The sequence below is a fragment of the Lentibacter sp. genome, assembly GCF_029254145.1.
Lineage (GTDB): Bacteria > Pseudomonadota > Alphaproteobacteria > Rhodobacterales > Rhodobacteraceae > Lentibacter.
The window spans coordinates 1-41,303 of the sequence record NZ_JAQWYD010000023.1; the positions used below are offsets into that span (position 1 = coordinate 1).

Annotated in this window: 40 protein-coding genes, 1 tRNA gene and 1 pseudogene; 13 read left to right on the forward strand and 29 right to left on the reverse strand. The window is 56.8% G+C overall.

All coding sequences use genetic code 11. The features are described from left to right. The 3 genes and pseudogenes from P8O11_RS02725 to P8O11_RS02735 all read right to left on the reverse strand — a co-directional run. Positions 1-671 (reverse strand): annotated as a pseudogene (locus tag P8O11_RS02725) (glycine cleavage system protein T); the annotation flags it as partial. Positions 672-834: 163 nt separating this feature from the next. Continuing rightward, positions 835-1,323, reverse strand: a complete 489-nt coding sequence (locus tag P8O11_RS02730) for an Lrp/AsnC family transcriptional regulator (protein ID WP_300291390.1) — start codon at positions 1,321-1,323, stop codon at positions 835-837. Between the two features lie 188 nt (positions 1,324-1,511). Further along, the gene (locus P8O11_RS02735) at positions 1,512-1,940 is read right to left on the reverse strand and encodes a MarR family transcriptional regulator (RefSeq protein WP_300291393.1); all 429 of its coding nucleotides are present in this window, start codon (positions 1,938-1,940) and stop codon (positions 1,512-1,514) included. A gap of 109 nt (positions 1,941-2,049) precedes the next feature. On the opposite strand from P8O11_RS02735, the gene P8O11_RS02740 reads away from it, so the two are divergent. Further along, a complete protein-coding gene (locus P8O11_RS02740) occupies positions 2,050-3,924 on the forward strand; it encodes an FAD-dependent monooxygenase (RefSeq protein WP_300291395.1) in 1,875 nt (624 codons plus the stop codon). A 45-nt stretch (positions 3,925-3,969) separates the two neighbouring features. Here the strand turns inward: P8O11_RS02740 and P8O11_RS02745 are convergent, their stop codons facing one another. From P8O11_RS02745 to ileS, 3 genes are read right to left on the reverse strand one after another with little or no spacing between them, the layout of a single operon-like run. Continuing rightward, a complete protein-coding gene (locus tag P8O11_RS02745; protein ID WP_300291397.1) occupies positions 3,970-4,419 on the reverse strand; it encodes a methylated-DNA--[protein]-cysteine S-methyltransferase in 450 nt (149 codons plus the stop codon). Further along, positions 4,416-5,252, reverse strand: coding sequence for a DMT family transporter (locus tag P8O11_RS02750; RefSeq protein WP_300291399.1), 837 nt, complete (start codon positions 5,250-5,252; stop codon positions 4,416-4,418). Before P8O11_RS02750 ends, P8O11_RS02745 begins: the two co-directional genes overlap by 4 nt. A gap of 28 nt (positions 5,253-5,280) precedes the next feature. Then, positions 5,281-8,187: an isoleucine--tRNA ligase gene (gene ileS, locus P8O11_RS02755; RefSeq protein ID WP_300291401.1), complete on the reverse strand. Its 2,907-nt coding sequence runs from the start codon at positions 8,185-8,187 to the stop codon at positions 5,281-5,283. Between the two features lie 258 nt (positions 8,188-8,445). Between ileS and P8O11_RS02760 the strand changes: the two genes are divergently transcribed. Next, positions 8,446-8,853, forward strand: coding sequence for a group III truncated hemoglobin (locus P8O11_RS02760; protein WP_300291404.1), 408 nt, complete (start codon positions 8,446-8,448; stop codon positions 8,851-8,853). Between the two features lie 81 nt (positions 8,854-8,934). On the opposite strand, the gene P8O11_RS02765 is transcribed toward P8O11_RS02760, so the two are convergent. From P8O11_RS02765 to P8O11_RS02780, 4 genes are all read right to left on the reverse strand, one after another. Next, positions 8,935-11,487 carry a DUF2339 domain-containing protein gene (locus P8O11_RS02765; RefSeq protein WP_300291406.1) on the reverse strand — a complete coding sequence of 851 codons (2,553 nt, stop codon included), beginning with the start codon at positions 11,485-11,487 and terminating at the stop codon, positions 8,935-8,937. Between the two features lie 449 nt (positions 11,488-11,936). Then, positions 11,937-12,965 (reverse strand): YcjF family protein, encoded by a 1,029-nt coding sequence (locus P8O11_RS02770; RefSeq protein WP_300291408.1) that lies wholly within the window; start codon positions 12,963-12,965, stop codon positions 11,937-11,939. Next, on the reverse strand, positions 12,962-13,396 hold the full coding sequence (locus tag P8O11_RS02775) for a GNAT family N-acetyltransferase (protein ID WP_300291410.1): 435 nt from the start codon (positions 13,394-13,396) through the stop codon (positions 12,962-12,964). The genes P8O11_RS02770 and P8O11_RS02775 overlap by 4 nt, the downstream gene beginning before the upstream one ends. Then, entirely contained in the window at positions 13,393-14,733 is a 1,341-nt protein-coding gene (locus P8O11_RS02780) for a YcjX family protein (protein ID WP_300291467.1), read from the reverse strand. Before P8O11_RS02780 ends, P8O11_RS02775 begins: the two co-directional genes overlap by 4 nt. Positions 14,734-14,943: 210 nt before the next feature. On the opposite strand from P8O11_RS02780, the gene truA reads away from it, so the two are divergent. After that, a complete protein-coding gene (truA, locus tag P8O11_RS02785; RefSeq protein ID WP_300291412.1) occupies positions 14,944-15,711 on the forward strand; it encodes a tRNA pseudouridine(38-40) synthase TruA in 768 nt (255 codons plus the stop codon). A gap of 278 nt (positions 15,712-15,989) precedes the next feature. Here truA and P8O11_RS02790 read toward each other — a convergent pair whose 3' ends face one another. Next, a complete protein-coding gene (locus P8O11_RS02790) occupies positions 15,990-16,490 on the reverse strand; it encodes an Lrp/AsnC family transcriptional regulator (RefSeq protein ID WP_300291415.1) in 501 nt (166 codons plus the stop codon). A 209-nt stretch (positions 16,491-16,699) separates the two neighbouring features. Between P8O11_RS02790 and trxB the strand changes: the two genes are divergently transcribed. After that, positions 16,700-17,644, forward strand: coding sequence for a thioredoxin-disulfide reductase (trxB, locus tag P8O11_RS02795; RefSeq protein WP_273515652.1), 945 nt, complete (start codon positions 16,700-16,702; stop codon positions 17,642-17,644). A gap of 290 nt (positions 17,645-17,934) precedes the next feature. Here trxB and argS read toward each other — a convergent pair whose 3' ends face one another. Next, positions 17,935-19,656: an arginine--tRNA ligase gene (gene argS, locus P8O11_RS02800; RefSeq protein ID WP_300291419.1), complete on the reverse strand. Its 1,722-nt coding sequence runs from the start codon at positions 19,654-19,656 to the stop codon at positions 17,935-17,937. Positions 19,657-19,785: 129 nt separating this feature from the next. Between argS and P8O11_RS02805 the strand changes: the two genes are divergently transcribed. Further along, positions 19,786-20,967: a hypothetical protein gene (locus tag P8O11_RS02805; protein ID WP_300291421.1), complete on the forward strand. Its 1,182-nt coding sequence runs from the start codon at positions 19,786-19,788 to the stop codon at positions 20,965-20,967. A gap of 14 nt (positions 20,968-20,981) precedes the next feature. Further along, positions 20,982-21,434 carry a GNAT family N-acetyltransferase gene (locus P8O11_RS02810; protein ID WP_300291423.1) on the forward strand — a complete coding sequence of 151 codons (453 nt, stop codon included), beginning with the start codon at positions 20,982-20,984 and terminating at the stop codon, positions 21,432-21,434. Positions 21,435-21,437: 3 nt separating this feature from the next. Here the strand turns inward: P8O11_RS02810 and modC are convergent, their stop codons facing one another. The 11 genes from modC to P8O11_RS02865 all read right to left on the reverse strand — a co-directional run bounded on the left by modC (position 21,438) and on the right by P8O11_RS02865 (position 32,906). Next, the gene (modC, locus tag P8O11_RS02815; RefSeq protein ID WP_300291425.1) at positions 21,438-22,520 is read right to left on the reverse strand and encodes a molybdenum ABC transporter ATP-binding protein; all 1,083 of its coding nucleotides are present in this window, start codon (positions 22,518-22,520) and stop codon (positions 21,438-21,440) included. Then, entirely contained in the window at positions 22,517-23,209 is a 693-nt protein-coding gene (gene modB / locus P8O11_RS02820; RefSeq protein ID WP_300291427.1) for a molybdate ABC transporter permease subunit, read from the reverse strand. The genes modC and modB overlap by 4 nt, the downstream gene beginning before the upstream one ends. Then, positions 23,206-23,961 carry a molybdate ABC transporter substrate-binding protein gene (gene modA, locus P8O11_RS02825; RefSeq protein ID WP_300291429.1) on the reverse strand — a complete coding sequence of 252 codons (756 nt, stop codon included), beginning with the start codon at positions 23,959-23,961 and terminating at the stop codon, positions 23,206-23,208. The genes modB and modA overlap by 4 nt, the downstream gene beginning before the upstream one ends. Positions 23,962-24,034: 73 nt before the next feature. Beyond that, on the reverse strand, positions 24,035-25,405 hold the full coding sequence (locus P8O11_RS02830) for an aspartate aminotransferase family protein (RefSeq protein ID WP_300291431.1): 1,371 nt from the start codon (positions 25,403-25,405) through the stop codon (positions 24,035-24,037). Between the two features lie 120 nt (positions 25,406-25,525). Continuing rightward, on the reverse strand, positions 25,526-26,515 hold the full coding sequence (locus tag P8O11_RS02835; protein WP_300291433.1) for a cyclodeaminase: 990 nt from the start codon (positions 26,513-26,515) through the stop codon (positions 25,526-25,528). Further along, the gene (eutB, locus tag P8O11_RS02840) at positions 26,505-27,512 is read right to left on the reverse strand and encodes a hydroxyectoine utilization dehydratase EutB (protein WP_300291435.1); all 1,008 of its coding nucleotides are present in this window, start codon (positions 27,510-27,512) and stop codon (positions 26,505-26,507) included. Before eutB ends, P8O11_RS02835 begins: the two co-directional genes overlap by 11 nt. A gap of 72 nt (positions 27,513-27,584) precedes the next feature. After that, positions 27,585-28,520 carry a hypothetical protein gene (locus P8O11_RS02845; protein WP_300291437.1) on the reverse strand — a complete coding sequence of 312 codons (936 nt, stop codon included), beginning with the start codon at positions 28,518-28,520 and terminating at the stop codon, positions 27,585-27,587. A gap of 2 nt (positions 28,521-28,522) precedes the next feature. Then, entirely contained in the window at positions 28,523-29,836 is a 1,314-nt protein-coding gene (locus P8O11_RS02850; RefSeq protein WP_089887606.1) for a TRAP transporter large permease, read from the reverse strand. After that, positions 29,833-30,546: a TRAP transporter small permease gene (locus tag P8O11_RS02855; protein ID WP_300291441.1), complete on the reverse strand. Its 714-nt coding sequence runs from the start codon at positions 30,544-30,546 to the stop codon at positions 29,833-29,835. Before P8O11_RS02855 ends, P8O11_RS02850 begins: the two co-directional genes overlap by 4 nt. Before the next feature lie 88 nt (positions 30,547-30,634). Beyond that, the gene (locus P8O11_RS02860) at positions 30,635-31,618 is read right to left on the reverse strand and encodes a TRAP transporter substrate-binding protein (protein ID WP_300291443.1); all 984 of its coding nucleotides are present in this window, start codon (positions 31,616-31,618) and stop codon (positions 30,635-30,637) included. A 40-nt stretch (positions 31,619-31,658) separates the two neighbouring features. Next, positions 31,659-32,906: an FAD-binding oxidoreductase gene (locus tag P8O11_RS02865; RefSeq protein WP_300291469.1), complete on the reverse strand. Its 1,248-nt coding sequence runs from the start codon at positions 32,904-32,906 to the stop codon at positions 31,659-31,661. A gap of 101 nt (positions 32,907-33,007) precedes the next feature. On the opposite strand from P8O11_RS02865, the gene P8O11_RS02870 reads away from it, so the two are divergent. From P8O11_RS02870 to P8O11_RS02900, 7 genes are all read left to right on the forward strand, one after another. Next, a complete protein-coding gene (locus P8O11_RS02870) occupies positions 33,008-33,907 on the forward strand; it encodes a LysR family transcriptional regulator (protein ID WP_300291445.1) in 900 nt (299 codons plus the stop codon). Positions 33,908-33,956: 49 nt separating this feature from the next. Further along, entirely contained in the window at positions 33,957-34,658 is a 702-nt protein-coding gene (locus tag P8O11_RS02875) for an aspartate/glutamate racemase family protein (protein ID WP_300291447.1), read from the forward strand. Between the two features lie 135 nt (positions 34,659-34,793). Then, a complete protein-coding gene (locus P8O11_RS02880) occupies positions 34,794-35,582 on the forward strand; it encodes an ABC transporter ATP-binding protein (protein WP_300291449.1) in 789 nt (262 codons plus the stop codon). A 23-nt stretch (positions 35,583-35,605) separates the two neighbouring features. Then, positions 35,606-36,355 carry a transporter substrate-binding domain-containing protein gene (locus tag P8O11_RS02885; RefSeq protein ID WP_273498721.1) on the forward strand — a complete coding sequence of 250 codons (750 nt, stop codon included), beginning with the start codon at positions 35,606-35,608 and terminating at the stop codon, positions 36,353-36,355. 57 nt (positions 36,356-36,412) lie between these two features. Continuing rightward, positions 36,413-37,126: an ABC transporter permease subunit gene (locus P8O11_RS02890; protein WP_089887593.1), complete on the forward strand. Its 714-nt coding sequence runs from the start codon at positions 36,413-36,415 to the stop codon at positions 37,124-37,126. A gap of 4 nt (positions 37,127-37,130) precedes the next feature. Next, positions 37,131-37,826, forward strand: a complete 696-nt coding sequence (locus P8O11_RS02895) for an ABC transporter permease (RefSeq protein ID WP_089887591.1) — start codon at positions 37,131-37,133, stop codon at positions 37,824-37,826. A 9-nt stretch (positions 37,827-37,835) separates the two neighbouring features. Then, positions 37,836-38,642: a dimethylarginine dimethylaminohydrolase family protein gene (locus P8O11_RS02900; RefSeq protein WP_300291454.1), complete on the forward strand. Its 807-nt coding sequence runs from the start codon at positions 37,836-37,838 to the stop codon at positions 38,640-38,642. On the opposite strand, the gene P8O11_RS02905 is transcribed toward P8O11_RS02900, so the two are convergent. From P8O11_RS02905 to P8O11_RS02930, 6 genes are all read right to left on the reverse strand, one after another. Further along, positions 38,632-39,129 (reverse strand): DUF4166 domain-containing protein, encoded by a 498-nt coding sequence (locus P8O11_RS02905; protein WP_300291456.1) that lies wholly within the window; start codon positions 39,127-39,129, stop codon positions 38,632-38,634. The two genes, P8O11_RS02900 and P8O11_RS02905, sit on opposite strands and share 11 nt — an antisense overlap. 89 nt (positions 39,130-39,218) lie before the next feature. Continuing rightward, positions 39,219-39,294 (reverse strand) — tRNA-Trp (locus P8O11_RS02910). A gap of 51 nt (positions 39,295-39,345) precedes the next feature. After that, positions 39,346-39,921 (reverse strand): hypothetical protein, encoded by a 576-nt coding sequence (locus P8O11_RS02915; protein WP_300291458.1) that lies wholly within the window; start codon positions 39,919-39,921, stop codon positions 39,346-39,348. A 12-nt stretch (positions 39,922-39,933) separates the two neighbouring features. Continuing rightward, complete coding sequence (locus tag P8O11_RS02920; RefSeq protein ID WP_300291460.1) at positions 39,934-40,080, reverse strand: hypothetical protein; 147 nt, start codon at positions 40,078-40,080, stop codon at positions 39,934-39,936. Further along, a complete protein-coding gene (locus P8O11_RS02925) occupies positions 40,064-40,702 on the reverse strand; it encodes a GSCFA domain-containing protein (protein ID WP_300291462.1) in 639 nt (212 codons plus the stop codon). The genes P8O11_RS02920 and P8O11_RS02925 overlap by 17 nt, the downstream gene beginning before the upstream one ends. 32 nt (positions 40,703-40,734) lie before the next feature. Continuing rightward, positions 40,735-41,121 (reverse strand): GSCFA domain-containing protein, encoded by a 387-nt coding sequence (locus P8O11_RS02930; protein WP_300291465.1) that lies wholly within the window; start codon positions 41,119-41,121, stop codon positions 40,735-40,737. Positions 41,122-41,303: the final 182 nt, after the last annotated feature.

Genomic DNA, 41,303 nt, shown 5'->3' on the forward strand with positions numbered 1-41,303 from the left:
GCGGCCATGATCCGCTCCCAAAGCGCATCACCTTGGCTGCCGTCGCGCAGGTAGAGCTCATAGCCCAGCTCACTTGACCACCCCGTGCGCGACACGATGAGCGGAATCCCGTCCAGGTCGACTTCGCGCAGCCAATAATACTTCAGATCCATGATGCTCTCGCCTAACAGCTCTTGCATGATCAAGCCCGAGTTCGGCCCCTGAAGCTGGAGCGGTGAGACATCAGGCTCTCCAATCCGGACATCCATTCCCGAATGCACGGCAACCCCCTGCGCCCAAAGCAGAATGTCGCTATCCGCCAGCGAAATCCAGAAATGGTTCTCAGCGAGACGCAGCAAGATCGGATCGTTCAAAATACCGCCATCTGCATTTGTGATCAGGATGTATTTGCATTGGCCTACAGCCATCTTGGAGAGATCGCGCGGCGTGAGCATTTGTACAAATTTAGCAGCATCAGGCCCCGTGATCTCAACCTGACGCTCCACGGCGACATCACACAAGATGGCTTCGTTCACAAGGTTCCAGAAGTTTTGCTCGGGGTCACCAAAATCACGTGGGATGTACATATGGTTATAAACAGAAAAAGCCTTTGCGCCCCAGCGAACTGTTGCTTCAAAGTAAGGTGATTTACGGATTTGTGTGCCGAAGCCAAAGTCGTCTGCTTGTGTCATGTTTTCGCCCTTATAGCAGGTGGCCTGACAGGCCAATATCGTTTCAAACCTAACGACGATTTAGTCTGAAGTTTTAGAAATATGCGGCCTGATAATGCCCCAAGATCAGGCCAATCAGACCAAATATCAGGCCTACAGAAGACCATTCGGTCTCTATCTGCGCTCACTCGCTTTTTGCGGTCAATCTCGCCAAATTTGGCTGGCTTCGTTTGACCTGACGAGTCGCGATATACGTCATGTAGCGTTCGATCGCGAGATCAGCAGAGAGCATCTCCTCCATCAGTCGCTGAAACGCAGCCAGACTGGGCGTCACTGTTTTGAGAACGTAATCCATGCCACCACCAGTCGCGATGCAATCGGTGACTTCATCAAGCTTGTGGATATGGTTTTCAAACCGGTCAAATTCAGCCTTGCGATGTGAACCAAGAGATACGGTCACCACAACCTCTGTAAAATCGATGATCCGCTCCAAGGCCAGCTCAGCATGATAGCCGCGAATATAGCCCGCCGCCTTGAGCCGATCCAGACGCGCCCAGCACGGTGTGGAAGAGAGGTTCACAAACTCGGCCAGCCGTGTTTTGCTCAGCTGCCCATGCTGCTGAACTGCGCTGAGGATGCGAATGTCTGTGGCATCAAGCCCAGTTTTTTTCATAGCAATCAATGGTTTCTCTGAAGCGAAAAACATCCTTTAAAGTTACTCGGCTTTGACCGAGTTAACTGATTTAGACCTTTGCAGCGAAATTTTGCATCTGGTTTTCCGACCAATTGCTTCATGATCCCGCCAATGTGGCTGTCAAAACAGCCTAGCCCTTCTAGGTCCATACCATTTAAAAAAGGCTCCTACACAGCCTTTGATTTTAGCGCCTTTGCCATAAGCTCCAAGAGCGTCGCTTGTTCGAACACTGAAAGGGTTGGCAAAATATCAGCTTGGAGTGACAAAACGATTGGCCGCAGTTCCTCCAGAAGCGCTTTACCCTGTTCTGTAAGTTCAAGCTTGAAGGCGCGACGATCGGCTTGGTCACGCCGTCGCATAACAAACCCCTTCTGCTCCAAACGCTTGATCACTGCACCGATGGTCGCACGGTCATAAGCGATACGTTGTGCAACGGTCGCCTGATCCAAACCTTCATTCGTATCCAACGTATTCAGCGCTGCAAATTGAACTGACGTGAGATCAAAACCGCCCGCTTTCATTCGGTCCTGAAACACCGACGTGGACTGTTGGTGCAGCTTCCTGATCAGGTGACCTGGTAAGTTGGAAAGGTCCAAGGTGTGCCTCACTCTCTGGGTCTAAAAGTATGTATACTTATTATATTGACACAATGCCATATCTTCCGATAAATAGTAAGTGTACATATTAATTATGGCATGAAATGAAATGCAATATCATCTAGACAGAGTCTCCACGGGCGATCCAGCAATCAGCCAACCGTCTGGCGCAATCCATGGCGCCACAGATGCTGTCGATGTTCTAATCGTAGGATGCGGGCCCGCTGGTTTGACGCTCGCCGCACAACTCGCGCAATTTCCTGATATCTCAACCCGAATTTTTGAGAGCAAATCGGGCCCGCTAGAGATTGGTCAGGCAGATGGAATAGCTTGTCGATCGGTCGAGATGTTCAAGGCTTTTGGCTTCGCAGAAAAAGTCTTGAAAGAAGCTTATTGGGTGAATGAAGTCGCCTTCTGGCGGCCCAACGAAAACGGCACAGGATTGCGTCGCGCCGACCGCATTCAGGACGTTGAGGACGATCTGTCCGAAATGCCCCATGTCATTCTCAGTCAGGCACGGGTGCATGACTTCTACCTTGAAATCATGCGCAATTCGGCCAGCCGGCTTGAACCAGATTATAGTCGTGAGCTGATTGACCTCACAACCGATCCCAGTGCAGAGTACCCAACAACTGCAACATTTCGTGACCCGAATGGCGAAACCGAAACCATCCGCGCGCGTTATGTCGTTGGCTGCGACGGCGCGCGCAGCAAGGTGCGCAAGGCAATGGGCCATGACCTAAAGGGAGAAGCCGCGCGCCAGCTTTGGGGTGTGATGGACATTCTCGCGATCACTGATTTCCCAGATATTCGCCTGAAAGCAGCTATACAATCAGCAGACCAAGGCAGCATCCTGATCATTCCGCGCGAAGGCGGGTATTTGGTCCGCTTGTACATCGAGCTGGACACACTCAAAGGCGATGAAAGAGCAGCAGATCGAGGCGTCACCTCCGAGATGCTAATTGCAAAGGCCGGCGACATCCTAGCACCCTATACATTGGACGTAAAAGAGGTCGCGTGGTGGTCGGCCTATGAGATCGGTCAACGCGTTTGTGACGCCTTTGACGATGTGCCAGACACCGAGCGTTCATTCCGCACACCCCGCGTTTTCATTGCAGGTGACGCCTGCCACACCCACAGTCCAAAGGCAGGACAGGGTATGAACGTGTCTATGGCCGACACATTTAATCTTGGTTGGAAGCTTGCAGCGGTTCTGCGCGAACAGGCCGCCCCGGCCCTGCTTCACACTTACTCTGAAGAACGCTGCGCAAAAGCCAAGGAGTTGATCGACTTCGATCGTGATATGGCCCGCCTTTTCAGCGTCAAACCGCAGAACGCAATCGAGGCCGAACAGTTCCAAAGCTACTTCAAAAAACACGGGCGCTACACCGCTGGTGTTGAAACGCGTTACGATCCGTCCCTGATCACAGCGAGCGATGAATTTCAGCATTTGGCAGCTGGGATGAAAGTCGGGATGCGTTTCCATTCCGCGCCAGTGGTTCGCTTGGGTGACGGAAAGCCAATGCAGCTTGGCCACACTATAAAGTCGGACGGACGCTGGCGGCTGATCGCTTTTGCGGGCGCAGGCGACAACGGGCAAACCGAGGGTCGCATCGCGGCGCTCTGCCACTATCTTGAACAAGACCCGAGAAGTCCTGTTACAAAGTACACACCAAGTGGCAGCAATATCGACGCCGTTATAGATGTGCGCGCCGTATTCCAATCCCCCCACAGGGACATCGCGCTAGAAGCGCTACCCCGCTTATTACTTCCCGCCAAGGGACGTTATGGCCTGCTGGATTATGAAAAGGCGTTTTGCCCCGACCATAAATCGGGCCCTGATATTTTTGATCAGCGAGGCATCGACCGCCAAAGCGGAGCGCTCCTCATTGTGCGCCCGGATCAGTTCATCGCCAAAATCCAACCGCTAGAGGATTACTCAGAGCTTGAGCGCTATTTCGATGAGTTCATGATTTCAGCGTAACAGCCAACGAAGGTGCAATCAGGGTCGCTCCCCCGCAGAGCGGCCTCAAATCAGCAGCCCCGCCGCCCCCTCGTGCTTCAGCAGCCAAACCTTGGTTTCAACCCCGACACCCCCTGAAAATCCGCCCAGCCCCTGCGCGCCAAGCACACGGTGGCACGGGATAATGAGCGGCAGTGGGTTGCCACCACAGGCCTGCCCGACAGCTTGCGCAGGCACACCCAGCTGCTTTGCGATCTCTCCATACGTCAAAGTCTCACCAAACGGGATTTGCCCCATCACAGCACAGACATCTTGCTGAAACTGCGAGCCGCGCACCCTCACCGCAAGCTCAAAGACACGCCGCTCCCCGGCAAAATACGCCGCAATCTGGCGTTCCGCCTCACAGAGCAGATCACTGCTGTCCTCGAAGCCTCCGCCCCACTCCAGCGCCACAAGCGCGCCACCCTTCTCAGAGAGCGTCACTGTGCCTGTCGGTGTGTCTAGCGAGCGTTTCATAGCCGCGTCAAAACCACACCCGCGACAATCAGACAGGCCGCAACAGCTTTGCCACGGTCCATCCTGTCGCCAAACACCAGCCAGCCAATGAGCACAGCAAACAAAATTGAGGTCTCTCTGAGCGCCGTCACCAAAGCAATCGGCGCAACCGTCATGGCCCAAACGGCGATTGCGTAAGCGCCGTAAGAAGCACTTGCCGCCAAGGCCCCCACACCCCAGTCTTTTGCACTGGCCCGCAAGGCCACACGGCCTCGCAACGTAAGAATAAGCGGCGTGAAAAGGGCTGCATCCAGCGCAAAGAGCCAGCCGACATACATCACAGCATTGCCCGCCTCGCGCGCGCCCAGCCCGTCCACAAGCGAATATCCAGCTGTCATGCAGGCCGAGCCCAGCGCCAGCGGCACAAGCTTGCGGCTTTCGCCATGGGCAAACGCGCCCCGCGCCATCAGCGCAATCCCAAGGCCCAGAAGGGCAATCGCGCCGTATTCACCTGCCTGTATCACATCAATCAGAAGCAAAGCCGAGACCAGCGTCACGATCATCGGCGCAGCACCCCGCGCAATCGGATAAACGCGGCTTAAGTCACCCTGTTCATAGGCAAAGGCGAGGAAAAGCTTGTAGCCCGCATGAAACAGCCCAGATGCGCTCAGCCACAGCCAGATATGCGCCTCGGGCCAAGGCTGGCTCAAAGCAATGCAAAAGCCAGCAATCCCCTGCACCAAAGTCAGGATAAACATAGAGGCAATCTTGGACGCACCCGTCTTGATGAGCGCGTTCCAAGTCGCATGTAAAAGCGCTGCACCAAGGACAGCCAGAAAGACCGTCAGGCTCACGCGTAAGCCCCCTCAGCGCAGCGCCAAATCACCCCAGCGCCTCGCTGCAGCGCTGACATGTGCCCGCATGTTTATGCGTGCCCACATCTGGCAGGATCTTCCAGCAGCGCTCGCATTTTGCGCCTTCAGCTTTTTCAAACTCAACACCAATCCCCTCGATCTCAGGCAAGCGGAACGCCTGATCAGAGATCGGATTGTCTGTGAGCGAGACAGCGGACGTGATACAAATATCCTCAAACGGAACCGACTTCAGCGCCGCCAGCATGTCTGCATCCTGCACATAAACAATCGGAGCCGCTTCCAAAGACGCACCAATCACCTTATCAGCCCGCTGCACTTCCAGCGCAGCATTGACGACACGCCGCGCGCGGCGCACGTGGCTCCATTTTGCAGCCAAAGCCTCGTCCATCCACGCCATCGGCGTCTCCGGCATATCTGTGAGATGCACAGAGCCTTCGCTGTCAGGGAAGCGTGACAGCCAGACATCCTCCATCGTGAACACAAGCACAGGCGCAAGCCATGTGGTCAAACGCGCAAACAGAAGGTCCATAACCGTACGTGCCGAGCGCGCCCGCAGGCTGTCGCCATCGCAATACAGTGTATCCTTACGGATATCGAAGTAAAACGCCGAAAGCTCAACCGTACAAAAGGTAAAGACAGCCGAGAACACCCCTTGGAAGTCAAACGCGCGGTAGCCTGCGCGCACTTGCCCGTCGAGCTCCGCCAGACGGTGCAGGATATAGCGTTCAAGCTCTGGCATATCGCTCGGCTCAACCCGCTCGTCTTCCTTGAAGTGCGACAGTGCCCCCAACATATAGCGCATCGTGTTGCGTAGGCGTCGGTAGCTGTCCGCCACGCCCTTCAAGATTTCAGGTCCGATCCGTTGATCGGCAGTATAATCTGTCTGAGCCACCCAAAGCCGCAGAATATCCGCGCCATATTGCTTGATGATCTCTTCGGGAACGATGGTATTGCCAAGTGATTTGGACATCTTCATGCCCTTCTCATCCAGCGTAAACCCGTGCGTCACAACATTGCGGTAAGGCGCGCGCCCGAGCGTGCCACAAGCCTGCAGCAGGGAAGAATGGAACCAGCCACGATGCTGGTCGGTCCCTTCCATATAGACGTCGGCAATCCCGTCCGCCGCGCCGTCTTCTCGATCACGCAAGACAAATGCGTGTGTTGAGCCAGAGTCAAACCAGACGTCAAGCACATCATAGACCTGCTCCCATTCGTCCGCGTTATAACCTGCGCCCAAGAAGCGCTCTTTCGCGCCGTCCAGATACCAGCAGTCCGCGCCCTCGTCCTCAAAGGCCGCAGCGATCCGCGCATTGACCTCAGGGTCGCGCAGAAGGAAGCCCTCTTCGGTGGGCAACAAGCCCTTCTTGGTAAAGCACGTGAGCGGAACCCCCCAAGCACGCTGGCGAGACAAGACCCAATCAGGCCGCGCTTCGATCATGCTGTAGAGACGGTTGCGCCCCGTCTGTGGCGTCCATTTGACGAGCTGGTCAATAGAGTTAAGCGCCCGCTCACGGATCGACTTGCCCATCGCATCCTGCCCGTCGCCCACGGCGCGGTCAACAGATGCAAACCACTGTGGCGTGTTGCGGTAAATGATCGGCGCTTTAGAGCGCCAGCTGTGTGGATAGCTGTGCTTGATCTTTCCACGCGCGAGCAAACCGCCCACTTCAACAAGCTTGTCGATCACAGCCTTGTTCGCGTCGCCCTCGCCGCCCTTGCGGTTGAGGATATACTTCCCGCCAAAGAACGGCAGATCAGCCCGAAAGCCGCCATCGTCCATCACGTTGTAGGTGATGACCTCTTCAAGCATCCCCAAATCGCGGTAAAGCTCGAATTCCTCCATCCCGTGAGACGGCGCACAATGCACAAAGCCCGTGCCTTCCGTATCAGTCACAAATTCCGCTGCTCGGAAATCACGCGGTTGGTCCCAATAGCCCTCGCTGCCCTCAGCGCCCGCAAGCGGATGCAAAAGGCTCAAGCCCGCAAGTTCCTCGGAGGTGACATCTCGCACACGGTTCCACATCCCCGCCTCCAGCCGCGCCTTGGCAAAGACGTCGCCCGCAAGGTTGTCGGCCAGCAAGAACCGTTCGCCCACATCGGCCCAGCACTCATCAGGCGTGCCCGTCACCTCGTAAAGCCCGTAAGAAATCCCTGCGCCGTAGACCACAGCCTTGTTGCTAGGCATGGTCCAAGGCGTCGTTGTCCAGATCACAACTTTCGCACCCTCAAGATCGGCTCCGCCAACAACCTTGAATTTCACCCAAACAGTAAAGCTCTCCTTGTCGTGATACTCGACTTCGGCCTCCGCCAGCGCGGTCTGCTCCACAGGGCTCCACATCACAGGCTTGCTGCCCTGATAGAGCGTGCCGTTCATAAGGAACTTCATGAACTCTTCTGCAATCACCCGCTCGGCGTGATAATCCATCGTTAAATAAGGATCAGCCCAATTCCCCGTGATGCCGAGGCGCTTGAACTCTTCACGCTGGATATCCACCCAGCCTTCCGCAAACTTGCGGCACTCCTGACGGAAATCGACGATATTCACATCGTCCTTGTTCTTGCCCTTCTTGCGATACTGCTCCTCGATCTTCCACTCGATGGGAAGCCCGTGACAGTCCCAGCCAGGCACATAGCGCGCATCATGCCCCATCATCTGGTGGCTGCGCACAATCATATCCCTGATGGTTTTGTTGAGCGCATGACCAATGTGCAAATGCCCGTTCGCATAGGGAGGGCCGTCATGCAGGATAAACGGCTCACGCCCCGCGCCCTTTTCGCGCAGACGGTCATAAACGCCGATCTCAGCCCAGCGGGCCAGCCACTCGGGCTCGCGCTTTGGCAGTCCCGCGCGCATCGGAAAATCGGTTTCAGGTAGATTGAGCGTGTCTTTATAGTCAGGCGTGTCGGCGCACATATCAGGCGTCCTTCGGATCAGGTTTTCAAGGGTGTGTGGCGTGTCGGCGTGGGCTCCCCAAGCGCCTTTTCCCGACGGCTCTTGCTCAGAGCGTCGGGCAAATAATTCGTATAACGATCAGGGCAATCTCTGTCATAAACCGCGTTATAAGCCGCTCTTTCGCCACCGTCCATAGCCTCCATCACCAGCGACAATCTGCCCCCTCGTGCCCAGTCCCCATTGGGCAGAGCATAGCTTCACCCAAACCAAGGCCACACCATGTCCCAGATCGCCCCGCGCTTTGCCATCACGCCAGACGACATCGACACTGTGATGAGCCGCTTTTACAGGCTCATCCGCGCTGACGCGGCGCTCGGTCCGATCTTTGCCGCGCATGTGACCGACTGGCCCGAGCACGAAGCCAAAATCGGCAGCTTCTGGAAAAAGGCGATTCTGCATGAAGACAGTTATTCAGGCAATCCCATGATGACCCATATGGGCGTGACCCAAATACGCGCACACCACTTTGAAATATGGCTCGCCCTCTTTGATGAGGTCCTCGTCAAAACACTCGCACCAGCCCCCGCCGCCTCTTTCTCGGCTCTTGCACACCGTATAGGTCGCGGGTTGCGCCTCAGCATAGAAGACCGCGACAAGCCCAAAGGGTCCGTGCCCATCTTTTCCTGAGCCAATCTTCCGCTGGCCAGATCTTCCGCTTTCCATAAATATCCCGGGGTGAGCGCGAGAGGGGCAGTCAAAGCGCAAACCCTAGTCTGCCTTCGGCCTCACTGGCTTGGCTTTCCGCTTCGGCTTGGCCTCTGGCTCAGAAGTCAGCTCCACCTCAGGTTCAGGCTCAAGTGCTGTTTCAGGCTTGGGCCCCTCGGGCGCGGACATAACAGGGGCGCCATCGTCCCAACCGTCGGAAAGTTTACGGTTGAGCCAGGTCAGCCCCAGCAAAGCCTGCCCCAACCCCATAAACGAGAAGACCCGCGTCAGCCCTGAAAGCCCAGACATATCCACCAAAAACACCTTGGCAATGGTCAGCCCCACACCCGCCATCGCAAGCTTGCGCAGACTGACAGACCGCCGTTTATAAGCCAGAAGCAACAGCACAATCGATGTGACCAGCATCAAGACCGTATATGCATAAAGCTCCCCGTCGGTAACGCCGCGCACCGCAAGGTTGTCGCCCCGAAACAGCCGCCGCGTCTCATAAATCAGATAGGTTGCGCCATACAGTCCCGCCAGCCCATAGCCCGCCTGTCGGACAATCAAACGTTCAGCCAGTTTCCAAGCCGCAAAGGCAAACATCATTGCCACAGGCACATACGCCACCATAAGCGTGTCAAAGAGATACGGCCCACGCACAAGTTCGCGGCTGAAAAGCCCACCAAAGAGCGGGTTCGCAAAAGCGAACTGCGCCACAAGGCAGAGTGCTGCCATGCCACCAAAAAGCGCCATCAAAACATAGCGCATCCAGCGCAACAGCCCAGAGTGCGTCGCGCCAAGCCGATAGACCTGCGCCAAAGCCGCACTGCCCCAGATAACAGCCCAGAGCCCAAGGCCCCAGTGACTGAAAAGATCATCGTCAAACACCCGCATCAGCGCGACAGCCACACCAGCCAAAGCGATCAGCCAAAGCGCGGAGTCCACCGCCACCTTGGCAGGCATCCGCGCCGCCTCATTGCCGCCAAACCACCAGGCCGCCGCCAAAAGTGCGAGCACGCCAACATAGGCCACAAAGGCGTCAAAGGCGCTGGCCACTTCCACAGCCCAGAAAATGCCCGGATCGGCGATCAGGCGGTAAGTGATCACCGCAACACCGATCTGCACAAACCAGCCCAGAAGCGGCAGATCAAGCTTGCGGTCCGCCAACACGATCAAAAGAACCATCGCCGCCAGAGCCAGCGACAGCGCCGTCTTGGTCAAGATCAGGAACAGTGCCATGGCGATAAGCGTCAGCGCCGCGAGGGCAAACAGCCCCGTGCGTGCCTTCCAAAGCCCGTCTCCATCACCCGCCCTTGCGCAGCGCTCTGCCAGAAAGGTCATAAACGCTGCCAGCGCCACTGCCGTCAGCGCCCAGGGGTAGCCGCCAATCACGCGGCTCACAGGCCACACAAACTCCAAAATAAGAAACACAGCGGGCCCAAACACAGCCGCGCCCAGCCCCCAAATAAGCGCCGCATTGCCCTTGGCCTCGCCGCTCGCCCGCGTCATCCGCCAAAAAGCAACAAGCGAGACAAACGCACCAAGGGCAACGAGGCTGTAAGCAAGCCAGCCCATGCTTGGCGCATTAGGCTCAGGGTCTGTGCTCACCCCGCGCAATAGCTCTTGCACAAGCACGCCGCCCTGCATCCCGTGCAAGAGCAGCCCCGCCAGAAGCACACCCGCTGGAAACACAACCAGATCATAAAGCGCACGCGCACCCTCCGCCCAGATCGCCACAGCGGCAAACAGCATGAGAAGCATGCCAAACCCGAGCCAGACTTCAGCGGTCGTATTGCCACCCATCACAAGCGAAAGCCCCGCCAGCGTTGCAACCGCCACAACACCGCCCGCAAGCCGCGTCGGAAACCCCGCGAAGCGCGGGCTGGAGCTGAACATCTCGCTCAAAGCCGCGCCATCATGGTTCGGCACAAGGCTGCGCACAGGGATCGTCATGCTCGCCAGCGTCACAATGATAATCGAAGCCGCAAAGGCAAAATCACCCGTATCGGCGGCATACAAAAGCCAGACCGCAGCAAGCCCAAGCACCAGCCCAAGCACAGAAATCCACGCCCAGCGCTTTACCGTATCAATGCCAAGCGCCATCAAAATCACGAGCACAAAATAATAGTAAAGGTCAGGTGGCGCCCCTGCCCCCGTGCTCAAAACAAAAGGCGCAGCCATCGCGCCAATAATCCCGATCGCCGCCAGCACAGGCCCATAAAACCAGCCCAGCACCATGGCAAACACAGACACAGCGACAAGACCCGCAAGTGCCATATTTGAGCCGATCAGCCCATACATCAGCCGCGCCGAGAGCACCCCCGCAAAAAGCGTAATGACCCCCGCGCCAGACAGAACAGACGGCACATGACGCATCGCCTCCTCGCCCTCATCACCATAGCGGCGGCGCACATATTCGCCCGCCGCCACGAGAGCACCACCAAAGCCGAAAGCAGCCATAACCCGCCAGAACGGGCTTAGCACACCATGCTCGATCCCGTATTGAACCATGAAAATACCCGCAAACCCAAGTGAGGCCGCCGCAATCGCCAAGACCCAATTGACCTTGAGCCAATCCGTGATGGGCCTCCATTTTTCCCCCGGTAAAGACAAAGGCTTTTGGCTCTGTGGGTGCGGCAGACACAGGTCTGCGCGCTACTGGGGGCACAGAGCTGCGCGCCGCCTTATCTTGAACGCTGGCTGCCGCCGCGGGTTGCACTCGCGCGGGTGTGGCACTCGCCGTCATGGGCTCGGATGTCGTGGTTTGGGGCGCCTCGGGTTCAGACACAAGCTCGGTCGCAGGGGTTTTCGCAGGTCTCAAGCCTTCTCGCTTCAAATCGCGAAGCTCCTGCGCCAGCATGCCAAGGTCTTTTTGCAAATCCCTGATCTGGCGCTGCAGGCTGCCTTGCCGCACAAGCGCCACGGGAACTCCAAGTAAAACCAGACTTGCAAAGGCAATTGCCAACAAAACAAGAAGACCGTCCATGGCCCAAACCCCTTAAACAAACTAGGCGCAGGCTAGGCGCTACACCCTCACAAAACAAGCGTGAAGCAGCCGCCTGTCACGCGCCTTTGCTGCCGCCAAACAAGCCTTTGAGCGCGCGGCCCACGGTGGCCGAAACAGAAGGCCGAGGCACAGCCACGAAAGCCAAAGGGCGGCAGACCTCCATCGCAGCCACGCCCACACGCCCCGTCAACGCCCCGTTTATCACCCCTTCGCCAAAGCGGCGGCTGAGCTTCGCCACAACGCCTCCGCCTGCAAGCGAGCCAATCATATCATCGCCCACAGCCACAGCGCCCGTGGCCACGAGATGGCCGATCACCGCCTTGAGCAAGCGCCAGTTTCCCAGCGTGCCCGCCCGTCCGCCATAGATCTCGGCTATACGGCGGATCATTCGCAGGTTCGCCGTGAGCGCCGCCGCCACATCTGCCAAAGCAATCGGCACAAGCGCTGTCACAGTCGCCACTTGCCGCGCCGCTGCCTCGACTTCCGTCAAAGCCAGGCCATCCAAAGGCTGCAAAAGCTCACGCTCTGCCAGTGCCAAAAGCGCATCCGCATCCATCGGCTCGCCCTCCCGCTCAGCCAGCCGCGAGATCGCCCACTGCAGTTCCTCACGCCCCCGATAGAGCGCCTTGAGTTGCCCCAAAGTGCGGCGCGCCTCAGACAAATCTCCAGTCGCCAGCGCGCCCTGCGCAGCAAGCCGAATACGGTCAAGCTTCCGAAGCCTCCCGAAAGCCGCAAGCTCGCGCAGCGCAACTGTAAGCAAGACAAGCAAAAGCGCCGCAATCAGCGCAACCACACCATAACCAAGCACAGGCGAACGCGCGATCAAGCCAACCGCAAAATCCCATGCAGCAACCGAGACAACCGCCGCCAGAAGCGCCCCCAGCAAAGACCAGAACCAGCGTGCCAGCCGTGATGGCTTGCGCGCAACAAACCGCATCGCAGCACCCATCGCCGCTCCATCTGCCCCTCCAGTTGGCGCAATCTCCTGTATCTCAGGCACAGGCGGCGCCGCCGCAGGTTTTGCCGCATGGCTTGCATCCAACTCGATCAAAACAGGCCCGCGACGGGGCGTTCCTTCGGTCATCCCATCGGCCTTTCCCATATCATCAAAATATCAGGTATCCCCTCGTCATTCCCCACACCATGACTGCGCGACACTTCGCGAAACCCATGGCGCAGATAAAACTGCCGCGCGGCGCTGTTGTGCTCGGCCGCATAGAGCTCAAGTTTCCCGATCTGGTCCTGCGCACGGCCGACAAGAGCAGCGCCGCCGCCCTGTCCGCGCCAGTCTGGGCAGGTATAGAGCGCATGAATACGCACACCGTCGCGCACCAAAAAAGCCCGCGCCCGTCCCTTGCTGCGCCAGAGCTGCACCTTGCCTTGCAAGATGACTTTGGCCATCGCGCGCGCATCTTCGTCACGCCGCCGCGCCACAGGTCCCTGACCACGCGTTCCTGCCCAAAGGATCCCGAGAAGTCGCGGCAAATGCCAGATATGGGCCTGTGCGACACTCACAAGCGATCTCCGATCAGAAACTCGGCAGCGCGATCAAGCCGGATGTGGGGTGGCCCGTCGCCGCGCGCCAGTTCCAAAACAGCAGGCGCAAAATTCATGATCTGGTAGTCCTCTTCAAGCCAGCGCTCGGCCCCTTCCCGTGCGGGCTGCAAAAGCTTGCTCGGATCAGCAGGCAAAGCGCCCGCATAAAGCGCCGCATGCTTGCCACTCTCAAGCAGCTTGCCCCGCACCAACTTTAGCATCTCGCCATCATGGCGCATCTCGGCCTCTTCGGTCGCCCGCAACGCGGCAATCGACATGGCACGCACCTCGGCTCCCGCAAAGCTTGCACGGTCCGAAGCCGCCCGCACCAACGCCTCAACAATTCCCGTCAAGGCGGTATGCTGGACATGATGCAAATGGTCCGCTTTCGTGGCCGCAAACAAAATTTTCTCAACCCGCCGCCCCATAAAAAGTCGCTTCAAAAAGGCGTTCTGCCCGGGCTTGAACGCGCTCAGAATATCGCTCATCGCACGGCGCATATCCTCCAGCGCCTCTGGCCCCTTATGGATCGCCCCAAGCGCATCAATCAGAACAACCTGCCGATCAATCTTGGCAAAATGCTCGCGGAAGAACGGTGTTACGACCTTGGATTTATACGCCTCATAGCGCCGCTCCATCTCACGCCAGAGGCTCTTGCGGCCCGCTCCCTCGACTATGGCCAAAGGCGCAAATGTCAGCACAGGCGAGCCCTCAAGTGCACCAGGCAACAAAAACCGCCCTGGAGTACAATCATAATAGCCCGCATCCCGCGCCGCCGTCAGATAGGCCGTGAAGGACGCCGCCAAAGCCTGCGCCGCAGGCTCTTCAAATGGATCGTCGCCCTGAACACTCTCGGCCTCTTTCAAAAAGTCGGTGGCCTCTGCGCGCCGAGCGAGCCGCACAAAAACGTCGTCAGACCACTCGGCATAGGACTTCGACATCAAACCAAGGTCCGAAAGCCATTCGCCGGGATAATCCACAATATCAACATGCACGATCCGCGCGCCAGACAGCCCGCCAAGAAGCCCCCGTGGCTTGACCCGCAGCGACAGGCGCAACTCGCTCACTGTACGCGTTGACGTCGGCCAATACGGGTTCCCCCCTGTCAAAGCAGACAAGTGCTCCTCAAATTGAAACCGCGGGACTGTATCATCAGGCTGGGGCTGCAAATAGGCCGCTTCAATGCGCCCCTGCGCCTCTACAGCCATGCCGCCCATGCGGCCACGGTTCAGCAGGTTGGCCACAAGCGAGGTGATGAACACAGTCTTGCCCGCACGCGCCAATCCCGTAACGCCAACACGGATCACAGGCTCCATAAACGCCTCCGAAACCGTGCCCGTCAGATTGTCCACCTGCCGCGCGATGCTGTCTGCCAACTCACCGATCACTCTGCTGCCCTTCTTGGCCTCTACTGCCGTCAAGATAGTGCCGATACGCACCGCACGCCAGAGGGGAGCTTTGCCCACCCCTTCCCCCCAACTGTAGGGAGGCTTGCCGCGCCGCCTCTGAGGCGCTAAAGCCCGATCATGCCCAGATATGCCCTCAAAATCGAATACAACGGCGCACCCTTTTCAGGCTGGCAACGCCAAAAAGAAGAAACCACGGTACAAGGCGAGGTCGAAGCCGCCTTGGCAAAACTGGAGCCGCGCCCTCATACCATCGCAGCAGCAGGGCGCACCGATGCGGGCGTTCACGCTCTCGGCCAAGTCGCCCATGCCGATATGGAGCAAAACTGGACACCCTTTCGTCTCTCCGAGGCGCTTAATTATCACCTGCGCGATCACCCGATAGCGATTGTCGCCTGTGTCGAGGTGAATGAGGCGTGGCATGCACGCTTTAGCGCCCTTGAGCGGCACTACCTTTTCCGGCTGCTCTCTCGCCGCGCCCCCGCCGTACACGACAAGGGCCTCGTCTGGCAGGTGAAGAACAAACTCGACATCAACGCCATGCGCGAAGGTGCGGCTCATCTCATCGGCAAACACGACTTCACCACCTTTCGCTCAACCATCTGCCAAGCCGAAAGCCCCGTTAAAACACTCGATCAAATCACAATCACGGAGCACCCCGTAACAGCAGGAACAGAATACCACTTTCACCTGCGCGCACGGTCGTTTCTGCACAATCAGGTCCGCTCTGTCGTGGGCACGCTCGAGCGTGTGGGAGCAGGCTCATGGACGCCGTCTGATGTAACAACGGCCCTCGCTGCTCGCAACCGCGCCGCCTGTGGCCCAGTCTGCCCGCCTCAGGGACTATATCTCAAGCACGTGCTCTACCCGGAAGACCCTTTTGCATGATCCCGTTTCGCATTTTCGCTGCGCGAAAATACGACCGAAGCGAGGGGCCAGCCCCTCGCGCTCCCCGGGATACTTTTAGAAAGAAAAAGGAAGGGCCGCTCGCAACCCTCCCTCAAAAGAGAACTCTCTTTTCCTTTCACGGCCATCGGCGTCCCCGCCTGTTCCGCAGCTTCAGCTTGGGAAATAAAGGTTAAAAAGTTCTTATCTCCGGACATATACCCAAGCGCTGGCTGCCGCAGATCGAAGACGCACGCGGAGTGAGGCCCTCAAGGCAGCACTCAAGCCTTGCGCGTCAGTCTCGCTTCCAGCACGTCAAACGGCACGCCTGGCTCATCTTTCGCGCCGCGGATGACAAGCGAGGTTTTCACGCTCGCCACATTCTCTGCCGCGGTCAGGTCTTCGGTCAGAAAGCTCTGAAACGTTGAAAGATCAGGCGCCACACATTTGAGGATAAAGTCCACCTCGCCATTCAGCATGTGGCATTCACGCACCAAAGGCCAAGCGCGGCAACGCGCTTCAAAAGCAGAGAGATCCGCCTCAGCCTGACTGACCAAGCCAACCATCGCAAAAACCTGTACTTCAAAGCCAAGTTCGCGCGGGTTGACCTCAGCATGATAGCCGCGGATGAAGCCCGCCTCTTCGAGCGTGCGCACGCGTCGCAAACAAGGCGGGGCCGAAATTCCGACCCGCTTGGCCAGCTCAACATTCGTCATCCGGCCATCGGCCTGAAGCTCTGCCAGAATTTTGCGATCAATTTCATCGAGACGCGAATGCGGCATCGTCTACCCCCCTGGATTTACGGATTCTTATAGCAGCACACCCGTTGGACGCAACAATATTTCAACACAGAGCAAGAAAACAAAAGGGCACACACTTCAAACTTCAAAAAACTGTTACAGCTTTCCCACTCCGCAGCCTTTCCTTCCCCGTATCGGGCAGTTATATCCAAGCGAATGACTTGATCCCAGACACATCCGAGGGCTTCCACATGGCTGAAACGCGTCACACCAAAGTTCTGATCATCGGCTCAGGCCCCGCAGGCTACACAGCGGGCGTCTACGCCTCGCGCGCCATGCTGGAGCCAATCCTCGTGCAAGGCATCGAGCCAGGCGGCCAGCTCACAACCACAACAGAAGTGGAAAACTGGCCTGGCGACAGCGAAGTTCAAGGCCCCGATCTAATGATCCGCATGCAAGAGCACGCCAAGGCGATGGGAACCGAAATCATCGGTGACATAATCACAAGCCTTGACGTCTCCGAGCGCCCCTTCAAAGCACAGGGCGACAGCGGTACGCTATATACATGTGATGCCGTGATCCTCGCCACAGGGGCGCGCGCCAAATGGCTCGGCCTCCCTTCCGAAGAAAAATTCAAAGGCTTCGGCGTTTCGGCCTGCGCGACATGCGATGGCTTCTTCTATCGCGGCCAAGAGATCGTCGTTGTTGGCGGTGGCAACACGGCCGTTGAAGAGGCGCTGTTCCTGACAAACTTCGCCAGCAAGGTCACCCTCGTACATCGGCGCGACACGCTGCGCAGCGAGAAAATCCTTGAAGACCGCCTGATGAAAAACCCCAAGATCGAGACACTTTGGTTTCACGAAATCGAAGAGGTATATGGTACAGATATGCCGCTTGGCGTTGAGGGCGTAAAAGTCAAACACACCAAAACAGGCGAGATCACAGACCTGCCCTGCAAAGGCGTCTTTATCGCCATCGGTCACGCCCCTGCCAACGAGTTGGTCAAAGACACACTCGAAACCCATATGGGCGGCTATGTTGTGACCAAACCTGACAGCACAGAAACATCCATCCCAGGTGTTTTCGCTGCGGGCGATCTGACAGATCACAAATACCGTCAGGCCGTCACTTCGGCAGGCATGGGCTGCATGGCCGCACTTGAGGCCGAGCGTTTCCTCGCCGAGCAAGACAGCTAAACACCGAACATCCTGACATCATCAGGTCCTTTTTCTTTCCCAAAATATCCCGGGAGAGCGCGAGAGGGCAGCGCCCTCTCGCGCGGGCGATGCGGCGCAGCCGCAGCGCAAACCCTAAAAGAGTGTCAACATCGCGTGCGGCGATGTCACAAACGGCACCCCCCAATAAAGCCCGTTTTGGCGATGTACGGGTTGTGCACGGGTTGTGCACGCATATCACCCCCCTAGAATCTGGCGGTGAAGGTAATGTGTTAATCCGCGCATAAAATTCGCAAATATTTCACAGCGACTTACATTTTGGCAGGCACTTCTATCCCGAGAAGCTTCAGCCCAAGTTCGAGCTGGCCCTTGGCCGCGGCCAAAAGCCCAAGGTGTGACGCCGCCACACTTGCATCCACCCCATCCGCCAAAACACGGTTGGACTGGTAGAAAGAATTGGTCGCATTGGCGAGATTGTAGACATGCATCGCCATATTGCTCGGCTTGCGTGTATCGACAGCGCGAGCGAGCTTTGCAGGGAATTCATCAAGCGTCAAAACGAGACTGCGCGCCCCGTCGGTAACCTCGGTGAACGCCGCTGGCGTCAGCCCAGCTGCACTGGCATTTTCGATCAGCGAGGCGATCCGCACGCAGGTATATTGAATATACGGCCCTGTCTTACCTTCAAACTGCAAAAACTGTTCCATATCAAAGATATAATTGCTTTCTCTGTCGTGTGAAAGCTCGCCAAACTTGATCGCTGCAATGGCGATCTGTTCGGCAGTTTTTTCAAGCTCAGCACCGTCAAGCTTGCCCATCTCCTCAAGCCGCGCGCGTGCTGCGGCATGCATTTCTTCCATCAGGTCATGCAGCCGCATAACGCCGCCCTCACGGGTCTTGAAAGGCTTGCCATCGGTGCCATTGACTGTGCCAAAGGCTGTATGCTCAAGCGTCGTGTCGCCCAGCAGTCCTGTTTTCTCCATGCCCAAAAACACCTGCTGGAAGTGCATTTTCTGGCGCGCATCGACGACATAGAGAATGTAGTCTGGCTTATCCGTATCCAGGCGGTCCACGATGGTCGCGAGGTCTGTTGCACCGTAGCCATAGCCACCATTGCTGTTGCGCAGCATCAAAGGGGGAAGCTTCTTATCTTCCTGTAAATGAACAACAATCGCACCTTCAGAAGGCTCTGCCGTGCCGCTGTCTTCAAGGCTTTTCACCAGCGGACCAAGCATGTCCTGATACCGGCTCTCGCCGTAGAAATAGGTAAATTCACAGCCCAAACGGTTATAATCACGGCGCAGGCTGGCAATGCTCACATCCACAATCCGCTGCCACAACCGCATGTAGCGCGCATCCCCAGCTTGAAGCGCCGACGTCGCGACACGGGCCTTTTCACGGAAGGCCTCATCTGCCTTGGATTTGGCCGAGGCCGCAGGATACCACTCCTGCAAATCCAGCATAGTAATTGGCGCGTTCACCTCATCCTCAAACAGGTCGGGCCGCACATCCTCGATTTGGGTAATAAGCTGTCCCAGCTGCAAGCCCCAGTCTCCCAAATGCACGTCGCTCACAACGTCATGCCCAGCAAACTCAAGCAGGTTGATCAATCCATGACCCACAATAGCCGAGCGCAAATGCCCGACATGCATTTCCTTGGCGAGGTTAGGCCCACCATAATCAACCATAAACTTTTTGCGCTCACTGGTGCCCGCCAGTGCCCGGGGATCTTTAACAGACGCAGCCACAAGCTTGCGCAGAGCGTCGTCCGTTGCCTTAAAGTTCAGAAACCCGGGCTTCACAAAGTCGGCCTCAAATAGTCCTTCCAGATCAAGCGCTTCCATAACAGCCGCGCCAGCATCCATCGGGTTCATCTTTTGGCTTTTGGCAACGCCCATAAGCCCGTTGCATTGAAAGTCAGCAAGATCGGGGCGGTCCGAAACCCGTACGGCAGCAAACTTCGTGTCATAGCCCGCACCGGAAAAAGCGGCGTTCACGAACGCTTGCAGCGTCTCTATAAGGGTCTTTTGCATCTGGCGCGGGCCTTCCTGGCATGGGTTTCAAAGTCGGGCTGTGCATACCGAGCTTGCGCCCTGAGGAAAAGAGGCAAATCATACTGGCAAGGCTTCCCCTTGACTTGATTTTACTGTTATCAAATTTACATGAGCACCACAAAGCCCCAGCGCATTAATGTCGAGTTTGTCTCCGCCTACCCCAGCCGCCCTCTGCGCGGTGAGGATGCTTATGCTGCCATCATCGGCGATGTGCTGGCCCGTATGGCAGCGGCCCTTGGCCATGACGTAACCCGTGAATACTACGTCAACGACGCTGGCGCGCAGGCCGATGCACTCGCGCGCGGGGTTTACGCACGCTGCCTTGCACCGACAGAGTTTGAAGCAGACGAGATCACAGCCCTTGCCGCCGCCGTGCGCACAGGACTGTCAAAAGACCTGTTCGAAGCCGTTGAGGCCGACTGGCTCCCGGACGTTCGTCGTGCGGCCGTCGAGGCTGCGATGGCCAGCATCCGCGAGGGCCTCACAGCTCTTGATGTCCAGTTCGACACATTCACCCATGAAAGCAGCCTTGAAACACGCGGTGAGTTGTTTCGCCTTTTCAGTGACTTCGCCCGCAAAGACGCCCTCATGGACAGTTCAGGTAACCTGATAAACGCAGCACCTGAAAAACCTGTCGAGCGCCTCATGCTCGATACCGTTTCGCGCGGTGATCTGCGCCCCCGTCCGCTCACAGACGGCGATGGGCGCTATACCTACTACGCCGCCGATCTGGCATATCATTCAGACAAGCTCGCACGCGGCTATGACCTTCTGATTGATGTGTTCCGCAAAGACCACTCCAGCTATGCACCCGGCCTCATTGCGGGCGTCGATCTGATGAGTGCAGGAAAAGCCAAACTTTCGGTCTGCCTGATTGACCCTGTCCGCCCGGCTATGGCGGAGGAGCCCTCTCCCCGCGCGCCTGCCGCACAGGGGCTGCCATCCCTCGAAGAGCTGCTGGCCTATTATGGTGCTCGCCTTTTGCGCAGGCTCTTTCTCACTCATGCACCAGGAGAGCCCTTAGAGCTTGCCTGCTGCACAGAAATCCGAACAGTCCTTCTAGATGCCGATAAACTCTGCGCATCAGTGCTCGCACTGCCAATAAGTGACATAGACGGACAATCGCTAGAAACTCCGCTCACTGAAGCCGCCTTTAACGCTCGCAACCCCCATATGCTCATGAAAAGCGCGGATGAACTGGCCGCGCAATTCATCAAGGCAGGCAAAATCACACCCAAGGGCAGAGCAGCTCTGTCACAGCTCTTGGCCACCCTCGGCCTCGCCCAGTGACCAAAGGCAAGATCATGCCAGAATTGCAAATTCGTCCAATCACAAGCCAAGATCGTCTGGACTGGGACCGCATGTTCACAGCTTATCTGGCCTTCTATAAAACATCGCGGCCAAAGACGGTTTATGACAGCTCCTTCGCGCGCCTACAGTCAGGCGCAGACAACGAATTTAAAGGACTTATCGCAGTCAAAGACGGGCAGGCGATCGGCTTTACTCACTACCTGTTTCACCGACACATGTGGTCAGTCGAAAACAGCTGCTACTTACAAGATCTCTATGTTGACCCCGCAATTCGCGGTACAGGTGCAGGCCGCGCATTGATTGAGGCGGTTCATGCAGAGGCAGCCAAAGCTAGCGCAACAGGCGTCTACTGGCTCACGCAAGAGGACAACAAAACGGCGCGTCAGCTTTACGATCGCGTCGCCGAGCTGACACCATTTGTAAAATACAACAAGCCGATCAACTAAGCCTCAACCACCCACGTCTTCCTGCGCAATCGACACCGTTTTAACGATAGCGTAAGCGTCAAGACCAACATCAAGTCCAAGCGCCTTGGCAGATCGCCGCGTGATGCGGGCTTGTATTTGTCCTGCGGCTGTCTCCAGCGCCACAATCGCGCCAGGCCCGTCACCTTCACGCAGCCCGATAACTTTGGCAGGCAGGATATTAAGTGCCGACAGCCCCTCAGGCTTGTGGCGCGAGAGGATCACGTCACTCGCCGCAATACGGACCCGAAGCGAAGCGCCGGTCGTTTGTGTAACCTTCGGCAAGAATAACGGCAAACCGCCCGCAGAGAGCTCGCTCAGCCCGTCAGCATGATGAGCGACAACGACAGCATTGATCACAGCGCCAACACCGCGCACGCCCCCCGGAACAAGGCGCGGATCAGCCAAGACATCCGAAGGTGCGCGCAAGCCCGAAGCCTGACCCGCCTCAAGCGTCACAACATGATTGGCCAGCCGACCAAGCTCGCTTACAGAGTGCGTGACATAGAGGATCGGCAAGCCCCCCTCGTCTCTGAGCCGCTCAAAATAGGGCAGAAGGTCTCCCTTGCGCGCGCTGTCAAGCGCAGCCAAGGGCTCGTCCGCAAGAAGGATCTGAGGCCCGCTCAAAAGCGCACGCCCAAGCGCCACACGCTGAGCTTCACCGCCCGAAAGTTTCGCAGGCCTGCGCGATAGAAGCCCGCCGATGCCAAGCAGTTTCACAATACGGTCAAATTCCGCTCCGCTCGGCGGCTCAGCCGCAAGCTTGCGGCCATAGTTCAGGTTGCCCTCAACACTCAGCTGAGGAAAAAGCCGCGCATCCTGAAACACATATCCAACCCCACGTTTGTGCACAGGCAGGTTCACGCCCGCGGCGCTGTCAAACAGCACCCGCTCTCCCAAGGCAATGCGCCCTCTGTCAGGCCGAGCCAGCCCCGCAACGGCGTTGATCAGCGAGGTCTTTCCAGAGCCAGACGGCCCGAACAAAACAGTGATCCCCTCAGGTGCCAAAAAGTCAGCGCGCAGTTCAAAGCCGTTCAGCGACTTTTTGATATCGACCTTCAAATTCATGCGCCCGACACCTTCCGCGCCATGCGCCGCGCCAGCCATTCAGAAAGCAACAGCGCGCCCATGGCCACGGCAACAGCAATGATCACAAGCTTCACAGCCGCGCTTTCGCCGCCGGGAACTTGCAGGAAGCTGTAGACAGCCAGCGAGAGTGTCTGCGTCTCTCCCTGGACACTGGACACAAACGTGATCGTCGCACCAAATTCGCCCATCGCCTTGGCAAAGCCGAGCACCGCCCCCGCCAGCACACCCGGCATAGCCATCGGCAATGTCACCGTCAAAAAGACCCTGAGAGGCGAAGCGCCCAGCGTAGCGGCGGCGTCCTCAAGTCGCACATCCACCGCTTCGATCGAAAGCCTGATCGCGCGCACGACAAGCGGAAAAGCCATGACAGCCGCCGCCAGCACAGCCCCCGTCCAGCGAAAGGCAATCGGCATCCCGACGGCGTCCAGCACCCGTCCTCCCAAGCCCTGCGAGCCGAAGAAGACAAGCAGCAGGTAGCCCGTCACAACAGGCGGCAACACCAGCGGCAAATGCACAAGACCATTGAGCAGCCCGTGCCCCCAGAAACGCCCCCGCGCAAGCGCATAGGCCACGGCGATGGCGACCGGCAGGCTCAATATCGTGGCCCAGAAAGCCACCTTGAGCGACAGGGCCACCGCCTCCCATTCTTCAGCTCCAAGCCAGCTCACTCTCCGTTGCCCTCCACAGGCAGAAACCCTTGTGCCTCAAAAACAGCCCAAGCGGCCTTGCTTTGCAAAAATGCCAACACCTCCGCGCCTGCCTTGCTGCCAGAGACAACAACAGCGGGGTAGACAATCGGACTGTGCGTGTCAGGCGGGAAGCTTGCCAAAACCTGCACTGCCGGTTCCGCCACAGCATCGCTCGCATAGACAATGCCAAAGCGCGCCTCACCGCGCGCCACCAGCGCAAGCGCAGCCCGCACATTGTCCGTCTCAACCAGTTGCGCCTTCAATGGCGCCCAGAGACCGAGCGTTTCAAGCGCCTCGCGGCCATAAATCCCCGCAGGAACCGCCTGCGTCAGCCCTATCGCAATGCGCCCTGTCCCAAAGCTGCCAGCTTCCTGAAGGCTGATTTGCGGCGCGCCGTTCTGGCCAATCAACACCAGCCTGTTAGAGAGCAGATCGACACCGCTCGCCGCAATAATCCTGTTGCCCGTCAGCAGGTACTCGATCCATTCCTTATTCGCGGAAATAAAAATATCGGCTGGCGCCCCCTGTTCGATCTGGCGCGCAAGCTTTGACGAGCCGCCGTAAGCGATCCGCAAGTCATGCCCTGTCGCGGCCTCAAGCTCGGGCGCAAGTGTATCAAGCGCTGTGCGCAGACTTGCCGCCGCATATAGAGTGACCCGCTCCGCCCAGGCGGTGCTTCCCGCCAGCACGGTAAGCCAAGCCGCCAATATCCATGTGCCAAACCTGAGCATTGTCCTTTGCACCCCATGAAAAAGCCCCGATGCTCTTTCAAACATCGGGGCCATAATGTCAGAGCCGACTGCCTTAGCCCAGAACAGATTTCACCGCTTTGGCGGTCTTGCCGACAACTTCATCTGCCTCTTGCCGCGTCAGGCAGAAGGGCGGTGCAAAGCCAAGGATATCCCCCTGTGGCATGGCGCGCGCAATCACGCCCTCAGCCAGCAAAGCACCCGCAATCTGCGGCCCGATCTTCTCGGAGGCGTCAAAATAAACACGGCCCTCGCGCGCTCTTACAAATTCAACAGCACAGAGCATCCCCTCGCCGCGAACTTCGCCCACATGCGCATGATCGCCCAGCGCATCAACCATGGCGGCGTTCAGATATGCGCCCGTTTCGCCTGCATTTTCCATGAGCTTCAGCTCATCCAGCAGCTTGAGATTGGCAACGCCCGCCGCCGCCCCAATCGGGTGCGCAGAATAGGTCCAGCCATGGCCGATGGGTCCGTTTTCGTCTGTGCCCTGCTCCAACACAGCCCACATTTTCTTGCTCACAATCGAGCCCGAAAGCGGCGCATAAGCCGACGTAAGGCCCTTAGCGATGGTGATGAGATCAGGCTTCATCCCGTAGTGTTCAGAGCCAAACATCGTTCCGAGACGGCCAAAACCTGTGACAACTTCATCCGCCACCAACAGAATATCATGGCGCTCAAGAACTTCCTGAATAGCAGCCCAGTAGCCTTCAGGCGGCGGCACAATGCCCCCCGTGCCGAGCACAGGCTCACCGATAAACGCTGCGATCGTGTCAGCCCCTTCGCGTGCAATCAGCGCTTCAAGCTCGGCCACACAATGTGCAACAAACTCAGCTTCAGTTTGCTCCAGATTGTCACGGCGGAAATAATAGGGCGCTTCAGTGTGCACCACTTGCGCAAGTGGCAGATCAAACTTCTTGTGAAACAGCTCAAGCCCCGTAAGCGAGCCCGTCACAAGCCCGGAGCCGTGATATCCGCGCCAACGGCTGATGATCTTTTTCTTCTCGGGACGGCCTAGAATATTGTTGTAATACCAGATCAGTTTGACGTTGGTTTCGTTGGCATCAGACCCGCCAAGACCAAAGTAGACTTTGCTCATGTGCTCAGGCGCACGATCAAGGATCATCTTGGCCAGCGTGATGCTCGCCTCGGTTCCGTGGCCCACATAGGAGTGATAATACGCCAACTCCTTTGCCTGCGCCGCAATCGCCTCGGCGATCTCTTGGCGCCCGTAGCCGACATTGACGCAGTAAAGCCCCGCAAAGGCGTCAAGCAGACGGTTACCGTCGCGGTCTTCAATATGGCAACCTTTGGCTCCCGTGATGATCCGCTGAGGCGTCACGCCCCGTGCAAACTCGGCCAGATGTGTTGACGGATGGAAAAAGTTCTCTCGGTCCCACGCTTCGAGGTGGTCGTTCTTAAGCATGTGAAAATGCTCCTATGGTTGGCATCTCACCTTTATGCCGGAGCTCAGCGTGCAGATGGTTGGGTTAATGCGCAGCACCTGTGTGCCAAATGAATGCGCGCATTTCCAGAGTAAAAACCCCTAAGTACTGATTTTCGTGCCAACACCGTCCATAATCTGCGCCACATAAGTGGCAATCGCCGTGTCCTGAGCACCTGTCCCCGTTAGGTCGCAGATGGTGATATCCGCTTCGCTCCGTCGTCCCTCGGCCTTGCCAATAACAACGTCTCCAAGCTCTGTCGGCATCTTGCCTTCAGGCCAAACCCCTGCTGCCAAGGCCGCCTCAAGCTCGCCTGAAACCATGCACTGACTGCCATTGTCGGCCACATAGTGATCGGCCTTGGCAAGCGCCCTAGCGTCAATCTCGTTCTTGCCTGTCTGATCCGCACCCATCGCAGTGATATGGAGGCCCTTGTGCAACCACTCGGCCTTGATCACAGGCTCGCGCGCAGGCGTTGTCGTCACGACAAGCTGACTCTGCGCAACAAGATCCGCAGCATCCGTCGTTATCTCGCAATCAATGCCAAGCGTTTCACTCAGATCCGCCGCACAGCGCGCCGCCTTTTGCATATCGCGCCCAAAGACCAAGAGCCGCTCAAACGGGCGTACCAAATGTGCCGCCTGCATCTGGAGGCGCGCCTGCACACCCGTGCCTATCACACCTGCAACACGGACCTCTTTTGGCGCAAGGTGCTTTGCGGCAACAGCGCCCGCCGCGGCTGTGCGCAGATCAGTCAAATAGCCGTTGTCCAAAAACACGGCCTGCACCAGACCCGTTTTAGCTGACATAAGGATCATCAGCCCGTTGAGACTCGCCAAACCAAGCTTGGGGTTGTCAAAAAATCCAGGGCTCACCTTGATCGCAAAGCCATCAAAGCCTTCAATATAGGCGGTCTTCACATCAACCTCGCCGTTGGCCTTCTCAAGCTCCATCGACAAGATCGCCGGCATGGTCACCTTGCCTTTTGCCAGCGCCGCAAAACCACTTTCGATAACTTCAATCAGTTCGCCATTGAGCGAAACCAGACCACGCAGCTCCGCTTCGGTCACGATAGAAACGTCATGTGCCATATGGCCTCCCTTTGATCTCCCGTTCGCCGAGCTGAACGCTTTGCCCCGCGTAAATTCGTGCACTTTGCTTCATGTCGGCGTTGCGCCCAGTCAGGATTGTCGCGACAGGCCCCGCAGGCTTAGGCAGTTTGCCGGCCAACATCGCAGCAATCGCGACAACACATGCGCCTTCAGCAATGAGCCGATCTTCATAGAACAACACTTGCATCGCGTGGTAGATTTCGTCCTCAGTCACCAGAAGCACATCGTCGAGCAACTCTTTGCAGGCTGCAAAGCTCAACTGGTTTTCAAGCCCGATACCTCCTCCAAGGCTGTCAACAAGACTCGGCACTTCTTCAACTTCCAGAGGAGAGCCTGCTCTGAGGCTCTCATACATCGCAGCCCCACGCTCCATGCTGATGCCGTATATTTTGATGTCAGGCTTGAGCGCCTTGGCCGCCGTCGCCACGCCTGCAGCCAAGCCACCTCCAGACAAAGGCACATATATCGTTTCAAGCTCGGGAACCGTTTCAAGCATTTCAATCCCGATGGTTCCCTGCCCTGCAATCACGTAGCCGTCGTCAAATGGAGAAATTTCGACGAGCCCCTCTTCAGCCACCAACCGCAACACTTCAACCTGCGCCTCATCTTGTGAGCGCCCGATGATACGGACCTCTGCACCCAAGGCACGAATGCCCTCGACCTTCGCTTCAGGCACAAGCTCAGACATACAAATGACCGCGCGTACCCCCGCCTTGGCAGCGGCATAAGCCACTCCGCGTCCATAGTTGCCTGTAGAACAGCACGTTACACCGCGCGTCCCTTTGGGTAGGTTCGCAACAGCATTCATCGCCCCACGCAGCTTGAACGCCCCGATCGGCTGCATCATCTCGCATTTGTAATAAAACGGCTGACCAGCGGCCGCGCTCATATAGGGCGACAGGATCATCGGTGTAGCATCCGCCAGCCCCGCTATAACGCGCTGCGCAGCATTAATATCGCTCAATTCAACGCGCATAAGCCCCCCACTGTCCCGTTCTCGTCTCTGAAAGAACAGCCAACCGCCTGTGTCAGCCCCAAATCGAACCCGTCAACACTCTGTTGACGGCCTGCCAAACAGGGGCTGCATCAAGATCACGGTGAGATACATCGGGATCTGATAGCACCCCAAAAATATCAAAAATTCAGGCGACTGCGTGACAGGCAAAGCGACGAAAAACAAAGCGACATTGCGGTTTCCGGCCACAATCGAAAACGGCACGACCTCTTCCTCTGCCATGTTCGGGCCCAACAAAAGATAAGCGCTGGCTTGCAGCCCGAAGTTGACCAGAAGCACGAGAGCGAGCCACTTGCCGACTTCTAAAGGAGTGGCCTTGATCGCAGGCCCCAAAGCACTCATCAAGCCGATCACAATAACCGCAAGCGCGATAGACATAACCCCGTCAAGAGCGGCGCGGCGTTCTGCTTCTAGCTCGGGCAAAGCAATATGACGTGTTAGAAAAGCCAGTCCGATGGCAGCCCAAATTGAGAGGAGTAACGTGCCAGAGGCCAAAAGTGCTGCATTCAGATCACCCAACTCAGGACTGAACCAGAACACAGGAATAACCGTCAGCGGCAACAGCGCGGTCCCCAGAATAAGGAGGCGAAACGCAGGCTCAGGCGCGTGGCCGAGCAAGATCGAAATATTCGGGCTCCCCGTCACGGAAGGCGCCGCAAGCATCAATGTAAAGGCGATAGCGTAGGGGGAGCCCGCGAGGCCAAAAAGCCAAAACCCAGCAAGCGCGAGCAAAGGCAGAACAAGTTGATAACTCAACACAACAGCAAGCGTACGGCGCACGCCCTTTAGCCCCAGAAGCGCGTCACGATGGCCAACACGCAACCCTGTCAAAAACAAAAGCAACAACACAAGCTCCGCCAGCCATGGCTTCAAAGCCTGTGCAAGCTCGGGCAACACTAGCCCACCCAAAAGACCAAGCACCAACGCCCAGCGCCCGTGCTTGGCCAAAAAGCCAAGTGCCACGAGCATCGCTAGCCCGAAGCACCCTGACGGATATTGTCAGGCAACCACGTCGCCAACTCGGGGAAGATAACAAGGATCACAACCATCAAAAGCATGAGCCCAACCATCGGAATGGCCGTCTTGGCGATATAGCTGATCTCATGGCGCGTCATGCCCTGCAAAACGAACAGATTAAACCCAATCGGCGGCGTGACCTGCGCCGTCTCGATTACCACCACGAGGAAGATCCCAAACCAGATCACATCAATCCCCGCCGCTCGGATCATCGGCTCGACAATCGCCATGGTCAAAACCACCGAGGACAACCCGTCCATGAACATGCCAAGCACCAAATAGAACAACGTCAAGACAGCAATCAGCGCAACCGGCGAAAGATTGTAGCTGTCAATCAACCCCGCAAGCGCACGCGGCAGGCCCGTGAAGCCCATAGACAGCGACAAGAACGCCGCGCCCATCAGGATAAAGGCGATCATCGCCGAGGTCTTGGTTGCCCCCATGAGCGCCTGCTTAAAGGTGTTCCAATCAAGCGAGCCTTGCACAGCCGACAAGACCAAAGCCCCAAAGACCCCCACAGCGGCGGCTTCCGTTGCTGTCGCATAGCCAGAATACATCGAGCCAATGACAATAAACACAAGCCCGAAAAGCGGCAGCAGAAAGCGGCTCTCCGCCATACGCTTTGAGAAAGACATCTTGGGTTCAGGCTCTGGGCGCTGGTCTGGGTAAAGATAGTGCCAAGCAATGATGTAGAGCATAAAAAGCCCTGCCAAAACCAGACCAGGAAAGACACCTGCCATAAACAGCTTGGTGATGCTTTCGTTAATCGTCACGCCATAAACAATCAGCGTGAGGGACGGCGGGATCATCAGACCCAAGGTGGCAGCGCCCGCAAGCGTCCCGATGATCATGAACTCAGGGTAGCCGCGCTCGCGCAACTCGGGGATCGACATCTTGCCAACCATATTGAGCGTTGCAGCCGAAGAGCCCGAGACAGCCGCAAAAATGGTGCAGCCCGCGATATTCGTATGCAGCAGTCCCCCCGGCAAATAGCGCATCCAAGGCGCAAGCCCGCGGAACATGTCCTCGGATAATCGTGTTCGATACAGGATTTCGCCCATCCAGATAAAGAGAGGCAGCGCCGTGAGCGTCCAGCTTGAAGCACCCGACCAGATCGTTGTGATCATCGCGTCGCCTGCGGGGCGCATTGTGAACAGCTCCATGCCAACCCAAGCGACACCCATAAGAGCAAGACCGATCCAGACAGAGCCCCCCAAAAGCGCAAAGAGGACGAAGAGGAAAATAACTGTGGCGTAAAGTTCGCTCATTCTAGAACCTCTCCATGAATTTGTGTTTCGCGATAGCAAAGCAGGCGTGTGAGATAGTCCCAGATCGCAACCGCCAAAAGCACGGTTCCGATCGACATCGGCAACTGTGGCAGCCAGACAGGCGTGTAAACCCAGCCCTCAGCTGAGTTCGCCCAAAGCTCGCCCCACTTCAGCGGCGAGGTCGCAAACATCGATAAGAACGTGATCAGCCACTCGGGCGTAAAGTCCTGCCCCTGTGTGCGGTCATTCAACATCTCAGACATAATGTTGGTTTTGATGGCATAGCGCGCAAAATATGTTGCCGTCACGGCAGCAATCCACATCGCAAGAGCATCAAGCCAGAATTTGGTAAACGCATTGAGGTTGAGAAAAATCGAAACCCTGATGTGCGCGCCTTGCGTCAGCGTATAAGCGAGCGCAAAAAACGAGGTCGCGGCCATGGCGTAGCCTGCGTATTCCGTTGATCCTGGGAAGGTAACATTGGACCATCTGGCAACCATCTGGCCAATGATCAGCAAAAGGATGACCACCATAAAGACAGCGGCCACAGCGCCCGCCAACGCGTAAATTTTATCTAGTGCCCGCCACAAAGGCTGCAACATCCGCACCGCAGACGGGCCTTTCCACAAGCAATAGAGCGCCAAAACTGTCGGAAAAACAAAGAGCCAGACCCATAAAGGCAGCCCCAGAAACGCTTGCCAATCTCTCATGACCCTCCCCCTTTTTTATTTTATTTATAGGTTTTAGCAGCCTCACCGCACAGCGTGCGATGAGGCCACCTAAGCTTAGCTTACGTTTTTAGTTTGCGTTATAGGCATCGAGAATGGCTTGGGCATCAGCGCCCGCTTCGGCCACCCAGTCGCTTTGCATCTTCGCGCCGATTTTTTGCAACTCGGCAAGGAACTCGGGCGCTGCATCTTCAACGACCATGCCATTGGCTTCGAGCTGTTCAAAATACCAGTCCGCCAGACTTGCCGATTTGGCATTACAGGCCACACCGGTTTCGTCCGCGGCTTTTTGAACAGAGGCCTGCATATCCGCGCTCAGCCCATCCCAAACACCTTTGTTTACCATCACATAGTTACGTGGGTGCCAGGCGTTGACTTTGTAGTAGTGGGTCAGCGTTTCCCAGACCTTGCGGTCATAGCCTGTCGAACCTGACGAAATGAACGCCTCGGCAACACCCGTCGCCAAAGCTTGGCTGAGTTCTGCAGCTTCAACCTGAACAGGAATCATTCCGAGCTCTTCGGCAAATGTCGCTGTCGCTGTGTTATAGGAGCGGAATTTTACGCCCTGCGTATCGGCAGAAGACGCCACTGGCTTCTTGAAGTAAAAGCCCTGACCTGGCCATGCACAGGTATAAAGCGTGACAAGGTTTTGCTCCGCAAGCTGGCCGTTTACTTTGTCTTTTGCTGCCGCCCAGAGTTTTTCGTTGTCTGCGTAGTTTGTGGCAATAAACGGCACGTTGTCCCAGCCCAAAAGCGGCGCTTCGTTCGCGTGAGCGCTCATAAAGCGTTCGCCGATTGGCGCTTGCCCTGTCTGGACCGCGCGTTTGATTTCGCCGCCCTTAAACAGTGAGCCACCTGGATGAACCGTGATGTCGATCTCGCCGCCTGTGTACTCTCGTACTTTGTCAGCAAACACGACGCCCATTTCAGAGTGGAAGTTGCTCGCGGCATACGCCATTGGCATATCCCACTTTTCTGCCGAAGCCGCATTCGCCGCAATCGCCAAAGCAACACTCGCCGCAGCAGTGCTCAATTTTTGTGTCAGTGTCTTCATTGTCTTTTCTCCCTTTGGTTTCTTCAGTTTCTTGGTTTGTTTAGCCCTTAGCAAAGCGCATGGGCTGAAAGGGGCGCATATCATTGTTAGAATGCTGCCCCATAATCATGTCAGCCACAAGCCGACCCGTCTTTGGCCCACCTGTGAGGCCAATGTGGTGATGGCCAAATGCGGCAAAAACGCCGCTCGTCCCAACCTCACCAATCAGCGGCAAGCTGTCGGTAGGGGCAGGTCGAAAGCCAAGCCACTCTTCTTCTCCATCGGCTTCAAGCCTTGGAAAAAACGCTTTCACTTTTTTGCGCAGCAGAGCGAGAGGCGCTTTGGACCGCTCCTCTGTCAGCCCGCCAAATTCAACGATGCCAGCGCAGCGTAGCCCCTGATTCATAGCTGTTGCAACAAATTTGCCCTCAGCCAACATCATCGGGTTGTTTGGGACTTCGCTCGGCCCTTTGAAAACAATGTGATATCCCCGCTCGGCCTCAAGCGGCACACTGATACCAAGCTTGCCCATCAACGGCTTGGACCAGACACCCGAAGCGATCACAGCCTTGTCACACTCAAAGCGCCCCTCGGTTGTTTCTACCGCCGACACCGCGCCCCCGCTCACATCAAAATCTTTCACTTCTGCCTGCACAAAGCGCCCGCCCAGCTGCTCCAGAAGCGCCACGAGATCTTTCACATATGAGCCTGGGTTGAGAATGAACCCATGATTTTTCATGACAGCAAGAAGTCCCGCTGCTTCGCTCAGGATTGGTTCCCGCTGATGGACTTCGTCCCCCTCCACAAGCTCAGGCACAAAGCCCGCCTCGGCGCGCAACTTCCAGCTAAAGGCATCTGCGTCAAAAGCCGCACGGTCCTTATAAACAAAGGAATAGTCGGACTCGCACACCCATTTGGAGGCGTCCGTCCCATGCGTCAGGGCCTGATGCTGCTCAAGGCTATCCCCGACAATAGTGGTCAAACCTTGGCTGATCCGCCGCGTATCGCCAGAATTTGCATGGCTCATATAGCGCACAAGCCAAGGCACAAGTTTTGGGAGGTAGCTCCAACGCATGAACAATGGAAAATTCGGATCAGCCAGATAAGCTGGCGCCTTGCGGAGCAGACCTGGCCCTGTAACAGGCACAACAGAGGAACTGGCCAAAATACAGCCGTTGCCATAAGACGCCCCCATTCCGGGCTCGCCCTTATCAATCAGCGTAACTTCCTTGCCTGCGCGCCGCAGCCATATCGCGCTGGCAGCGCCAACGATCCCAGCTCCGACAATCACAATGTGCTCTGACTTCATTACGCGTTCCCCTATCGCTGAATTGAGCATGCGGAGTCTCCTTCATCATTTCAAATACAATTAAATAGCCTTCACATAACTTTTTATTATACTGTATTCGCATGCGCCTTAGATTCAGACAACTTCAAGCCTTCCATGCCATCGTCGAAAGCGGGACCGTAACAGGCGCCGCCGAAGCACTTGGGATTTCTCAGCCAGGAATTTCGAATCTCCTAGCTCAGCTTGAGCGCCAAACAGGCCTGCCACTTTTTGAGCGTGTACATGGCCGTCTCGTACAAACGCCTGAAGCGGCGATGCTCTTCCGCGAAATCGATACGGTCGTGCGCGGTCTCGACCACGTCACCCAAACAGTCGTTGATTTGCAAAACAAGCAAGCGGGCCAGCTCCAAGTCGCGTCGCAACACTCGATGTCTTTTGGCTTTATTCCAGCCGTCATCGCAAAGTTCGCCAAAGACCGACCTGATATGAACATCTCGTTTCAGTCCCAGTATTCGACCAAAATTCAGGAATGGGTCACATCCGGGCTTTTTGAAATCGGGATATGCGAGCGCCCTCTGCTCTATGACACACTCACGGTCTATCCGCTTCATGTCCAAACTCGCCTCGCAATTCACCGCGACGACCCACTCGCGCAGTATGATGTTTTGACCCCCGAATTGCTCGGCGATACTCCCATTATAGCCATGGGCCCTGATCATATGACGCACCGCCGCCTGCGCGAGGCCTTCGCCGATGCGAGCATTCCAATGCGCACACGCGTGCACTCACATCTTTTCAAGAACCTGCTGAGTTTTGTAAAAGAAGGTATGGGCGTGTCTTTGCTTGACCCCTTCGTGCTCGAGCACGACTTCGACCCCCGTTTTGTCTCACGCGCCTTTGAACCCGCCATCAACATGGATATGGCCGTCATCACTTCGGCGACGCGCCCGCTGTCCCAAACAGCGAAGGATTTCCTTACGCTGCTTCTCAAGGAGCTTGAGCCCTACCAAACGCCCAGCTAAGCAGAGCTATCAAGCGCCCAGAACGGCCAGAACCCAAAATGAGGGCCAAATGTCCCAGCCAGAACAGCAGATAAAACCGCGCCTCGGAATCCTACTGCTCGACACAGCGTTTCCGCGCATCTTGGGCGATATCGGCAATCCAGAAAGCTGGCCCTTTCACGTGCGCTACGAGGTGGTCAAAGGCGCAACCCCTGACGCGATTGTCAAAGGCGACCCAACCCAAATGCTCGACGCCTTCATCCAAGCAGGCCAAAAGCTCGTTGCCAACGGCTGCACAGGGATCACAACAACCTGTGGGTTCCTGTCGCTCCTGCAAGACGATCTCAAGTCCGCTCTAGGCGTCCCTGTCGCAACATCATCGCTCATGCAAATTCCAACGATCAACGCTCTTTTGCCCTCAGGCAAGTGTGCCGCCGTACTCACCATTTCAGCCGATAGCCTAACAGCCGCCCACCTGAGAGCTGCGGGCGCGCCACTCGACACCCCCATCATCGGCACAGACGACGGTGCATTTAGCGCTGCTATCCTTGGCAACAAGCCTGAGCTTGACGTAGACGCCTCAAAAGCCGAGATCACCGCTGCCGCAAAACAGCTTTGCGCCGCGCACCCTAATGTAGGCGCACTTGTACTCGAATGCACCAACATGCCGCCCTATGCCGCCGCTGTTGCAGAAGCAACGGGGCTCCCCGTCTATTCAATTTATAGCTTGGTGAGCTGGTTTGAAGCTGGCCTCGCGCCCCGCAGTTTCTAGGCGGTTCCCAAAGGGCAACCAGCTGAAATTAAGAAAAAGATTGCCAATTGACCCCAAGAAACTAAGCTCGGGTGGTTGTGGCCAAGAGATTCTCTGTCTATCGCGGGGCCGTACGGGGAGATCAATAAAAAGCGCATGACCGATAAATCAAACAAAAACACCACGGCTGCCACGCTAGAAGTAGAAGACTTGCACAAATCATTTGGAGACCTTGAGGTCCTCAAAGGTGTGTCCATGACTGCGCGCGAAGGCGATGTCGTCTCGATTGTCGGCTCCTCTGGGTCGGGCAAAAGCACATTTTTGCGCTGCATAAATCTTCTGGAACTTCCCACCGCAGGCACGATCCGCCTCTCGGGCGAAGACGTAAAATTCAAAGGCAACGGAAAAGACCGCGTGCCATCAGACAAGAAACAAGTCGCGCGGCTGCGCTCTCAGCTTGGCATGGTCTTTCAAAGCTTCAATCTTTGGCAGCATATGACTGTTTTGCAAAATGTCATGGAAGGTCAAGTGCAGGTACTTGGAGTGCCCAAGGCCGAGGCCCGCGAGCGCGCTGAAAGTATTCTTGAGCGTGTCGGGCTTTATGACAAACGCGAGCAATATCCAGCGTTTCTGTCTGGAGGCCAACAGCAGCGCGCCGCCATCGCGCGCGCCGTGGCGATGGAGCCCAAAGTTATGCTCTTTGACGAGCCGACATCGGCGCTTGATCCTGAGCTTGTCGGTGAAGTGCTCAAAGTTATTCGTGGTCTTGCCGAAGAAGGCCGCACCATGATCCTCGTGACGCATGAAATGCGATTTGCGCGCGATGTATCGTCAGAGGTGGTTTATCTGCACGAAGGCCGCGTCGAAGAACGCGGCGCGCCAGAAACCATCTTCACGAACCCCAGCAGTGAACGTTTTGCCTCGTTCATTCAAACAACTCACTAACCAACAAAAAACGGGAGACTAAAATGAAACTTAAATCAATCCTTGGCACAGTTGCCGCTCTGGCCCTCACGGCTACAGCAGCCACAGCCGAAATCAAAATCGGTTTCGCCGCCGAAGCCTACCCACCCTTCACAGCAAAGAACGCTGCCGGCGAATGGGAAGGTTTTGAAGTCGATCTCAAAAACGCTCTTTGTGCAGCGATGGAAGAAGAATGCGTCGTCGTTGACGTAGCGTGGGACGGCATCATCCCGGCTCTTCTCGCTGGCAAAATCGACGCGATCGTTGCGTCAATGTCAATCACAGCCGAGCGTATGGAGACAATCAACTTCTCCGATAAATATTACAACACACCCGCCGTTCTGGTGGCGCCAAAGTCCATGGACATCGGCCCAGATAGCCTTGCGGGCAAAATCGTAGGCGTGCAAGTTTCGACAATTCACCAAAACTATGCCGAAAAGCACTTTGATGGCACAGAAATCAAAACCTACAGCACGTTTGATGAGCACAACCAAGACCTGACAGCAGGCCGTGTTGACGCCGTTGTTGGCGACTCAATTGCCTTCGCCGATTACCTTGCAAGTGCTCCAGACATGGAAGTGAAAGCAGAGCTTAACGACGAAGAAGTCTTCGGACCAGGCGTCGGTGTTGGCATGCGCAAAGAAGACACAGAACTGGCCGCGAAGTTTAACGCAGCGATCAAACAGATCCGCGAAGATGGCACCTATGACGCCATCGGCAAAAAGTTCTTCGACTTTGACATTTACGGCGGCTAAACGCCCTGTGTGCGCGGCGGTGTCTTCTGCCGCGCACTTTTTATCTGATCGGACTTCATGGAAAACGCGCTCGAACTCTTGGCCCTCTCGCCCCCCGGATGGGGTGGCAACTTGCTGCGCGGGCTTTGGAGCACGTTCCAGATCGCGCTTGGAGCCTATGCTCTTGGGCTTGCGCTTGGCCTTTTTGGCGCCTTCGGAAAAATATACGGTGGTCCCGTCTTGCGCGGCGCACTCACAGTCTACACGACGGTTATTCGGGCCGTGCCCGAACTCGTCCTGATCCTCCTTCTCTATTACCTCGGCACAGACCTGCTCAATATGGCGCTCACCTCAATGGGGTTTGAGCGCATGGATATTTCAGGCCTTTGGGCCGGCATCTATGTGATCGGCTTTGTTCAAGGCGCTTATTCGACAGAAGTCCTTCGCGGCGCATTTCTCGCTGTCCCCTTTGGGCAAATCGAAGCCGCGCGCGCCATCGGCATGTCAGCCTTCAAATCACACTGGCGTATCATATTGCCAGCCATGATCCCTTTCGCCCTGCCAGGTCTGGCCAATCTCTGGCTCATCGCCACCAAAGAAACCGCTCTGCTTGCGGTCGTCGGCTTTTCTGAGCTCGCGCTTGAAACCAAGCAGGCCGCAGGCGCAACAAAGTCTTACTTCATGTTCTATATGGCCGCAGCCGTACTCTACCTCGCGCTGTCCCTCGCCTCCACGGGCGTCTTTGCTCTGATCGAGCGGCACTTCCGCCGCGGTCAGCCAAGTCAGAGTTAAGCATATGGATTGGTCATGGCTCCCCGAGTATCTCCCGCGCTTCGCAGAAGGCCTCTGGCTTACCCTGCAGCTCTTATTCTGGTCGATCCTGATCGGCATGTCTCTAGCGATCCCGATTGGCCTTGTGCAAGTCACAGGCCCACGCCCGCTCGCTTGGCTTGCGCGTGCCTTCACAACAGTGATCCGCGGCACTCCTCTGCTCATTCAGCTCTGGCTGATTTACTACGGCGTCGGCTCGCTCTTTCCCTCGATACCCGGTATCCGCGAAAGCTTCCTCTGGCCCGTGTTACGCGATGCCTTCCCCTATGCGGTCCTGGCGTTTTCCTTGTCCGTAGCAGGCTATGAGGGCGAGATCATGCGCGGCGCCTTCCGTGGTGTCCCCAAAGGCGAACTTGAGGCCGCGCGCGCCATCGGCATGAGCCCCTTCCAAGTGCTCCGCCGAGTCTGGCTGCCTCGCGCCTTACAGAACACATTCCCGACCCTCACGGGCGAATTTATCCTCACACTCAAAGCCACACCACTTGCAGCGACCATCACAGTCTTCGAGGTCTATGGCATCGGATCGATCGTGCGGCAGGAAACATACAAAATATATGAGCCACTGCTCTTTGTTGCAGCAATCTATCTCTGCCTCACAGGCATTCTTGTCCTCGGGTTCCGCTATCTGGAAAACCGCATCCCAAAACAATCCCGCAGTTAAAGGCGCCTCATGTCCCGCTCATATACCTTTTCGCATGCGATCTCACGCCAACCCTCGCAAAGCATCATCAAAGGCCTGCGCGCTGTGGATAAAGGCACACCTGACCTAGCGCTCTTTGCCGAGCACCACGCTGACTATATCGCAGCTCTGCGCTCCACAGGCGCCCATGTCGAGCTTCTCGATGCGCTCGAAGACTATCCCGATAGCGTCTTTGTTGAAGATGCCGCCCTCTGCCTGCCTGAAGGGGCCGTTGTCATGCGCCCCGGCGCGCCGACACGCCTCGGCGAAGCCGCAATCATGGCGCCCACATTGGCAAGCTTCTACGCAGACATCCGCACAATCGAAGCCCCAGACTTTATCGAAGGAGGCGACATCCTAACGACAGAAAAAGAAATCCTCGTCGGGACGTCAGCCCGCACCACATCGGGCGGCATAGAAGCCCTCCGCCGCGCGACAGTCGACTGGGGCTACACCGTGCGCGAAGTCGCCACGCCTGCGGGCGTGCTGCACTTCAAGACCGACTGCTCGCTGCTCGATGAAGAGACCATCCTCTCCACCAAACGCCTCGCCGACTCAGGCTGCTTTGAGGGCTACCGCGTCATCCATACCGCCGAGGGCGAAGAGGCCTGCGGCAACACCATCCGCTTCAACGCACTGGTGATCATGCCCTCAGGCTTCCCACGCACAGCAGAGGCACTTGATAAGGCCGGCTATACAGTGCGTGAAGTCGGCAATTCAGAGGCCGCCAAACTCGACGGAGGCATGTCCTGCCTGAGCCTGCGCTTCTCGCCGCCAAAGCCCCCAGTTAAGGCCTAAGCCAGCCCTCATAAGCGAGCAAGACGACATCAAAGATAGGAGCGCGCACTTCTATCGAGAAGTGATACGCCCCACCTGCCCCCCATTCGCAGGCAGTGACGCGCGGCCATAGCGCGCGCGGCAAAGGCATGTCCATAAAACGAACCCCTCTGGTCTCTTGGCTGAGCGCTCCATGCTCAATCACAAGCTCGGAGGTGATCGTCACAACGCCCATACGCTCAACAACCAGATCACCCGACTGCCAGACCTCGGAGCGCAACTCGCGGTCCTTAATCTGCCGCCGCCAAATCGCTACGTTTTCCTCTTCTCGCGTGCCAAACCAAAGTGGCGCATCTTTGCAAGGTGGGGGAAAGCCAAAGAGTTGCATGATTGGAGAGGCGCGCAAACTGATCTCGCCCTCTTTGACGCCGACCTGACGATGGAGCGCCTGAACTTCAGGCGCAAGCGCCTCAAAACGCGCGCCGAGAATGCGTTCAAATAGCCTCATATCAGAATTCTCCTCACGTCTCTGCCGACCAAACCTGCCCGCGTTGGACTAGGCTTTGATCTGACAAATGACAAGTCATCAAAGGAAAATGGCAGGGGCACACAGACTCGAACTGTGGGCCTACGGTTTTGGAGACCGTCGCTCTACCAACTGAGCTATACCCCTAAGGCCGAGCTATCGATTAAATCGCGGCGCGGCGGAAATCAAGGCGCTTTTTCATTCAAAGCGCTTTTTCAGCAGCAAGGCTGCAAAACTTGGCGATTTATGATTTGCATCTTCTTTTTCGGCAGCGTCCTCAACTGCATAAACCGGGTCGCTAAACATACCCTGCACAACAGTCTCTTCGGGTTGTCCGATAAACCCGAGCCCCAAATCCTCAAAAGCTCTCTCAAGCACAGCCCACAACCGTGCTCTATGGCTCGGCTGCGCCTCCAATACTCTTGGGTGGTCTGCCAAGAGGCGGCCCTCTGCTCTCTGATCTATGACACCCCAACATGGAAAGCCCGCAAAAACAAAGACAATCTCCTCGGCCCCGTCCGCCTTCATCAGTTGTGCCATCCTAACGGCGCGACGCTCCTGCAAGAATTGCTTGGCCGCAGATGCAAGTGCCGCCTCACTGACCGAGCGCTCATGATCAAGCATCAGATCGATATATGCTGCGAAAAACTCAGCCAACCGAAGCCGCACGCCATAAAAGACGAAAACATTGAAGTCTTTGGTCCGCAGACGCTCGCGCCCCCTTCCGTTCACAAAAAGAACAGCCTTTTCGGCTTCTGGCGTGATTGGACGCAACGCGCCTTTGCCCTAGTGAATATTGCGATACTCGCTGCCAGCTGCGCCCCAAAACTCCACGTCATATCCGGGAAAGCTCAGCAATCCGCCGTCAAAAGCGCGACGCACAGCGCCAAGATTGCTATCGCCAAAAATCGCAAGCTTACTTTGCGAAGGCATTGAGCAACTCCTCTTCACACATCACATCACTTTCAGATCGTACTTTGCCCTGCTTGCGGGTCTTGCCCGATGCAGACGGAACGACCTCTCCAAACACTCGGCGCTGATCCTCAAAGAAATGCTTCATGACCGTTGCAACACCTTCAGGCACGACAGCCCGCATGTTTGGCGCAAAGAACATCCCGCGAAACACGGGGTGCGTGATGATCTCATAAGAGGGGAAGTAATCGATAGCCTCCGCAGCACCAGCCAGCTCTCCCGCAACGGCGCGTAACAGCGATTTGGAATGAGACGTGGCCGCCAACACATGTGCCCCCGAGGCAGAGGCAACCAACGGCACCGGCGAAACTGTAAGTAAGATTTTCAAAGTGCTGTTCTTTTCCCGCATCAGAGCAATTGCGGCCTCCAGATCGTCACGCAATTGCACGAAACTGGCATTGTGAAAGCGATGCACAGCATCATCAAACTCAGCCCCCGCAACGGTGCCAGGGCAGAGCGCATATTCAAAATCTGTGCCACTATGACGCCATGCCTCTGTCAGCCCGAGCGTAAAGATAAAAACATCTGCTTCCAGAACAGCATTTCGGATACTCGCCAGTGTCGCCCGACGCGCAGATTGCAACTCGTCGCAGTGAGCGAAACCATTTGGCTCAATCACAGGCCGAAGCGGATCAAACCAACGGCCCTCTGCCTCCCATAGCTCGGTGTCACCCCCTCAAACGCAAGCCGCAGCCATTGCAGCAGCATTCTAGGCGTATAGATATTCCCTGTCCGACAGCTAAAAACCCCGTAGTTGAGAGCCTTCGCATCCTCCCCAACAACCCAAGGCGGCGCGGGTTCCGCGTCAAGCCAGCTATATCCACGTTCCGCAAGTGCTCGGCCAATGTGCTGAGCAAAACAACTGCCCGCTGTCACGATTTTATGCTCGGGGCGCACGTGGAACTTTGGCGTCCAAAGATGCTCGAGCCCTAGCGGGCCCTTTTCTGCGACAGCCGTGCGCCAAAATGCAGAAGTGCCTAGCGCATCATAGGGGTTACTCATTCTCTGGCACAATCCGTACTGTTTCCAGAAGCGTAACAAAGCACACCCGAAGCATCAACAATAAGAAAAAGGGCCGCCCTTTTGAGGCGGCCCTTTCTAGGTCTGGATAAGCTCTAGAGCTTACGCGATGATCTTCGCTACAACGCCCGAACCAACGGTACGGCCGCCTTCGCGGATCGCAA

Coding starts and splice junctions, on each gene's coding strand:
- P8O11_RS02730 (WP_300291390.1), bottom strand. CDS start 1,323: ATGAAAAAAACTGGGCTTGATGCCACAGACATTCGCATCCTCAGCGCA.
- P8O11_RS02740 (WP_300291395.1), top strand. CDS start 2,050: ATGCAATATCATCTAGACAGAGTCTCCACGGGCGATCCAGCAATCAGC.
- P8O11_RS02745 (WP_300291397.1), bottom strand. CDS start 4,419: ATGAAACGCTCGCTAGACACACCGACAGGCACAGTGACGCTCTCTGAG.
- ileS (WP_300291401.1), bottom strand. CDS start 8,187: ATGTGCGCCGACACGCCTGACTATAAAGACACGCTCAATCTACCTGAA.
- P8O11_RS02760 (WP_300291404.1), top strand. CDS start 8,446: ATGTCCCAGATCGCCCCGCGCTTTGCCATCACGCCAGACGACATCGAC.
- P8O11_RS02770 (WP_300291408.1), bottom strand. CDS start 12,965: ATGACCGAAGGAACGCCCCGTCGCGGGCCTGTTTTGATCGAGTTGGAT.
- P8O11_RS02780 (WP_300291467.1), bottom strand. CDS start 14,733: ATGGAGCCTGTGATCCGTGTTGGCGTTACGGGATTGGCGCGTGCGGGC.
- truA (WP_300291412.1), top strand. CDS start 14,944: ATGCCCAGATATGCCCTCAAAATCGAATACAACGGCGCACCCTTTTCA.
- P8O11_RS02790 (WP_300291415.1), bottom strand. CDS start 16,490: ATGCCGCATTCGCGTCTCGATGAAATTGATCGCAAAATTCTGGCAGAG.
- trxB (WP_273515652.1), top strand. CDS start 16,700: ATGGCTGAAACGCGTCACACCAAAGTTCTGATCATCGGCTCAGGCCCC.
- argS (WP_300291419.1), bottom strand. CDS start 19,656: ATGCAAAAGACCCTTATAGAGACGCTGCAAGCGTTCGTGAACGCCGCT.
- P8O11_RS02805 (WP_300291421.1), top strand. CDS start 19,786: ATGAGCACCACAAAGCCCCAGCGCATTAATGTCGAGTTTGTCTCCGCC.
- P8O11_RS02810 (WP_300291423.1), top strand. CDS start 20,982: ATGCCAGAATTGCAAATTCGTCCAATCACAAGCCAAGATCGTCTGGAC.
- modC (WP_300291425.1), bottom strand. CDS start 22,520: ATGAATTTGAAGGTCGATATCAAAAAGTCGCTGAACGGCTTTGAACTG.
- modA (WP_300291429.1), bottom strand. CDS start 23,961: ATGCTCAGGTTTGGCACATGGATATTGGCGGCTTGGCTTACCGTGCTG.
- P8O11_RS02830 (WP_300291431.1), bottom strand. CDS start 25,405: ATGCTTAAGAACGACCACCTCGAAGCGTGGGACCGAGAGAACTTTTTC.
- P8O11_RS02835 (WP_300291433.1), bottom strand. CDS start 26,515: ATGGCACATGACGTTTCTATCGTGACCGAAGCGGAGCTGCGTGGTCTG.
- eutB (WP_300291435.1), bottom strand. CDS start 27,512: ATGCGCGTTGAATTGAGCGATATTAATGCTGCGCAGCGCGTTATAGCG.
- P8O11_RS02845 (WP_300291437.1), bottom strand. CDS start 28,520: ATGCTCGTGGCACTTGGCTTTTTGGCCAAGCACGGGCGCTGGGCGTTG.
- P8O11_RS02850 (WP_089887606.1), bottom strand. CDS start 29,836: ATGAGCGAACTTTACGCCACAGTTATTTTCCTCTTCGTCCTCTTTGCG.
- P8O11_RS02855 (WP_300291441.1), bottom strand. CDS start 30,546: ATGAGAGATTGGCAAGCGTTTCTGGGGCTGCCTTTATGGGTCTGGCTC.
- P8O11_RS02860 (WP_300291443.1), bottom strand. CDS start 31,618: ATGAAGACACTGACACAAAAATTGAGCACTGCTGCGGCGAGTGTTGCT.
- P8O11_RS02865 (WP_300291469.1), bottom strand. CDS start 32,906: ATGAAGTCAGAGCACATTGTGATTGTCGGAGCTGGGATCGTTGGCGCT.
- P8O11_RS02870 (WP_300291445.1), top strand. CDS start 33,008: ATGCGCCTTAGATTCAGACAACTTCAAGCCTTCCATGCCATCGTCGAA.
- P8O11_RS02875 (WP_300291447.1), top strand. CDS start 33,957: ATGTCCCAGCCAGAACAGCAGATAAAACCGCGCCTCGGAATCCTACTG.
- P8O11_RS02880 (WP_300291449.1), top strand. CDS start 34,794: ATGACCGATAAATCAAACAAAAACACCACGGCTGCCACGCTAGAAGTA.
- P8O11_RS02885 (WP_273498721.1), top strand. CDS start 35,606: ATGAAACTTAAATCAATCCTTGGCACAGTTGCCGCTCTGGCCCTCACG.
- P8O11_RS02890 (WP_089887593.1), top strand. CDS start 36,413: ATGGAAAACGCGCTCGAACTCTTGGCCCTCTCGCCCCCCGGATGGGGT.
- P8O11_RS02895 (WP_089887591.1), top strand. CDS start 37,131: ATGGATTGGTCATGGCTCCCCGAGTATCTCCCGCGCTTCGCAGAAGGC.
- P8O11_RS02900 (WP_300291454.1), top strand. CDS start 37,836: ATGTCCCGCTCATATACCTTTTCGCATGCGATCTCACGCCAACCCTCG.
- P8O11_RS02905 (WP_300291456.1), bottom strand. CDS start 39,129: ATGAGGCTATTTGAACGCATTCTCGGCGCGCGTTTTGAGGCGCTTGCG.
- P8O11_RS02920 (WP_300291460.1), bottom strand. CDS start 40,080: ATGCCTTCGCAAAGTAAGCTTGCGATTTTTGGCGATAGCAATCTTGGC.
- P8O11_RS02930 (WP_300291465.1), bottom strand. CDS start 41,121: ATGAGTAACCCCTATGATGCGCTAGGCACTTCTGCATTTTGGCGCACG.